Origin of the sequence: Austwickia chelonae NBRC 105200 (genome assembly GCF_000298175.1) — a bacterium.
Classification (GTDB): Bacteria; Actinomycetota; Actinomycetes; order Actinomycetales; family Dermatophilaceae; genus Austwickia; species Austwickia chelonae.
This window is the reverse complement of sequence record NZ_BAGZ01000016.1, coordinates 115344-172738: the sequence shown is the minus strand read 5'-3', so window position 1 is coordinate 172738 and position 57395 is coordinate 115344. Positions and strand designations below refer to the sequence as shown.

The window sequence follows — 57395 nt, the reverse complement described above, 5'->3', positions numbered from 1 at the left end:
TCTCCTTCGAGGTACGCCCCGGCGAAACCATGGGCCTGGTCGGCGAATCCGGCTGCGGAAAATCGATCACCTCGATGGCGATCATGGGATTGCTGCCCTACACCGCGCACACCTCCGGCCGCATCATGATGGGCGGGGAAAACGTCCTCGAACTCGACCACAAAGCCCACAACCAGCTCCGCGGGCACCACATGGCCATGGTCTACCAGGACGCGCTCAGCTCGCTGAACCCCTCGATGGTCGTGCGCCGACAACTCACCCAGCTCACCCGCCGGGGCGGCACCCGCACCCCCGAGGAACTGATGGAACTGGTCGGCCTCGACCCCAAACGGACCCTCAGCTCCTACCCCCACGAGCTCTCCGGCGGACAACGCCAACGCGTGCTCATCGCCATGGCGCTCACCCGCAACCCGCAGCTCATCATCGCGGACGAGCCGACCACCGCCCTCGACGTCACCGTGCAGCAACAGGTCGTCGACCTGCTCAACGAACTGCGTGAGCAGCTCGGCTTCGCGATGGTCTTCGTCAGCCACGACCTGGCCCTGGTCGCCCAACTGGCGCACCGGATCACCGTCATGTACGCCGGTCAGGTCGTCGAACAAGGCGCCACCCGGTCCATCCTGACCAACCCGCGACACGAATACACCCAGGGCCTGCTCGGCTCGGTCCTGTCCATCGAGTCCGGGGCGCGGCGCCTCTACCAGGTGCCGGGCACCGTGCCCAGCCCCGCCGAATTCGTCCAGGGCGACCGCTTCGCACCCCGCTCCTCCCACCCGACCGTCGGGCTCGCGGAGAAACCCCGGTTGCACAAGGTCTCCAGTGACCTCGCCCCCGACGTCGACCACGTCTACGCGACCACGGACGCCCTGGAAGCAGTGCTGAAGGGAGAACGCCGATGAGCACGCCGTCGGAGAAGAACGACACCTACGAGCAGTACGACGGCTACGAGGAGTACGCCACCTGGGAACCGGAACCGGAAACCCCTGCCGACCAGGGCGAACCGGACACCGAGCCCCTGCTCGAACTCCGCGGGGTCCAGGTCGTGCACCGCTCCCGGAGCAGCACCTTCCTCAAACCCGAACGGGTCCAGGCCCTGCGCGGCGTCGACTTCCGCGCCTACCGCGGGGAGACCGTCGGGATCGTCGGTGAGTCCGGCTGCGGCAAGACCACCCTCGCCAGGGTCATGGTCGGCCTGCAGACGCCCACCAAAGGAGAGGTGCACTTCCGGGGAGCGCCCATGGCGCACACCCCCAAAGCACGTCGAGTCCTGGGACGTACCGTCTCCATGGTCTTCCAGGACCCCTCGACCGCGTTGAACCCCCGCATGGTCGTCCGCGAACAGCTCCTCGACCCGCTGCGCGTCCACGGCATCGGTGACGAGAACTACCGGACGCACCGGGTCGAAGAACTCATGCACCTGGTCGGCCTGCCACTGTCCGCACTCGACGTGCTGCCCCGGCAGATCTCCGGTGGACAACGCCAACGCGTCGCCATCGCCCGAGCCCTGGCCCTGGACCCCGAACTGATCATCGCGGACGAGCCCACCTCGGCCCTCGACGTCTCCGTGCGTGCCCAGGTGCTCAACCTGCTCACCGACCTGAAGAACGAACTGGGCCTGGGGCTGGTGTTCATCTCCCACGACATCAACACGGTCCGCTATGTCTCCGACCGGATCGCCGTGATGTACCGCGGCGGCATCGTCGAATCAGGCCCGGCGGAACGGCTCTTCCGCGACCCGCGCGGCGAGTACACCCGCTCCCTGCTGCTCTCCACACCCTCATTGCTGACCCACGACCCAGAACCCTGGGAGGACAAGTGAACACGCCTTTCTGTGGCGTCATCCCGCCGCTCGTCACACCGCTGACAGTCGACGGTGAACTCGACCTGGCCTCCCTTGAGCGCCTCATCACCCGCCTGCTCGACAGCGGGGTACACGGCCTCTTCGCCCTCGGATCCTCCGGCGAAGTCGCCTTCTTCGACGACGACATGCGCGCCCAGGTCCTCGACGCCGTCACCGGCATCGTCGCCGGCCAGGTGCCCGTCCTCGCCGGCTGCATCGACACACAGACCCACCGGGTCGTCTCCCACATCCGAGCAGCCGAGAAGACCGGCGTCACCGGCGTCGTCGTCACCGCACCCTTCTACGCCATCACCGGCCAGGAAGAGATCCGCCACCACTTCACCGCCATCGGCGAAGCCGCCACCGTGCCCGTCCTGGCCTACGACATCCCCGTGTGCGTCCACACCAAACTCGCCCCGGAGATGCTGATGGACCTCGCCCGCACCGGAGCGATCGTCGGCGTGAAGGACTCCTCCGGGGACGACGTCTCCTTCCGGCGACTCGCCCTGCAGAACCGGGCCGAAGGCGAACCCCTGGCCCTGTTCACCGGCCACGAGGTCGTCGTCGACGGCGCCTACCTGTCCGGCGCCCACGGCTGCGTCCCCGGGCTGGGCAATGTCGACCCCGCCGGATACGTCCGCCTGCACACCGCCGCCCAAGCCGGGGACTGGGAACAGGTCCGACTCGAACAGGACCGACTCGCCCACCTGATGGAGATCGCCTTCGCCCCCGTCGGCAAAGTCGGCCCCGCCGCAGGCGTCGGCTCCTTCAAGACCGCCCTGCAACTGCTGGGCGTCTTCGACACCAACACGATGAGCGCACCGATGACCGCGCTGGAAGGCTCCAACGTCGACGCGGTCCAGGACGTGCTCCAGAAGGTCGGACTCCTCTGAGAAGACGCCCCACCCCTCGACGAAGGCCACGACGATGAACCACCCACCGCAGCCCACAGCAGAACTCACCCTCGCCGTGGACATCGGCGGCACCAAGATCACCGCAGCCCTCGTCGACCCCGCCGGTCGGACCCTCGACCGGCGGGGTGCCCCCACCCCCGCTGAACACGGCGCGACAGCCGTCCTCGACACCGCCCTCGACCTCGGACGGGAACTGACCGCCGGACGACAGATCACAGCCATCGGCATCGGATCGGCCGGCGTCATCGACCCGCACACCGGCACGGTCACCCACGCCACCGACGCCCTGCCCGGCTGGCCCGGAACCCCCCTGGCCGCAGCCTTCACCGACACCTTCGGTGTCCCGGCCCACGCCCTGAACGACGTCCACGCCCACGCCCTCGGCGAAGCCCGACACGGCGCCGGGCGCGGACACCGCTCCATGCTCCTCGTCGCCGTCGGCACCGGCATCGGCGGAGCCCACGTCCTGAACGGGACCGTACTCTTCGGCGAACACTTCGTCGCCGGCCACATCGGCCACCTCGCCGCGCCCGAAGCCCAAGGCATCCGCTGCAGCTGCGGCCGCGACGGCCACCTCGAAGGACTGGCCTCCGGACCGGGAATCCTCACCGCCTTCCGACGCGCGGGAGGCCAAGCCGCAGACACCCGCGCCGTCGCCGCACTCGCCGCCCGGGCCCGAACCCGACCCGACGACCCCGCCGCCGACCTCGCCGCCCGCACCCTCCACCTCTGCGGCCGCGCCACCGGACGGATCATCGGCGGCCTCGCCAACATCCTCGACCCGGCAGTGATCGTCCTCACCGGAGGCGTCGCCGACATCGGCGAACACTGGTGGCGATCCGTCCGCGACGGCATGTCCGCCGAGACGATGGACGCCGTCGCCGCGACCCCGCTGCTCCCCGCCACCGCAGGACAGGACGCCGCACTCCTCGGCGCCGCCGCCTTCGCCCGAGGGCGCCTCCACCCGACCGGTTGAACAACCCGGCACCCCACGGACAGGAAGACGACGGACCCCTCGACCTACGACCAGGTGGTATTGGCCACGACCATCCCCGCCTCTCAGTCCTCGTCCTGGGTCGACGTCCGCTCACCGTGCGTCCCCGGACGCGGCGCCCAAGGACGCTCCACCGAGGAACGCACCACGATCAACTTGTCACCACGCTGCACCTGGCCCACCGACGGCTCGAAGTAGTACATCAGCTCACCGTCCCGGACCACCGCGATCACCCGGTCGGCCAACATCGTCGGACGCGAACCGACCTCACTGGCCAGGGCGTCCCGTTGCGCCATCTCGATCCCCTCACCGTGGGTGATCAGATCCTCCAGGACCACACCCAGCTGCGGGGACACCGCCGAACTACCCAACATCCGCCCCGCCGAATCGGCCGAGACGATCACCGAATCCGCGCCGCTCTGCTTCATCAACGCCGCATTGTTGTGATCGCGCACCGCCGCCGCGATGAACACCGACGCATTCATCCGCCGGATCGTCAACGAGATCAGGATGTTCGTGTCATCACGTTCGGTCGCCAGGATCACCCGATCCGCCTTCTCAATGCCCGCCCGCGACAACACCTCACGACGAGTCGCATCCCCGGCCACCACCGCATGACCGTCGGCCAGCGCGTCCAAGCGGGCCTCCTCGCTGGCATCCACCACCACGATCTCGTCCCGACGACGGCCACTGCTGATCAAGGTCGCCGCCGCGCTCCGCCCCTTGATCCCGTAACCGACCAGCACGACGTGGTTGTTCATCCGTTTCCTCCAACGCGAGACACGTAGTTCGTGGCGGCTCTCCGCAGCGAGCACCTCCAAGGTCGTCCCGATCAGCAACACCAGGAAGATGATGCGCGCCGGGGTCACCACGAAGGCATTGATCAGCCGGGCCATGTCCGTCGACGGGGCGATGTCGCCGTAACCGGTGGTGCTCAAGGTCACCGTCACGTAATAGATGGCGTCGCTGAGACTGATCCCGTCGCCGTTGGCATCCCGGTAGCCGTCCCGATCCAGGTAGACCACCAGTACCGTGCCCACCAGGATCGCCAGGGCGGCCCCCAACCGGTGGGCCAGGCGACGCCACGGAGAAACGGCCTTCTGCGGCAGATCCACCCCGCGGGCGACATCGTCGTCGGTGAGGGATAACGGCCTCTCGGTCACCGTGCTGTTTCCTCCGGTTCGACGGCAAGATCCTGCGGCGCGGTGCGGGCATCCACCGGGGCACCCGACAGATATGCGGCGCGCGCCAATACATTACTGGCGACAGAGGATACGACGAGTAAAGCTGCCAGGGTGGCGAGGAGCTTCGCCAGGTCCACCGCGTCGAACCCGACCTGGGCGGTGCGGTGCAGGTACCCGGCGACCACGATCAGGGGCAACCCCAGCCCGGTGGCCGGGCTGAGCACGTTGATCCGGGAGATCGCGTCGCGTTCACGCATCATCGCGATCGCGCTGACCAGGACGAAGAGCGCTCCCAGGATGCTCAGCCCCGGGACCAGCCAGAAGACGACCCCGTTCATCGGCGCCCTCTGGTGATGATGCGGGCCAAGGCGATCGTGGCGAGGATGCCCAGCAGGGAGGCCAACAGCGCGGCGTCGACCACGGCTGCGGAATCACTCAGGATACCCAGCAACACCAGCAGCCCGATCCCGGAGAAGAAGACCAGGTCGCCGACGACGGCCCGGCTGGCGCCGTCGGTGGCAGTCGTCACCCGGTACAGGCCGATGAGGACGGCGGCGCTCAGGATCGCGGCCGCCACCCAGATACCGATGGTCACCGGGACCTCCCTTCGTGGTCGTGACGGCCCTCTCCGACGGAGGCATCGGGCGAGGTAGCAGGACGTTCGCCGGGAGCGGGCAGCGGCGCGGGAACATCCCGGCCACGGGTGGCGCGGAGCAGACGGGTCTCCATGTCACGCAGTTCGGTCAGTACTGCTTCGCGTCCCCCGGAGAACAGGGCGTGCACGAAAAGGGTCGGCGGGATGTCGCCCAGACCGGCTGCCGTGCCCACGACCAGGGTGCCCGGTGTGATCGTGATCGAGGACGCCAAGGCGGTCACCTCGAAGTCCGAACGGCAACGCAGAGGGAATTCCACGATCGCCGGTGAGGAGAGCGTCCGGGGCGACAGCGCGGCCCGGGCGACCTGCCACGAACCGGCGAAGACCTCACGGACCAGGAAACACAGGTAGCTGAGGGCATACCAGAGCCTCATCGCAGGACCTCCGCCACGTAGAGCCGGATGTCGGCCAGCCCGGACGCGGCGTCCTGCGCCACCGGGAAGAGCCAGCCCGCAGCGAGGAAGATCCCCACCGACAGGGCCGTCATGAACACGCCGGGGGCTGCCAACCTGGCCGGGACACGATGCCCCGCAGGTACGGGGACCAGTTCTCCCCGCCCGGTGCGTTGATCGTCGGGACGGTACTGCTCCATCGGTTTCCCCCAGAAGACGTCGTCCCAGAGCCGTTGCAGGGCCAGCAGGGACGCCAAGGAGGCCAGCACGACCACCGCGATGACCGTCCAGGCCAGCAGGGGTTCCCGGTCGGTGGCGCCCGCCACGGATCGCACGATCCCGATCTTCCCCCACATCCCGGAGGTCGGTGGCAGCCCGACCAGGGAGAACAGCCCGATCACCATGGCTCCGGCGACCACCGGGTCGCGGTGCAGGAGCCCGTTCAACCGGTCGTACCGGCCGCTGCCGTAGGTGTGTTCGATCGCCCCGGCGCTCATCAACAGCGCCGACATGGTCACGACGTGGTGGGCCAGGTAGAACAGGCCTGCCGCGAGGGAAGCCGTCGACATGACGACCAGGCCGATGAGGATGTGCCCCACCCCGGCGACCATCTGAAAGGCCAGCGCCGAGCGGATTCGCCGCTCACCGATGGTCGAGACCGACCCGACGACCACGGTCACCAGCACCACGGCGGCGAAGACCCACATCCATGGCGCCGGGCGACCCCCGTAGGTCACCGAGTAGATCCGGTAGAGGGCGTACAGGGCGACCTTGGTGTGCAGTCCGCTGAAGAGCACCATCACCCCGGCGGAGGTCGCCGGGTAGGCGCGTGGCAGCCAACCGTGCACCGGCACCACACCGCCCTTGATGGACAGGGCGAGCAGCACCACCGCGACGGCAGCGCCGATCCGGGGGTCCTGACCGGCCCGTCCGGCCAGCGCAGCCAGGTTCGCGGTTCCACCGACGCCGTACACGAGGCCCACACCCATCAACAGGAAAGTACTGGTGACCAGGTTGACCAGGATGAACAGCCGGGCGATGCCGAGCCGTCGCCAACTGCCGCTCACCGCGATCAGGGCGTACGAGGGCAGCAGCATCACTTCGATGAAGACGAACAGGTTGAACAGGTCCGCGGTCAGCAGGGCGCCGTTCACCCCGCCGCCGAGCATCAGGGCCAACGCGGGGACGAAGCGGTAACGGTCCTCCCCGGTCGAGATCAGGAACCAGCAGCTCGCCGCCGTGGACACCCCGGTGATCACGAGCATCGCCGCAGCGAGGGTGTCCGAGACGAACGGGATGGCGATGCCGGCGACATAGCCGCCGACGCCGTGCGCGATCACCGGGACGGAACGGTGCTCCACGATCAGGGCCAGCCCACCGGCAGCGGTGGCGAGGGGCACCCCGACCATCAGGACACGCTCCCACCACATCTGCCGCCAGAGCACGGTCAGCGCGGCGGCGGCGAGCGGGACCGCCACGAAGAGCGGCAGTGCAGCTGCGGTCATGAGTCGTGGGTCTCTCCGGTCGAGGGCATGAGATGGGTGTCGTCGTTGTGCCCCAGGACGGCGAGCATCAGCATGATCACGGTGACGGCCAGGGTGATCACGATGGCCGTCAGGACGAAGGCCTGGGGGAGCGGGTCGGCCATCGCCGACAGTTCGGTCCGGTCGGACAGCGGCTCTCCTCGCCAGGCGGGGACCCCGGCGGTGAGGAGCACGAAGTTGCCGGCGTGGCTGAGCAGGCCGATGCCGAAGACGGCGCGCACCATGCTCCGCTGCAACACCAGGTAGGTGCCTCCGGCGGCCAGGACGGCCACGGTCAACGCGAGGATCATCGTCCGACCTCCTTGGGTTGGCGTCCGGTGGCCAGATGTTCGGTGCCGACGCCGACGCGTCGCCCGGACGGCGCGGTCTCGCCGCGCACCGTGTCGAGCGGGCCGCTCAGCTCGCCCTCGACGGCTTCGTCGACCCGCTCCCGGGTGTCTTCGCCGCCGTCGTGATCGGTGCTCGCGTCGGAAGTGCCCAGCAGGTTGAAGGCCACCATGACCAGGCCCAGGACAGCTGCGTAGACGCCGACGTCGAAGAGCATCGACGAGGTGAGGTGGGCGGTTCCGAGGTGCCCGGACAGCGGGTCCAGGAAGGAACCTTCGGCGACGAGCCCCCAGACGCCGGTCGTCACGGCGACGAGGATCCCCCCGCCGATCAGGCGCAGCGGGAGCCGCGGGCGGCCCAGCTGTCGGTCGCGCGAGGTCGACAGATAGGCCAGCCCGATGGTGGCCGATCCGACGAGGGCGGCGATGAAACCACCGCCGGGCGCATTGTGGCCGCGCACGAAGATCAGCAGGGAGAGCAGCACCAGCAGCGGGGTGACCAGACGCAGCATCAGCTGCATGGGCAGCACATTGCTCCAGGCCTCGGTGATCGCCCGGTGGGCGGTCGTCCCCGGGGCGCGCAGCTGGGGAAGTGGTTCGTCCTGCTCGGTTCCCCGCGAGGGGCGCTTCGCCGGGTCGGGGTCCAGGTGCCGGTCGCGCACGGTGGAGAGCACCGCGACCAGGACGACCCCGGCCATCCCCAGCACGGAGAGCTCGCCGAGGGTGTCCAGGGCCCGGAACTCCACGAGGATGACGTTGACGATATTGGTCCCGCCGGACAGGTCGAGGGTTTCGCGTTGGAAGTAGCCGGCGACGTCACCGTGTTCCCGCCGCCCGTTGAGGACGAAGGTGGCCGCCCCGGCGGCGAGCCCGACCCCGAGGGCCAGCCCTACGGCGAGACGGCGCTGCCGGGGCGGGTGCTCACCGAAGTTCAACGGCAGTTTCTGCAACACCAACATCATCATCACGACGGTGAGTGTTTCGACGAGCAGCTGGGTGAGGGTCACGTCGGGCGCGCCCAGAGCGAGGATCTGCACGGTGCACAGGGCGCCCACCGCGGACAGGGAGACCACGGCGGCGAGCCGACTGGTGGCCCGGCAGACCCCGATCACCGCGGCGGTGATGAGCACGGCGAGCAGGATGTCGACCGGGCGGGTGCTGCCGGCGGGGTTCGGCGGCAAACCGACGGCGTCGGTGGCGGCGACGAGGGCGGGCAGGGTGACGGCGACGAAGGCGGCGAACAGCAGCGCCACGTGACGGGACGGGTAGTCGACGGCGAGTGGCCGCGACCAGGCCTCGCCCAGCCGGGTGAGCCCGCGGGTGAGGGCGTTGACCGCGGCGGGCCCGTCCCAGGGGAGGCTGGGCCGTTCGAGGCGCGGCCACAGCGCGCGCCGGGTGGCCACGACGATTCCGCCCAGGGCGAAGATCAGCAGGGTTGCGCCGAGTTCGGCGGTGATCCCGTGCCACAGGGACAGGTGCACGTCTCCGCCGGCGCCGGGGAGGGCGGCGTCGACGGCGCGGCCGACGGGGGTGTCGAGCAGCCCTACGGCGGCGCCGAGGGGGAGGCCGGCCAGGATGGGGAGCGCTGCGGGCACGAGCAGGCTCTTCTCGACGGCTTCGACGGGCCGGTCTCCTCGGCCGTCGACGAATCCACCGAAGACGATCTTCGTGCAGTAGGCGAAGGTGAGCACGCTGGAGGCGACGGCGGCGCCCATCGCGACCGGTCCGGTCCAGGACGGTCCGGGGGCGGAGAGCAGCCCGGTCAGCAGGCTTTCTTTGGAGGCGAAGCCGAGCATGGGGGGGATGCCGGCCATGCTGGCGCAGCCGAGCACGGTGACGGCGAAGGAGACGGGCATGGCCCGGTAGAGCTGGGGGAGCCGACGCAGGTCGCGGGTGTGGGTGGCGTGGTCGACGACACCGACCATCATGAAGAGTCCGGATTTGAACAGGGCGTGGGCGATGGTGTGCAGGACGGCCGCGGCGACGGCTGCGGCGGTGCCGACGCCGATGGTGGCGACGAGCAGGCCGAGTTGGCTCACCGTGGAGTAGGCCATGAGTTTTTTCAGGTCGGTCTGTTGCAGGGCGAACCAGGCTCCGAGTGCCGCGGTGGTCAGTCCCAGGCTGATCAGCAGGATGTTCCAGGTCGGGACGTGGTGGAAGGCGGGGGTGAAGCGCAGCAGGAGGAAGACGCCGGCTTTGACCACGGCGGCGGCGTGTAGGTAGGCGCTGACCGGGGTGATCGCGGCCATGGCGTCGGGCAGCCAGATGTGGAAGGGGAACTGGGCTGATTTGGTGAATCCGGCGATGGCGACGAGGGCGGCGACGGTGGCCGCGAAGGCCGGGTCGTCGTGCCAGACGGTGTGGGAGAGCGCTGCGGAGAGCGACCCGGTGCGGGTGCGGTGGGCGATCAGGGTGAGGGCGACGAGCAGGGCCAGTCCGCCGGTGAAGGTGATGAACAGGGTGCGCATGGAGGCTTGTTCACCGGCGTGTCCGGAGCGGGCGATGAGGAGGAAGGAGGCGATGCTGGTGAGTTCCCAGCAGAGGAAGAACCAGATCAGGTCGTCGGCGAGGACGAGGCCGAGCATGGCCAGGGTGAAGAGGGTCATGACCAGGTAGAAGCTGGTCTGTGGGCCTGGTCCGAGGTAGCGGGTGGAGTAGGCGAAGACGACGGCTCCGATGAGGAGCGCGATGAGGGCGAAGACGATGCCCAGGCCGTCTGCTCGCAGGGAGATCTCCACGCCGAGGGCGGGTACCCAGGAGGCCCGCCAGGTGGGGTTCGTGCCCTTCATGACGGCGGTCACCGCGGGCCAGAGGGTTGCGGTGGCGATGAGGTAGAGGCCGGCCAGGGGCCATCCTGCAGCGCGTCCGAGGCGGGCGCAGGCCGCGGGCGCGATGAGGACGGCCACGGCGAGCGTGAGCAGCGTCCACACCAAGGGCATGCGGGGTCCTTCCGGGTCGTCGGTCGTGACATGGGTTACGGGGTGGGCGGCGGTGACCCGGGGTCTGGAACGGGCGAGCGGCCCTTCGTGCGTGCAGGTTTTACGACGGTGTCCGTCGTGGCGTGCTGCTTTTTCAGCGTACCGGCCGGCCTTGCTGACCTGGGCCTGTGCGGAGTCGGCGGAGGGCGGATGTTCTCGTTCGTGCCGGTACGGGCTCTGTCCGGCGGAGTTGTTCCAGGAGCTGGGTGGGTTGTTATCCGGCTCGTGGACTTCGCCGGTCTCATGGCGGTGGTCTTTCGGGCCGGCACGGTCGCGGTGGGCGGGGTGCAGGAGGCGTGGTCTAGGGCTTTTCCCAGGGTTGGCCGGTTAATGTGGCGCATATGACCGTTCGACTTGCCCGCCTGGGAATCCTGATGTGTCTGCCGCTGGCTCTGGTCTCGTGTGCGGATTCGTCCTCGCCGTCGAAGCCCGCGTCGAGTTCCTCTGCCGGGTCAGGAGGTGCGACGGCCTGCCCGGCGGAGGACGGTTCGTCGGCGAAGAAGACCACGTTCGAGTCGGCTCCGTCGATGTGTATCGACACGGGGCGGACGTATACGGCGACGGTGTCGACCGATGTGGGCGATTTCGAGGTGGCTCTGGATGCGAAGAAGGCACCGAAGACGGTGAACAACTTCGTGGTGTTGGCGCGGTACCACTTCTACGACGGGGTCGATTTCCACCGGGTGTTGCCGTCCTTCGTGGTGCAGGGTGGAGATCCGGAGGGGACGGGCCGGGGCGGGCCCGGGTACAAGTTCGCTGATGAGCTTCCTGAGGCGGGTGCTTATGAGATCGGTTCGTTCGCGATGGCCAATGCGGGACCGAATACGAACGGCAGTCAGTTCTTCGTGGTGACCGGTCCTCGTGGGGCGAGTCTGCCTCCGCTGTACACCCTTTTCGGCAAGGTCACGTCCGGGATGGACGTGGTGCAGAAGATCGAGAAGGACGGTTCGGAGTCGGGGACGCCGACGAAGAAGCACAAGATGACGAAGGTGACGATCACGGAGAAGTGACCGTCGGCGGTCTGTGGTCGGGCTCGGGCGTCGGGTGGGGCGTCCGGGCCCTTCGTGGTCTTCCGGTGGCGGGGTCGGGTCCGGGGGTGGCTCGGAGGGGCGACGAACGGTCGCCGGGAACCGGATATGCCTGTTTTCAACCTTTTGTTCGGTCGGTCTTCGCGGAGGGTCGCATCACTCACCGGGATCGGTAATATCGCGAATAACTTTTAGCCTCAGTAAGTTTCATGGACTTACCGGCTGTCGCCGTGGCGTCACGCACCAGTGCGCCCCAGCGAGATGGGGGAGACGACCGTGACGGAGATCACCGGTGCCGGTTACAACATCCAGCTACCGGACGAAACGGCCTGTGCCCACTGGCGGGAGAGCTTCCTCTCCGCCGACCCGTGGCCCCATCTCGTCCTCGACGACCTGGTTCCCAGGGAACTCGCCCTGGAGGCCTACGCCCAGGAGTGCCGACGCATCCACCGGCTGACCCGCCTCGCCGGACGTGGCAGCCGAAAGTCATCCGCCACCGCCGGTTTCGGCCCAGCCGCCGCCCAGATCCTCCAAGCCCTCGACAGCCCGGCCATGGTGTCCTTCCTCGAAGGGCTCACCGGCATCCCCGAGCTGGAGCACGACCCCGGACGCACCTGGGCCGGACTGCACGTCAACCTCCCCGGCGACTACCACTGGCTGCACCGCGACTTCATCCGACATCCCACCGACGGGCGCTGGCATCGGGTCACCGTGATCGTCTACCTCAACCCCAGCTGGCCCACCGACTACGGCGGACAACTCGAACTGTGGGGACCTTCCTCCGACACCCCCGCAGCGGTGGTCCCCCCGGTCGCGCCGACCGCAGTGGTCTTCGAGAACAGCTCCGACGCCATCCACGGCCTCCCCGAACCGATCACCTGCCCCGACGGCCTGGCCCGCCTGTCACTGACCGCCTACTACTACACCCGGGAAGCTCCCCCTCGGCGCGACCGCTACCACCCGCTGATCCGGCGCCCCCGCCGCCCGCAGGACCCGTTCCGCCAAGGACACGCCCCGCTCTCGGAGATCGTCGAAGGTCTCGACCTGCGCGCCAAGGACCTGACCCACGCCCTCCACCGTCGCCGGTGCGCCCCGGAACCCTGACCTCTCCCGGGTGAAGCACCCGGGAGAAGCACCCGGGAGGACACCAGGACGGGCCCCGAGGATCACCCCGGGGCCCGCCTCTCGTCCACGCGATTCAGGCCGTGACCTGGTCCACCGCATCACGACGGGTCGTCGACTCGATCAGCGACTTCAGCGCCGCCGGATCCGCCGACCCACCGTGCACACCCATGGCCAGACCCAACATGAACGAACCCACAGGAGCCATCGGACGCTCCAGATCGTGCGCAATGGTCTTCGTGAGGTCGTGGATGGCGTGGATGTTCACCAGACCCGCATCGATCCCCAAGAGCGCCGAGGTCTCCTCGACCCAGGCCTGCCAGCGGGCTTCCGTCTTGTTCAGGTCGTTCACGCTCTGTTCCTTCCCCATCGAGATCAACGCTGCCGAAGTTCCGGCCGGGACTCCCAGCCACGACGCGGAGCCTGGGTGCCCACGCCGGTGCCCGGGCGACGGTCGGCCGAGCGGTACACCACGTACGGACGGGTCAGATAACCCACCGGTGCGGAGAAGACATGCACCAAACGGGTGAACGGCCACAAGGCGAAGAGCAGACAGGCCACCAGGGTGTGCAACTGGAAACCGAGCGGAGCCTGCGCCATCAGATCGGCATCCGGCCGGAAGGTCAGGAACTGGCGGTACCAGACGGAGACCCCGTCCCGGTAGTTGTAGTGCTCCGGCAGAACCGCCGGATTGTTGATGCCAGGAGCATGCCAGCCGAGCGTATTGGCCAGACCCAGCAGGATCGTCACCGCCAGGAAGACGTACATGACCTTGTCCATCGGCGTGGTCGCCGAGAACACCGGCCCGGTGACCCGGCGGCGGTAGATCAGGATCGCCAGACCACCCAGGGTGAGGAAACCGGCCAGCAGACCGACCGACACCGCCAGGAAGTGGTAGATCTCCTGGCTGATCCCGACCGCTTCGGTCCACGACTTGGGGATCAGCAGACCCATCACGTGGCCGAGCACCACGAACAGGATGCCGAAGTGGAACATCGGCGACCCCCAACGCAACAACCGGTCTTCGTACAACTGGCTGCTACGCGTCGTCCAACCGAACTGGTCGTACTTGTAACGCCAGAAATGACCGACCACGAAAACGGTCAGACAGACATAGGGGAAGACCACCCACAGCAGGGTGTTCATGAGCGGGCTCCTTCAGGGGCGGGCAGATCGGTCCAATTCAGGTCGTCCGCCGGGTGCGGGTTCAGACGGGGGTCGATCTCGTACGGGGCCAGACCGACATCCTCGGTGGGCGGCCCCTCGGCGACGAGCTTGGCCACGGCCTCCTGCTCCTCACCGTCCAACGGGGGAAGGGTCGCACAGACCGCGACCACCGCGTCGGCCCACCGCGACCCGGCGTCGAGCAGAGCCAGACGCAGCACCTCCACGCCCGCCCGGTGGTTCAACACCAGGGAGAGCGCAGCCTGCAGATCGACGGTGGCCCCGAACTCGAGCACGACCGCGAGATGATCGGGCAGCTCGGCATCCGCATCGGACAACTCGACCCCGGCATGCCGGTAGGCCTGCTTGAACTGCACCAGGGCCACGCCTCGCTTACGGGTGTCACCATAGGCGAAGTAGGTCAGATACGGCGCGCACCGGCGGGTGTAGTCGAACGTGGCGACATAGTCACGGCGGATCCGCTCCACATCACCACCGGCGAGCTCGGCGACGAGCCGACGCAGCGGCTCCTGCACCACCGGCGGCAGCTGACCGATCACCTCGGTGAGCACCGGCAGATGACCGAGCATCTGATCATCGGGATAACCGATCAGCACCGAAGCACACTGCCAGGTGGCCCTGATCTGCTCCTCGGTCATCGGCAGGGTCCCGCTCTTACGGCGGCGTAAGGCCAATCTCATCGTCGATCACCGACCGCGTCACCAGGTGGGAAGATCCCCTCGGGCATGCCCTTGCCGTCCCAGTTCAACAGGTTGATCCGGCCCTTCCCGGTAGGGGTGGTCGCATCGGAGGTCTGCCGGGCCTGCAACATGCGGAAGTTCTCCACCGCGATCGGCTCGACCGTGCCGGAACCCTCGCCGAAGACACCCTGCGGTCCGGTCTCGTAAGCCGCCACGTCACACGTCGTGGCGAGCTCCTCCAAGCTGTGCGCCTGCTCGGCGTGCGCCGACGGGATGACATACCGGTCGTCGTACTTGGCCAGCGCCAACAGACGGAACATCTCGTACATGTCCTCCTCGGACATGCCCACCGCAGCCGGGATCTCCGGGTTCGGGTCACGGCCCAGGTTGATATCCCGCATGTACGACCGCATCGCGGCCAACTTACGCAGCACGGCGTCGACCGGCGCCACGTCACCGGCGGTGAACAAGTTCGCCAGATATTCGACCGGGATCCGCAACGCCTCGATCGCGGCGAACAGGTTCTCACTGTCCTCGGCGTCGAAACCGGTCTCCCGGATGACGTCGACCACCGGCGACAACGGCGGGATGTACCAGACCATCGGCATCGTCCGGTACTCCGGATGCAGCGGCAAAGCCACCTTGTAGTCGTTGATCAGCTTGTAGATCGGCGACTTCTGCGCCGCGACGATCCAGTCACCGGGAATCCCGGCCCGCTCGGCCTCGGCGACGACCCTCGGATCGTGCGGGTCCAGGAGCACCTTCCGCTGAGCCTCGTAGAGCTCCTGCTCGGGGGCGCTCGCCGCGTCCAGCACGGCGTCGGCGTCGTAGAACACCAGACCGATGTACCGCAGCCGGCCCACACAGGTCTCCGCGCACACCGTGGGGATGCCGACCTCGATGCGCGGGAAACAGAAGGTGCACTTCTCGGCCTTGCCGGTCTTGTGGTTGAAGTAGACCTTCTTGTACGGACACCCGGTGATGCACATGCGCCAGCCCCGGCACTTGTCCTGGTCGACCAGGACGATGCCGTCCTCGGTGCGCTTGTAGATCGCACCGGACGGGCAGGACGCGGCACAGCTCGGGTTGAGGCAGTGTTCGCAGATCCGCGGCAGGTAGAACATGAAGGTCTTCTCGAATTCGAAAGCGACCTTGTCGGCGATGCCCTTGAGCATCACGTCCTTGTGCGCGGTCTCCTTCGACCCGCCCAGGTCGTCGTCCCAGTTCGCCGACCAGGAGATGTTCATCGGCTTGCCCGAGATCAACGAGTGCGGGCGCGCCACCGGGAAATGCTTCTGCGCCGGAGCGTTCAGCAGCGTCTCGTAGTCGTAGGTCCACGGCTCGTAGTAGTCGTCGATCGAGGGCATCTTCGGGTTGGAGAAGATGCTCATCAGCTTCTTCCACCGGCCGCCGGCCTTCAGCTTCAGGCGCCCGTTCTTCCCGAGCTCCCAGCCGCCCTTCCACTCCTCCTGGTCCTCGTACCTGCGGGGGTACCCCAGACCCGGGCGGGTCTCGACGTTGTTGAACCAGACGTACTCCGTGCCGGTCCGGTTGGTCCACGCCTGTTTGCAGGTGACCGAACAGGTGTGACACCCGATGCATTTGTCGAGGTTCATCACCATCGCCATCTGGGCCATGATGCGCATGACTGTTGCCTCTCCTCGTTCTGGGTGTCAGTACTGCACGTTCTGCGAACGCTTACGGATCATCGTGACCTCGTCCCGGTTGTTCCCGGTCGGGCCGATGTAGTTGAAGAAGTACGCGAGCTGGGCGTACCCACCGATGATGTGCGTGGGCTTGACCATGATCCGCGTCATCGAGTTGTGGATGCCGCCCCGGCGACCGTTGTGCTCGGTCAGGGGGACGTCGATCAACCGGTCCTGGGCGTGCGGCATGTACACGGTGCCCTCGGGCATCCGGTGGGTGACCACGGCACGCGCGGCGACCACACCGTTGCGGTTGACCGCCTCGATCCAGTCGTTGTCACGGATGCCGATCTTGTCGGCGTCCTTGTCGCTCATCCAGATCGACTGGCCGCCGCGACCCAGGGACAGCATGAACAGGTTGTCCTGGTACTCGGAGTGGATCGACCACTTGTTGTGCGGGGTCAGGTAACGCACCGAGACGGCGACACCCTGGCCACCCTCCTGGTCGACCTCACCCAGGGCGCGCTCGCCGAAGAGCTGGGTCATGTTCAGCGGCGGACGGTAGGTCGGCAGCCCCTCTCCCATCTTCTGCATCCAGTCGTGGTCGACGTAGAACTGCATCCGACCGGTCAGGGTGTGGAAGGGCTTGAGCCGTTCGATGTTGATGGTGAACGGGCTGTACCGGCGTCCGCCGGTCTCCGAACCGGACCATTCGGGGGAGGTGATCACCGGGACCGGAGCATTGACCGTGTCGGCGAAGGTGATCATCTTGCCCTCGTTCTCGGCGGCGAGGTCGTGCATCACGTTGCCGCAACGCTTCTCCTGGGTCTTGAAACCCTGGGTGGCGAAGTGGCCGTTGGTGGTGCCCGAGAGGGCCATGATCGTCTCGGCGACGTTCACCGAGCTGTCCAGCCGGGGCTGTCCTTCGGCGATCCCGCCGCGGACGACGCCGTTCTTGTGGCGCAGGTAGTCGACCTCGCGCCGGACGTCGTAGGTGATGCCCTTGGTGGTGTTGCCCAGCTTCTCGAAGAGAGGTCCGACGCTGGTCATCTTGGCGTAGGTCTGGCTGTAGTCGCGTTCGACGACGGCCAGCACCGGCATGGTCTTACCGGGGATCGGTTCGCATTCTCCGGCTTTCCAGTCCTTGACGACGCCGTGCACGTCGGCCATCGCCTCGGGGGTGTCATGCCACAGCGGTTTGGCGACGAGGTCCTTGCGGACGCCCAGGTGGTCCGCGGCCAGCTCGGAGAACACCTTCGAGATCTCCACGAAGGCGTCCCAGTCCGTCTTGGACTGCCACGGCGGGGCGATCGCCGGGTTGAAGCTGTGGATGAAGGGGTGCATGTCGGTGGTGTTGATGTCGTTCTTCTCGTACCAGGTGGCGGCCGGGAGGACGACGTCGGAAAGGATCGTCGAGCTGGTCATGCGGAAGTCGATCGTCATGAGCAGGTCGAGCTTGCCCTCGGGTGCCTGCTCCCGCCAGACGACCTCCTTGGGGCGCTGGTCGGGGCTGGCCTCCTCGGCGTTGACGCCGTGGTCGGTGCCCAGCAGGTGACGCAGGAAGTACTCGTCGCCCTTCGCGGAGGAGCCGAAGAGGTTGGCCCGCCACATCATCAGCACGCGAGGCCAGTTCTCCTCGGCGTCGGGGTCCTCGGCGGCGAAGCGGAGGTCACCCTTCTTCAGCTGGTCGACGACGTAGTCCTTGGGTTCCATGCCGGCGGCCTGGGCCTCGTCGCAGAGGGTCAACGGGTTGCGGTTGAGGGTCGGGTAGCTGGGTAGCCAGCCGGAGCGGGCGGACTGGGCGACGAGGTCGGCCACGGTGCGTCCGCCGAAGTCGTCGAGGCCTGCGGTGACATCTGCGGCCGAGTAGGTGTCGTACCGGTACTGGCTGGTGTGCATGTACCAGTAGGCGGTCTGGGCCATGTGTCGCGGCGGGCGGTGCCAGTCGAGGCTGAACGCGGTGTGCTGGAACCCGGAGAGCGGACGGATCTTCTCCTGGCCGACGTAGTGCGCCCAGCCGCCGCCGTTGCGTCCCTGGCAGCCGGTGATCGTGGTGAGGACCAGCATGGCCCGGTAGATGAGGTCGGAGTGGTACCAGTGGTTGGTCCCGGCTCCCATCAGGATCATGGAACGTCCGTGGGAGTCGACCGCGTTCTGGGCGAATTCGCGGGCGATCCGGGCCACGGCTGCTGCGGGGACGGTGGTGATGTCCTCCTGCCAGGCCGGGGTGTACGGGGCCTCGGCGTCCTCGTAGCCGGTGGGCCAGGTGCCGGGGAGCCCTTCGCGGGCGACGCCGTACTGGGCGAGCATGAGGTCGAAGACCGTGGTGACCAGGCGGGAGCCCACCTGCCGGGCGGGCACTCCGCGGGGCAGGTCGGCGACCTTGCCGTCGAGGGCGTCGAAGCGGGGCAGGCGTACCTCGACGGCTTCGACGTCGGGTGCGCCGTGGAGGCTCAACCGCGGGCGGGTCTCGCCCAGGTCGAGGTTCCATTTGCCCATGCCTTCTTCGCCGAAGCGGTCTCCGAGGGTGCCGTGGGGGATGACGACCTGGTCGGTGACGGCATCGATCAGGGCGGGTTTCCACATGGCGTTCTCGGAGGAGGCCTGTTCCGGAAGAACATCGGAAAGATCCCCCGCAACAATGAATTTGCCTGGAACGTAGGCGCCTTCATCATTCTTTTCCAGGGCGACCAGGAAGGGGAGATCGGTGTAGGTGGTGCAGTAGTCGGTGAAGAATTCGACAGGCTTGTCGACGAAGAATTCCTTCAGGATGACGTGTCCCATCGCCATCGCCAGGGCGGCGTCGGTGCCGGGGGCGACCGCGAGCCATTCGTCGGCGAATTTCACGTTCTCCGCATAGTCGGGGCTCATGACGACGACTTTCTGGCCGCGATAACGGGCCTCGGTCATCCAATGGGCGTCCGGGGTGCGGGTCAGCGGGACATTCGATCCCCACATGATGAGATAGCCCGCATCCCACCAGTCGCCGGCCTCGGGGACGTCGGTCTGGTCGCCGAACATCTGCGGGCTGGCCATCGGGAGGTCGGCGTACCAGTCGTAGAACGAGAGCATGGCTCCGCCGATGAGTTCGGTGAACCGGGCACCGGAGGCGTAGCTGACCATCGACATGGCCGGGATCGGTGAGAAGCCGGCGATCCGGTCCGGTCCCCAGCGTTTGATCGTGTAGACATTCGCCGCGGCGACGATCTCCACCGCCTCGGCCCAGGACGCCCTGACCAGGCCGCCCTTGCCTCGTGCCGACTTGTAGGCCAGGACCTTCTCGGGGTCTTGCATGATCGAGGCCCAGGCGAGCACCGGGTCGCCGTACTGCTTCTTGGCCGCCCGGTACATGTCGAGCAGTACTCCGCGCACGTACGGGTAGCGCACGCGCGTGGGGGAGTAGGTGTACCAGGAGAAGGCGGCGCCGCGGGGGCAGCCGCGGGGCTCGTACTCCGGCCGGTCGGCACCGGTGGAGGGGTAGTCGGTCTGCTGGGCCTCCCAGGTGATGATGCCGTCCTTGACGTACACCTTCCAGGAACAGGACCCGGTGCAGTTCACACCGTGGGTGGAACGCACGACCTTGTCATGGCTCCACCGGTCGCGGTAGAAGCTGTCGCCGGAGCGGCCGCCGATCTTCTCCATCGTGCGTCCGTCGGGCGAAACCTGGGCTTTCGAGAAGAATTTCCGGGTCGAGACGAGGGCTTCCGTCAAGGGGCCGTCGAGGCCAGTCCCGTGATTCCCGGCCTGCGTGCTCATGCCTGCTCCTGAAAGGTCGTCCGTGTCTGCGGTCTAAGGTCCCGCAATCGTCACCAATTTGAAGGACTAAAGCTATTGAACCATGATGCCGGGGCAACTGGCTCACTTCAGGGTCTCAGATCGGCTCAGGCGCACGAAAACCCAGCTCATGACGAGTTTGAGCGGTCATGAAGCCGGTCATCTTTCAGTTCACGGGCAAGCGGTGATACCGTAAACCGTTCCTTTTATTAGCCCGTCAGGAGCGTCATGAGCACGTCGCCACAAGCGGCCTCCGACTCCGCGGTTGCGGAGCAAACTGCCACAACAAAACCGCAGGAGCGGCTGCCAAAGGGCGCCAATGCCGTTCTCGTGATGTCCACCATCTCCTTCACGGTGATGTTCGCCGTCTGGCTTATGTTCGGCATTCTGGGTGTGCCCATCCAGAAAGAACTCCAACTTTCCGACGTCGAGCTGTCCTGGGTCACCGCCGTCGCCGTCCTCAACGGCTCGATGTGGCGACTCCCCGCAGGGATGTTGACCGACCGGATCGGTGGACGCAAGGTCACCATCGCCATGCTGGCGGCCACCGCCGTCCCGGCCTACCTGGTCTCCCTGACCCACAGCTACGCGATGCTGTTGGTGCTGGCCTTCCTCGTCGGCTTCGCCGGGAACCTCTTCTCGGTCGGCATCGCCTGGAACGCCGCCTGGTTCACCCGCGAACGGCAGGGCTTCGCGCTCGGCGTCTTCGGCGCAGGCAACGTCGGTGCCTCCGTCACCAAGTTCATCGGCCCTCCGCTGATCGCCGGAACCGCGGGAGCCACCTACCTGGGCGTCTTCCAGGGCGGATGGCGGATCGTCCCGGTCATCTACGCCGTCCTGCTCGTGGTGCTCGCGGTGGCCACCCTGCTGCTCACCCCTCGCCAGGACCGGATGTCCGGAGCGAGCAAGCCGATCGGCGAGATGCTCGAACCGCTCAAGCACGTCCGCGTCTGGCGGTTCAGCCTGTACTACGTCGCCGTGTTCGGGGCCTACGTGGCCCTGTCCGCCTGGCTGCCGAAGTACTACATCGACAACTTCAACACCGACCTGTCGACCGCGGCACTCCTGACCGCGCTCTTCATCTTCCCCGCATCCCTGCTCCGCCCCGTGGGCGGATGGATGTCCGACCGGTGGGGGGCGCGCAAGGTCATGTATCTGACCTTTGCCGTGATGCTGGTCAGCTCAGGCATCCTGATGATGCCGAATGGTCACCTCGTCATCACCCATGCCGACGGTCACCACAGTGAGCATCTTGCTTACACCAACTCCATCATTCCGTTCACCGTGCTGGTCTTCCTGCTCGGCTGCGCGATGGGGATCGGAAAGGCCGCCGTCTACAAGCACATCCCTGAGTACTACCCCGACAACGTCGGTTCGGTGGGTGGACTCGTGGGCATGCTCGGCGGTCTGGGCGGGTTCTTCCTGCCCCCGCTGTTCGCGTACACGAAGCAGTGGTCCGGTTTCCCCACGAGTACTTTCTTCGTGCTCTTCGTCCTTACCCTGGTGTGCGCCGTGTGGATGCACATCACGATCGTACGGATGCACGAGAAGCACAGCCCTCACCTGGCTCGCGAGATCGACGACCACACAGTTCACCCCACCCCTAGCGAGGAAAAGTCATGACAACCCCGGCGCAACACTCCCGCGTCAGCGGTGAATGGTTGGGCGACTGGGATCCCGAGGACGAATACTCCTGGGATTCCGGGCTCGCGTGGCGAACCCTGTGGATCACCACGTTCTGCCTGACCCTTTGTTTCGTTGCCTGGTTCCTTCCCAGCGCCATCGTGCCCAAGCTGAACGCCCTGGGATACTCCTTCTCCAAGGAACAGCTGTACTGGATGGCCGCCATGCCAGGCCTCGCCGGTGGTCTGCTCCGCATCATCTGGATGGTCCTGCCCCCGATGATCGGCACCCGCAAGATGGTCGCCGCCACCACGCTCATGCTCGTCTTCCCCACCGTCGGCTGGGGAGTCCGCGTGATGAGCCCCACCGCCCCCTACTGGGAGCTCATGATCCTGGCCTTCCTGGCCGGCATCGGCGGCGCAGCCTTCTCCGGGTTCATGCCCTCCACGTCGTACTTCTTCCCCAAGCGTCTCTCCGGAACCGCACTGGGTCTCCAGGCCGGTATCGGTAACTTCGGTGTCTCCCTGGTGCAGCTCGTCGTCCCGATCCTCGTCGGGATGGGCTGGCTCGGCGTCATCGGCGGATCCCAGCAGATGAAGGTCCCCGGCAAGGCCAGCGAGACCGTCTGGTACCAGAACGGAGCCTTCTTCTGGATCCCGTTCATGATCTGTGGCGTGGTCCTGGCCTGGATGATGCTGAAGTCGGTGCCGATCAAGGCGAACGTCAGCCAGCAGTTCGACATCTTCAGCAACAGCGACACCTGGTGGATGACCCTGCTGTACATCATGACCTTCGGTACCTTCTCGGGCCTGTCCGCCCAGTTCGGTCTGCTGATGGCCGAGCTCTACGGCACGGGGAACGCCGCGATCGTCTCCGGTAGCGGAGTCACCGCCAAGGTGCTCGTCGAAGGCTATGCCGTGCCCGACCCGGTCAAGTACGTCTTCCTCGGCCCGCTCGTCGGCGCCGGTGCGCGTGTGCTCTTCTCCCCGCTCACCGACAAGATGGGCGGTGCGCTGTGGACGGTGATCTCCGGAATCGGGCTGGTCGCCTCCATCGCCTTCACCATGACGGCGCTCACCCCCGACACCTCGTCGGCTGCCGCGCTGCAGGGTGGATTCGACAACTTCCTGTGGGGAATGCTCGCGATCTTCCTGTTCTCCGGAATCGGTAACGCCTCCACCTTCAAGCAGATGCCGATGATCTTCGAGAAGCGCCAGGCCGGTGGCGTCATCGGTTGGACCAGTGCCGTGGCCGCCTTCGGCCCCTTCCTCTTCGGAATGGGTCTGTCGCTGCTCGGCGCGTACACCTTCTTCCTCGGCTGCCTCGTCTTCTCGGTGGTCTGCATCGTGATCACCTGGATGCGCTACGCCCGCCCGGGCGCACCCCGCCCCAGCTGACCAGGCTTACCTGTCACCCACACGAAGAGGGGTGCCGCGCAGTTCACTGCGCGGCACCCCTCTTTCGTCGTCCCGACCCGTGGCCGTCTGTGCCCGGCACCGAGCACAGAGCCGAAGAAGAATCAGCCGGCAGCCTTGTCCAGGGCCGGCGACGGGGTCGACTCGGACACCAGACTCAACTGGGGCGCGGACGTCCCGTCGAACGTCGGATCGGGAAGCTCGGTGATCGTCACCGTCAGATCGGCCTGGCAGGTGTCATCGGTCACCCACGGGGACAGCTCGACCTGCACATTGGACACGCCCAAACGGTCGAAGGTGCCCCGGATCAGCCCGAGATGGGCTGCGCAGACGACCTCGGGATGCGCCAGGGCGGCCTCCCTCATCGGGCAGTGCTGCAAGAACATCCGGTGACAGCCCGGAGACGGGGTCTCCAAGGTGACGGTCTCGCGGCGGTATCCCCATCGGGCCAGGACATCGACGACCTCACGGACCGGAAGCACCCGTCGACTCGTCTGCGAGACCTGAGCCTCGCTCTCCGAGACATGTCGTCGAGCCCAGGCCTCCCCGGCCATCTCCGACGCCCGTGCGCGCTCGGCGGCGCCACCGGGAAGTGCCTCGGCGAGCACCTCGGCGAGCATCACGTAGGCGGCCTCGTTGACCGGGATGCTTTCCGGTGCGAGCGTGTACACCTTCCGCGGCCGCCCCACCGTGTCACGGCGCTCACGCTCGGAGTTCAACACCCCGGCCTGTTCCAACTGGTCGAGATGGAAACGCACCGTGGTGACGTGCAGACCCAGCATCCTGCCGAGGTCGGCAGCAGCTAGGCGTCCAGGGGCATCGCGGACGAAATCGACGATACGTCGGCGCACCTGAGAAGAAAGAAGCTCATCCCGCGTTGTCATGGTCATGGGCACCCCCGCTCGATTCGTGAAGTCCACTTTATTCGGTCGGGGGTGCCAACCCAAGCGTTTCGCTGTTTCCTAAGATGTTCTGGGGTAACAGTGCCCTCACCGACTTCCCACTGCTCCTCCCAGGCGGGAGACGAACTCCTCCAAAATATCTCGTGAGGTGCCGAAATTGAGCCGGGCGTGATGCTGTCCTCCCGGTCCGAATGCCGGACCGGGGTTGAGGAAGACCTTCGCCCTCTCCAGGAGCCACGCCGACGGGTCGGCCCCGCCCAGGGCCGCCACCCCGGAGAAGTCCAGCCAGGCCAGGAAGGTCGCCTGCGGCGGGGCCCACCGCAGACCGGGCACCACCTCGGGCAGCGTGCGAGCGAGATGGTCCCGGTTGCCCGCCAGGAAGACCAGCAGCTCGTCCAACCACTCCGCGCCGTCCCGGTAGGCGGCGACCGAAGCCTCCACCCCCAGAGTGGACACCCCCTCGTAGCGCATCCGGTGCACCTGCGACCACCGTCGGGCGTCCGCGTCATTGCTCAACACCACCTGGGCACATTTCAGTCCCGGCGTGTTGAAACCCTTCGAACTGGCCAGGACGGTCACCGTCACCTCGGCCGCGGCACGGCTGACCGACGCCGTCGGGATGTGGCGGCGCCCGTACACCAGCGGGGCGTGGATCTCGTCGGAGACGACCCGGGCGCCGTACCGGGCGGCCAGCTCGCAGACCTCGGCCAGATGCCAGGCCGGGAAGACCGCACCCAGCGGGTTGTACGGATTGCACAGGATGATGCCGCCCGCCCCGGCGGCGAAAGCAGCCTCGATCGCGGCCAGGTCGAACCGATGGGCGGTGCCGCCGTCCGGGCAGTCCTCCACCAGCATCGAGGTGAAGACGCCGCGGCGTCCGCAGACGTCCAGGACGTCGAAGAACGGCATATAGGCCGGGACGGGGAGCACGATCGGCGAGCCAGGCGTGGTGAAGTGGTCGATCGCCGCCCGCACCCCGACGAGGACGTCCGGGACGGCGTGGACCAGACCCGGGTCGACCTGCCAGGCGTACCGGCGGGCGCACCAGTCGGCCGTGGCCTCGGCCAGCCGGGAGTCGCCCGACGGGTAGCCGTAGGTCTGGCGCCCGACGGCCGAGGCGATCGCGTCCTGCACCGCCGGGCAGGTCCGGATGTCCATCTCCGCCACCCACAACGGGAGGACGTCCGGGGCGTACCGGGTCCACTTCAAGGTGTTGCGGGCCCGCATCTCGTCAGGGGTGAGGGTGATGATCGCCATGAGCCACTGTGGACCGTCGTGGAGGAGATCTGCACGGACGTCTCTGTCCTCGGCCACACGGCGTCGAGGACGAGCCCGCGGCGGGTCAGGCAGGGAGATCGTCGAGGAACCAGGTGGTCACCGGGCCGGTCCGCTCCGGACGGCGTCCGGCTTCCAGGTACCACTCGAAGCCGAAGGCCTCCCGAAAATGCTCCTCGGGGATGCGCAACATCATCCCGACGTCGCTGGTCTGGCTGGCATGGCAGGCCAGCGAAGCCCGTTTCACCGCGATGAGATCCCGGCCGTCCACGCAGTACCGGATCGCATTCTGCGGGGACCCGATCGGGCGGCCGTCGTCCCCCGGCGCGTCCGGATTCCACTCCAAGGCCTTCCCCGGCCCCAAGCTTCGGGTGGCCACGAACAGCCTGCGCAGATGGTCACGGTTCATCGTCGACTCCAACAACCGCGGGCGACGGGCCGCCAGCGCGGCCGCCCGATGCGCCACCAGGTGGGACTTCACATGATCCGGATGCCCGTATCCGCCGTGGTCGTCGTAGGTGACCAGGACGTCGGCGTCCTCCTCGTCCAGGATCGCGGCCAGTCGTCCGGCCGCCTCGTCCAGATCGGCGGCGTGCAGACAGTCCGTCGACTCGTTCTGCGCCCACCCGGTCATCCCCGAGTCGGCGTAACCCAGCCAGGCGACCCGGTGGGTGCCGATCACCTGCGCGGACCGTTCGGCCTCGCCACGACGGTAGGCCACCACGGACATGCCCTCGGGCAGGTCGGCCGCCACCTCGCCGTGGTCACCGTTGGTGGCGAAGACGACGACGACACGGTGTCCCTCGGCCACGGCGCGGGCCATCGTCAACGACGTCTGGCTGGCTTCGTCGTCCGGGTGGGCGTGCAGGAAGATCAAGGTGCTCACGACCGCCGATGATGACAGCACCACCCGGGGCGGGGCGGGTCTGTCCAGCATCGGTCACCCGACCAGGACGACCAGCGGTCAGCGGCCCGCCGTCGGGGCCCGGGTCGTCCCGCGGACGTCGAGCAGCCGGCGCAGGACCGCGCCGTACGCCGCCCGTCCGACGGCACCGGTCATCGGGTCGGCGCAGCGGGGCACCCCTGTCACCGTCAACGTCTGGGTCCAGGTCACCGTCGACCCCGAACCGTAGGGGCCGGTCTCGTACGGGGCCACCGTCGCCTCGATCCAGCCGTGCACCCACCGCCCCTGTTTCACGACGACCGCCCGGCCGGGGGACGTCCGGCCCCCCGATCCGACCGGTGGTTCCCAGCGGACGACCTCCATCGGATCGTCGAGGACGAACGGTCCCCACCCGGTGCGGGCCACGAAACGGGCGCCGACCTCGAGGGCCTGCGCGCACTCGTGCGGTGCCGCCACCGCCCGCCCCCGGATCCGTGTCCACGGGATGATCCGGTCGTGGGCTCGCAGATCCCAGAGGGCGTTCCACGCCTGTTCGGGGGTGAGGGTGCTGTGCACCTCCAGTCGGAGATCGGCCATCGTGGCAGGTTAGACGGTCGAGTCCGGCAGCGCGACACCCAGGTCGGTGAGGGCGTCCCGGACGAAGGTCTCGTCGGTGCGGGTCTCCGCCACCAGGTAGTCCACGTCGTCGCTGGTCACCCGGTCGACCCCGACATGGCGCACCGCATTGCGGATGTACGAGGTGCGCATCCGGCGCAGGTCCGCGTACCGGGCCTCGATCCGGCCGGGATGATCCGGCAGGACGATCGACTGCCCGGGGATCTCGTCGGCGGGGTCGCCCACGGTCACCTCGACGCCCATGTCCCGGGCGAAGGCCAACTGCGCCAGCGGGTGTTTGCCCGCTCCGGTGTACTCGGTCTCCTGCACGACGACGACCTCGTCGCGGGGCCGCGTCCTGGCCAGGGCGAAGGCCGCCACCAGGGAGGTGTTCCCGGCCGGTCCGCGTTCCATGCCCTCGAGCTGGGCCAGCAGCTCGGTCATCGCGAACACTTCGCCCTGTTTCACCAGCAGGTATTCGTCCATGTACCGCAGGGGGCGGGCCGCGCTGCGTGGCACATCGGAATGGTCGGGGTCGGTCGCGTAGGGCATGCCGAAGCCGGTGTGTCCGGTGGTGAACGACTTCCGGTTGAAATCACGGTCGGAGGCCATCGACAGGCCGTGCAGGTCGACCGAGGCGCCGTACACCCGGGTGTCGGCCCCGGTCAGTGCGAGACCGCGGGCCGTCCCGGTGAGATTGCCGCCACCGGCGTTCGTCGCGATGACGAACTCCGGGGCCTTGCCGATGGCTTCGCGGCACTGCTCGACGATCTCCACGCCCAGGGGTTCGACCCCGGCGATGCCGTAGGCCGAGTAGAGGCTGGCGTTGAAATAGCCGGTCTCCTCCAGGGCCAGCAGGTAGCTGTAGAAGAGTTCGGGCCCGACGGACAGTTGCAGCACCTCGGCGCCCAGCGCCTCGCACTTGCGCATCTTCTCCAGGATCTCCGGCTGTCCCACCCGGTCGGAGTCGTAGCACTCCTGCGCGATCAGGCAGCCCAGACCGGCCATCGCGGCCTGGCTGGCGACCGCGGCTCCGTAGTTCCCGGAGGTGGCTGCCGCGACTCCCCGGTAGCCCAGTTCGCGGGCCTGCACGATCGACATCGATGCCCGGCGGTCCTTGTAGGAGCCCGACGGGTTGCACTGTTCGTCCTTGACGAAGATCCGCGCGCCTAGGCCGTCGTCGGTGCACCGCCTGGCCAGTTCGGTCAGCTGGCGCATCTCCAGCAGGGGGGTGTTGCCGACCCCGACCCGCAGTTGGGCCTCGCGGACCTGGTCGACCGTGTATCCGACGTCGGCCATCAGCGCGGTGTAGTCGAAAGCGACGGAACCGGATTCGTAGCGGGCGTAGTCGACTCCGAGGGCGGCGCGCATGATGTCGCCGTTGCGGGCCATCACGGCCTCGTAGGAGCGGTCCTGGGTGGGGCGGGTGGGTTCCCGGTCGGTCATCGGTTCTCCTCGGAGGCGGGTGAGGCGAGGATGCGGCGGGCCTGCGCGCCGACCTGTTGCAGTTCGGGCAGATAGGTCGATCCGAATCCGTGGTCGTAGCCGGGGTTCACCGCGACCAGTTCCCCGGTGAGTCGCCGTCCCAGCACGGTCTCGATCTCGACCTGTTCCCCCAGTTCCGCGTCGGATCGCAGATAGCCCTTCGACCAGGACCGGAAGGGGACGGCGCGGGTGTCGTCGGGGAGTTTCCCGGTGCGTCGCCCCGGTTCCAGGACGATCTGGTGGATCTGTACCCAGTCGCCGGCGCGTGCGGTCATCGGCTTCTCCTCGGTCTTCGTCGTCCAGGTGCCTTTCTCACGCTAACGCCGGGATCGTCTCGGTAGGTGGTGTTTCGGGGAGAGCCGCGGGATGTCGGCGAGTGTTCGGGGTTGCGCGGCGGGGGCGCTGGTTCAGCTGGTGTGCGGCTGACGGACAGCGAGCATGTCGGAGATGTGCAGTGAATCCACAGGGAATGTACGGTTCGGCGGACGATCATGGGGGGATGCCACCGGAATCGCAGAAGTCGCCCACCGATCTCGATGTCCCGGAGGGTGCGGGTGGGGGGCGACATGTGCGTCGGTCGGTGGACGTGCGCCGGTTGGTCGCCCGTCTGTCGCGGCTGACCTCGTTGAGTGGTGAGTGGGTGCTCTTCCTGTTGATGCTCGCTGCGGGATTGGTGGTGATGGCGTCGGCGACGTGGGCTGCCGGGGAGATCTACGAGTCGGTGCACGACCGCAGCGGGCTGGCCGCGGTGGACCGGCCGGTGTTGGACCGGATGGTGCAGTGGCGTCAGCCGTGGCTCGATTCGGTGATGACGGCGTTCACCACGATCGGGGGGACGGTGGTGTTGCCGATCATCACGTCGGTGGTGGTGCTTTTCCTGGCGTGGCGGTGGCGGTCGTGGTTGCCGGTGGCTCTGACGGTCTTCGCGGCGTCGGGGTCGGTGGCGATGACGGTGATCGGGAAGCAGACGGTGGGGCGGGTCCGGCCGGCGCACGAGTTCGCGGTGCCTCCGTTCGAGGTGTCGCCGTCGTTCCCGAGCGGGCATTCGCTGAATGCGGTGGTGGTCGTCGGGGTGTTGGTGTATCTGCTGATGGTGCGGGAGCGCCGGTTGGCTCGTCGTCGGACGTTGTTGCTCTTCCTGGCGGTCTATTCGGTGTGTATGGGGTTGTCGCGGGTGTATCTGGGGCATCACTGGTTGACGGATGTGTTGACGGGGTGGCTGCTGGGTGGGGCCTGGTTGGTGTTCGTGGTGATGACGCATCGTTTCGTGGCGACCCTGGAGCGTGCTCGTCGTCGTCGGGAGGCGCACGGGGTGGTGGATTCCCCGGCGTGACGTCCGGTTCTCTCCCGAGGTGGTTGCGGGCCGGGTGCGCGGACGGGCCGGACGGTGTGTTCCGTCCGGCCCGTCCGCGGTGCTTGTGGGTCAGCTGCTCTTCTTGGTGAGGGCTCGCTGCAGGGGTGTGTCGAGGCTGTAGCGGCCGGGTCCGACGGCGGCGATGACGAGTGCGGCCAGGCCGAGCGCGGCGACGAGTTCCCAGCCGCCTTGCTGGGCGAAGATCGTGGTGCCGCGGTGGGCGAACCAGAAGGCTCCGGCGAGGATGAGGGCGATGCTGCCGCCGGCGAGGGTGGTGAGCAGGCCGAGGACGAGGAGGATCCCGCCGATGAGTTCGACTCCGCCGGTCAGGGCGGCGGAGATCGAGGGGAGGGGGACGCCGAGTTTGGTGAATCCGGCGGTGGTGGGGCCGAGCCCGTTGGTGACCAGTTTCTGCCAGCCGTGGGCGATCATGATGGTGCCCAGGACGATTCGGGCGACGAGCAGGATGAGGTGTTGGACGTTGGCGGGTACGGCGGTCGGGCCGGGTCCGGTGGGGGTGTTCTCGGGCATGGAGGGGCTCCTTCGGTCACGTAGTCATTGGATGATCAATCACTTAACTATGTGACATGTCCCTTTGTTCCCGGGATGGCGGACAGTACGGACATATCTCCCGGAAGGCTTGGCCCCGAACCCCTCTGCGGGCATCGCCTCGACGGACCCGCCTGGACGTCGACGACCCACGGCGTCACCCAGGAACGAGAGGGCCGGTCCGCCGACAGCGGTACGGGCGCACACGACCGCGGTACGGCCCCGCCGGTTCACGCGCGCCCGTACCGGAACCCATCCAGGGGCGGATGAAGGTCAGGCCGGCGGGGCCAGATAGCGCACCATCGTCGGATAGGGCGGGTAGATGGCCGGCATGGTGATGCCGGTGACATTCCAGCCCTCGCGCTCGTAGAAACGTCGGGCGCGTCGATTCTCCTCCAACACCCACAGGTTCACTTCGCGGCCGGTGTACGCGGTACGGGCATTGTCGACGAGCATTCGCGCCAGGCCGCTGCCCTGGAGGTCGGTGGCGACCCCGAGGTGCTCCAGCCAGGCCTCGCCTTCCTTCTCGCAGCAGGCGCAATAGGCGACGATGCGCTTCTCCCTCGGGGTTCCGGGTGTCTCGCCACAGGATGTGGCCTCGGCGACCCAGATCCGGAAGGTGGGATCCTGCAGCTCCTTGGTCCACCGCTCCAGGACGAAATCGCGGGGGTAGGGGTACTGCTCGGGCGGGAAGATATGTGGAAGAGCAGCCACATTGACCGCTGCTTCGAGGTCCATCATCTGGGGGGCGTCCTCGGGTTGCGCGAGGCGCAGACGCACGACGGTCCGGGTGGAACCCTGGTCCGGCTGGGTGGTCTGGAAGGACGGGAGCTGGGTTTCTGCTGGTGTGGTCTCGGGCACGTGGACATCATCGGCATCCGAGGCCCGCACGTGAACCCGGGGGTGCTCCTGGCTCGTCGGCCGACATGATCCTGCAGGTGCAGACACTGCGTGACCGTATTGTGACTTCATATGTGTCGTCAGTCCTTGCCCGCCCTGCGTTCTCGTTGATAGAACGAGGCACGTTCGGAGCGGAGCTGTGGGATCTGCCGTTCGGCTTTCCCCTCAGGCCGTTCGTCCCGTTATCCCGGTACGGACGGTGGGGTTCTCAGCTACCTGTGGTCGTGCCTTGGTCGGGGGCGCGGAATGTGGGAAGGGGATTGTCGGTCCAGGAACGGGAGTCGTCCTTCTCGGCGACACCGTCCGTCTGTGCGGGGTGTGGTTTTCTCGCGATGTCGACGGGTGTCTAGTCGGGCTGAAGTATTCGGGGTGTGAATCCCTGCGGGTGGGAAAGGTGGTGTTCGGATGCGGAGGCCGCCTGTAAAAAATGGTGGGACCTATGTGGTCGTGGCGATTTCGTCATGTTTATGGATGGCGGTGGCGAACTCGTTGAAATTGGTGTTCAAGAATGTCATTCACGGCCATGATCCACGCATTGCGCTTTCTTGTGCGGCCGTGGCACTCCCTTTTGCGGTGTTCACATATATTGCCTGTCAGATATGCGAAATATGCATTTCCGAGCTCTTTCGGAGCCCGGGACATTCTGCCCTGAGTGTATGCCTCATGGTGTTATCTTGGGCGAGCCCGGAGTGGATCACCGGTGGAGTCGGTCTGTTCGACGTCGTCTTCCTCTCGGTGGAGATTCTGGTGATAGCCTCCTTGGCCTTTCTGGCTTGGAAGAAAGTGGTTGGTGACATGATTTCCCACGGTGTCGGCGGACAGGTCGACCGGTGAGAGCATCCGCAGGCCTCAAGGTTGCCGTCGTCGTCCTCGTGACAGGAAGCCTGCTCAGCGTGTATCCGGCCCACGCCGTACCACCGCCGGGCCGGGAGCTCGCCGCCGCCGTGGCCGGATTCGCCCCCGCCGCCCCGAAGAATGCCGACGAGAAGGACGGCCCCCGCTCCCCACAGAATCGGCAGAGAGCCGAGACCAAGGTCACCACCGCGGACGGGGTCCACCTCTCCGACGTCGACCTCGGCGATGTCGAGATCGGCAAAAAATCAGGTGAATTCCGTTCTCCGGTACGTGGACTCCTGACTCTTCCGGTCGAGGGGACCGAAGCGGCGCCCCTGGTCGTGCTCAGCCACCTGCGCCACCCCAACTGCGCCGACGGATCGCACGCCTTCCCCTGCCCGGGCGACAAGGACAACCGTTTCGACCGAGGCATGGCCTATCTCGCCACCGACCTCGCCAAGAAGGGCTACGCCGTCGTCGTCCCCGACGTCGGTCCGCTCTTCATGCCCCGCTCGCTCGTCGAGCCCTACGACCAGGTCGAAGCCTGGACCAAGGTCGTCGGCCACTTCCTGGAGAAGGTCCGCGCCGCCACCTCCGGCGACGACAAATCCTTCGGGATCGCCCTGAAAGGCCGGATCGACAGCGCCAAAGCCGCCCTCATCGCACACTCCCGATCAGGGCAGCTCGCCGGGAAGATCGTCTCCGCCTGGGAGAAAGGGCCCACCAGGATCAGCAGCGTCATGACCTATGCGCCCTCCTACCAGGTCGAGGACAAGGACAAGGTCACCCCGATGATCCCCGACGTCCCCTATCTCGCCCTCCTCGGGGACAAGGACAAGGACGTCCCCTACCAGGCCGTGAACTGGCTGGGCCACCACCTGGGAAGCACCCGCAGCCAACCAGCTCTGGTCGGGCTCCTCCCCGGATACGGACACAACTACGTCAACCGCACCCTCTCCGCCGCGGGCACCGACGACCGGACCGCCTGCGACAAGGGATGCCCCGACGCGACCGCCCACGAGAAACTGCTCGTCGACGCCGCCACCCGCTGGCTGACCTCACTCCGGGAGAAAGCCGACGCCGAGATCCCCTTCGCCGCGACCGCAGGACTGCCCGAGAAACTCGGCGACATCCCGGTCTCCTGGCTGGCGCACACCAACTCCCCCCAGCGGAAGATCATCTTCGACGCCACCGGGCGGGCATCGGGCCAAGGCGAACACCAGCTGAAGAAGTGCACCTTCTACCACCCGCAGAACCCGGAGAAACACCCCGACCGCTGCCCCGAACCCGAAGACGGGGTCGTCCGGGTCTTCGGCGAGGTCGCCCAGGTCAAACTCACCGCGGACACAGGCGCGTCCATCACCACCAAAGTGGCCCGCACCTCGCACATCGCGCTGACCCTCGCCCCCTACGGCGACCGGGCCGACAAGAAGAAAGGCACCCCGCTGACCGTCCGGCTGACCACCCAGGACGGCACCACCAGCTCGCTGCTCATCCCCGCTGAACACCCGGCGCTGATCAACCGGGCCGTCCCCGGGGAGAACGGCTCCTACGCGCTGAGCACCATCCGGATGCCGCTCCCTCCCCGCGCCACCGGACAGACCGTCACCAAGGTGGAACTGCTCGGCGACTCCTCAGGGGGAACGATCGCCCTGCGCCAGATCGACCTGATCTCCACCCGGTGAACCCGGCACCGTCCGAGGAGAACCGGCGACCTCGACCCGGGTGCGCCCGCCTAGGCTGACCCCATGGACGCCACAACTCCCGGATGGTGGAAGAGCGCAGTCGTCTACCAGGTGTACCCGCGGAGTTTCGCCGATGCCGACGGCGACGGCATCGGCGACCTGCGCGGCATCATCGACCGGCTCGACCACATCGCCGGACTCGGTGTCGACGTGCTCTGGCTGTCCCCCGTCTACCGCAGTCCCATGAAGGACAACGGCTACGACGTGGCCGACTACCAGGCCGTCGACCCGATCTTCGGCACACTGGCCGACCTGGACGAACTGATCGCCGCCGTCCACGACCGGGGCATGCACATCGTCATGGACATCGTCTTCAACCACACCTCGGACCGGCACCCCTGGTTCCTGGAGGCCCTCGCCCACCCGGACGGCCCGGCCCGGGAACGGTACTGGTTCGCCGAGCCACGGGCCGGACACCGGCCAGGAGACCCCGGCGCGGAACCGACCAACTGGTTGTCCTTCTTCGGCGGGCCGGCCTGGACCCTCGACCCGTCGTCCGGGACCTATCACCTCAACCTGTTCGCCCCGGAACAACCCGACCTGAACTGGGAGAACCCCGCCCTCCGACGAGAGCTGTACGACAACTTGAACTGGTGGCTCGACCGCGGCATCGACGGTTTCCGACTCGACGTCGTCAACCTCGTCAGCAAACGCATCCCCCTCCAGGACGGCGCACCCCTCCCCGGCACCGACCGCGGCGACGGCAGCCCGTACGGCAACGGCTTCCCCGAGGTGCTCTGCGGACCACGCATCCACGAGTTCATGGCGGAGATGTCGGCGGCGATCGCCCGCCCCGGCGTCGAGATCCTCACCATCGGGGAGACCCCGGGCGTGACCACGGACCACGCCGTCCGCTTCACCGCAGAGCACCGGCGAGAACTGTCCATGGTCTTCCAGTTCGAACACATGGACGCCGACCAAGGGCCCGGCGGGCGGTACGACCCCGTCCCGGTCGACCTGGTCCGGCTCAAGGAGATCATCTTCCGCTGGCAGCGTGAGCTACGGGACGGCGGCGGATGGGAAGCGCTCTACTGGGCGAACCACGACCAGCCCCGCGCCGTCTCCCGCTTCGGCTCGGACAGCCCCGAACACCGGGAGAACTCCGCGAAGGCCCTGGCGTCCGTGCTGCACCTGATGCGAGGCACCCCCTTCGTCTACCAGGGCGAGGAACTGGGGATGACGAACTACCCCTTCACCACCATGGCCGAGATCGACGACGTCGAATCCCGCGGCGCCTACGCGATGGCCGTGGCGGGCGGCCGCGACCCCGAACAGGCCCTGCGAGCCGTCACCTCGATGAGCCGCGACCACGCCCGCACTCCGATGCAATGGGACGCCGGCCCCCAGGGAGGTTTCACCTGCGGAACGCCCTGGCTCCCGGTGAACCCGAACCACCGGACGATCAACGCCGCCGCCCAGGCCGACGACGAGGAATCGGTCTACGCCCACTACCGACGGCTCATCGCGCTACGCCACGAGCTCCCGGTGGTCGTGGAAGGCGAACTGACCCCGCTGCTGGCCGGGCACCCGACGCTGTGGGCCTACCGACGCGCCTCGGACAGCGGGGTGCTCACCGTGGTGGCCAACTGCTCGGCGGAGATCTGCCCGTGGCCGCAGGACGACGAACTGGCTCACAGCGTCGCCGGGGCCGGTCTGCTCCTGGCCAGCGGGCCGGGCCGTTCCGCAGGGCCGCTGGTCGGTGAGGAGGCCGACGCCACAGTGGCTCTGCAACCCTGGGAGTGCCGCGTCCTCTACCGGTGAGCCCGACGCCCAGGAGCAGCCGGTGACCTCAGGCGTCGGACAGCCGGGCGATGGTCGCCTGGGCCCGGTGGACCACGCCGAAGGGTTTCTCCGGGACCAGGTCGTCCAGGAAGGCATATCGCCGTCGGAGGGAGAGATGGTAGGCGCTGGTGGTGGGTGAATCACGAACCAGATGCCACCAATCGGCGATATCACCCCAGCCGGGCGCGGCCAGCGAACCGCCGACCTGCTGGACCGACAGGGACGAGCACAATGCGGCGAAGGCAAGACGGTGGGCCAGGGCCCACCCGCCGAGAGTCCCCAGGACCATCGCGGCGGCGAAGACGTCCCCGGCCCCGGTGGGGTCGATGGCCTCGACCTTCAACGCGGGGACATGGGCTTCCTCCCCGGTGGAGGAGTCGTAGGCCAGGGCACCGAAGGGCCCGTTGGTGACGACGGCCAGCGGGACCCGGTCGGCCAGGGCGTAGAGAGCGTCCTGAGGCGTGTCGGTGCGGGTGTACCGCATCGCTTCCACCGCATTGGGGGTGAAGGCGTGGCATCGGCTGAGGGAGTCCAGCAGGGACGGGTCCCATCGTCCGGTGGGATCGCATCCGACATCGGCGAAGATCAGGGCGCCGTCGGCGTGGGCCTGGTCGACCCAGCTCGCGCCGAGAGTCTCCCCGGGGTGGTGGGCGGACAGATCCATCAGGACGACCCTGGCCGGCGGGGGATGCCCGATCATGGTCGACGGGCATTCCGGTTCCTCGTGTCCGTGGGTGACCATGTTCCGGTCGCCGTCGACGGCGAAGGAGACGGTGACCGGTGAGTGCCAGTCGGGATAGCGGCGGCTGGTCGACAGGTCGACACCTTCCTGCTCGAGGACCCGCCAACAGAAGTAGCCGTAGTCGTCCTCACTGAAGGCCGCGCCCAGCGAGGTGTACAGACCCAGGCGGGACGCGGCGACAGCGAGATTGGCGATCCCTCCCGGGCAGGAACCCATGCCCTCGGCCCAGACCTCCCGGCCGTGGGTGGGCAGGCCTTCCAGGCCGGTGAAGACGATGTCGAGGAAGACCGTCCCGTTCAGGAAGAGGTCGAACCGCGGCCCGTCGGTGCCCCGACGTTCGGCCAGGGGGTCGAAGGAAGGTCCGGCTGCTGCGCGGTGTGGCATGTGAGCTCCTCCGTGCGGGAAAAAGACATATTCTGCACGTTTGAGATGCGGTATGTCCGGTTTGCGCCCGGCTTCAAGCGGAATGACAGGTTCGTGCAGCACAATTCAGGGGTGTACCCGTGTCGGAGAATGCCACGGGAGCAGAGCGTGAACGCTCATGAAGGAGTCTCTGTGATGGGTCCGTCCTCTCTCCGCCGACTCACGATGACCCGACGGCGGCTCCTGACCCTCACCGGCGGGATGATGATCGCCGGAGCGGTCGGTGCCTGCGGCGACGCGAACCAGACCGAACGGGTCGGACGCACCGCAGGTCACCCCGGTCCTTCGCTGACCCAGTGGTTCCACCAGTATGGGGAGCAGGGCACCCGACAGGCAATGGAGAGATATGCCACCACCTACCCGGCGGCCGAGGTGTCGACCGTCTGGAAAGGTGACGAGTACGACACGTCCGTCGTCACCGCCCTGTACCTGAACGACGCGCCCGACGTCTTCGAGTACGGCAGCGGACCGACCATCGACCTGGTGAAATCCGGGCAGGTCGCCGACCTCACCGATCTCTTCGGCGGATTGAAGGGCGACTTCCACAGCCAGATCCTGGAACGGATGATCTACCAGGGGAAGATCTGGGCCGTTCCTCAGGTGCTGGACATGCAACTGCTCGTCTACCGGAAATCGATGCTCCAGAAATCAGGCGTCGAACCGCCACGGACGATGGACGCACTGCTCAGCGCGGCGGAGAAGACCACCTCGGGGAAGGTGAAGGGACTCTTCATCGGGAATGACGCCGGCGCCGGGCTCATGGGTGGGCCGATGCTGAGATCGGCCGGCCTGGACCTGCTGAGCAGAGACGGGCAGATCGCCTTCGACGACCCGAAGGCAGCCGAGGCCGTCAGCCTGCTCAGGAAGCTCTACACCTCCGGATCGCTGCTGACCGGAGCCAAGAAGGACTGGTGGAGCCCGGAGGCCTTCACCCAGGGTTTGACGGCCATGCAGTTCACCGGGCTGTGGAATCTGCCCGAACTGCTGCGCTCGCTCGGGGACGACTTCGGGGTCCTGCCCTGGCCGGCGATGGACGGCGGGCACGACAATGTCGTCGTCAGCGCGTACGGGGCCTGTGTGAACGCCCGGGGCAAGAATGTGGAAGCAGCCAAGAAATATGTGAAATGGCTCTGGGTGGAACAGGAAGCCAAACAGATCGACTGGGCGACCTCCTACGGATTGCACATCCCGGCGAGAAATTCGGTCGCCGAAAAATCGGAGAAGTTACGGACAGGCCCAGCTCAGGAAGCTGTTCGACTGGCGAAGGAAAAAGGGTACGTACAGCGACACATTCTGTGGAGCCGGCGTTGCCAGACCAGTTTCCACGACATGATGACCAGGGTCATCAGAGAAGGTTCTCCTGCGGAGAAAGAACTGGACTCCGTGAAGAAGATCGTGGATGCTGAATTGAAAAGGGTCGCCGACTGAGAGGTCTCCCACGTGAAACTGGCCATCCTGGGTGGCGGGGGTTTTCGGGTCCCTCTGGTGTACCGGGCCCTGCTGGGGGATGTGCGCAGCCCTCGCGTGGAGGAGGTCGCCCTGTACGATCTCGACCCGGCGCGCCTGGCGGTGATCGAGCGGGTCACCGCCCAGATGGCGGCGGCACCGAATCCGCGACGGTCCGCCGGGTGCACGCCACCTCGGGTCGTGACGACCACCGACCTCGACGAGGCCCTGACCGACGCCGATTTCGTGTTCTCCGCGATCCGGGTGGGTGGCCTGTCCGGGCGTACCTGTGACGAGCGGGTTGCTCTGCGGTTAGGTGTCCTGGGGCAGGAGACCGTCGGCCCCGGGGGGATCGCCTACGGTCTGCGCACCATCCCGGTGGCCCTGGCCGTGGCAGAACGGGTCGCCGCCGTCGCGCCCAGAGCCTGGTTCATCAATTTCACCAATCCGGCCGGCATGATCACCCAAGCTGTGCAGGACATCCTGGGCGACCGGGTCGTCGGCATCTGCGACTCACCGATCGCCTTGGGTCGCAGGGCAGCCCGCGCGCTGGGTGTCGACGGTGAGGTAGACCTGTACTTCGACTACGCCGGATTGAACCACCTGGGATGGCTGCAAGGCGTGCGGGTGAACGGAGTCGATCGACTCCCCGAGCTGCTGGCCGACCCGGAACGCCTGCTCCTCGTCGAGGAAGGACGTCTCTTCGGACCCGACTGGTTGGCCAGCCTGGGGGCGATCCCGAACGAATATCTCTACTACTACGACTACGCCCGGGAAGCCCTGGCCGCAGCCCGAGCTTCCGCGCAGACCCGCGGAGAATTCCTACTCGGACAGCAGCAGGCTTTCTTCGCTGCGGCCGCCGACGATCCGCCGCGCGCTCTGGAGCTGTGGCATCACAGCCACCGGGAGCGGGACGAGACCTATATGCAGGAGGTCCGGGCGGAGGGCGCACAACGCGACCGGGACGACCTGGCGGCCGGCGGGTACGAATCGGTGGCCCTGGCCGTCATGGCGGCGATCGCCCGCGGTGAGCCCTCCCGGATGATCCTCGGGGTTCGCAATGGCACGGCACTCCCGGGGCTGCCCTCCGGAGCCGTGGTCGAACTTCCTTGTCTGGTAGACGGTTCCGGGGTCCGGGTCGAGCAGCCCAGCCCGCTGACCGGACGCATGATCGGTCTGGTCCAACAGGTCAAAGCGGCTGAGGAAGCCACCATCCGCGCTGTGGAGCACAGGTCGGCGTCGATGGCGGTGGCGGCTTTCGCGCAGCATCCTCTCGTGGACTCGGTGAGTACGGCGCGACTGCTCCTGGAGGGCTATCGCGCCGCGGTGCCGGCGGTCGACCAGGTCTTCGCCGCGAGGCGGTGAACAAGGTCGGATTCTGCGCGGCTCAGAGCTGGCGTGAACACTCCGCGTAGAAGCGCCGTGAATCCTTGGCCCAGATGAAGATGATGGCCGCGAGCCCGCACGCCCAGTACGCGATCACCGTGACCTTGGACAACGCCGGCACGGGGATGGCCACCTGGCTCAGCAGGAAGAGGGTGTGGATGGTGAAGAAGACGTGCGCCACCACGCGCGCCCAGCCACGGCCCTTGCCGTTGAAGACGGACATCCACCACCACAGTCCCGCCCCGAAGGCGATGTTGATGATGAGTGCCACCGGGGACACCTCGGCGTTCGTCTGCGAGACGAATTCGGCGGGAACACCCATGCTGATCATCCACGACTTCGTGGCTTCGGTGATCTCTTTCCTCAACATGAAGTCGACCAGCTGACTCACCGCCACCATGACGGCTCCGGCGCGCATCGCCCAGACGGCTTTGTCCATGGAAGCCGGCCTGGTCACCGGGCTGGGCTGGTAGGAGCTGGGCGGCGTCGGCTGACCGTACTGTGGCTGCTGGTAGATCGGTTGGCCGTACTGCGGCGGCCCGGTCGGGGGCTGCCAGTTGACCGGGGGAGCGGACTGCTCCGGCGGCACCGGGAACACCTGGTCAGGTGGTGGCGGGCCGGAAGGCTGCGGGCCTGGCTGCTGCGGATGCGAGGGCGGGGGAGGGGGCTGCGTGCTCATCGGGTGTCCTCTTCGGTCGGCGAGCAAGAAGTTGACTGATCTGTTTCAGGCTCGGTGACGAATCCGGACGCCGAGAGGGCCGGATTCGTCACCGAGGAATAATTCTCGCTTACCGCAGCACCCGTTCCGAGGCATTGTAGAAATCGGAAGACTCTTTTTGGTAAAGAAGCACAATGACGACCAGGCCGATCAGCAGGTAGACCGCAGACGAAGCCTTGCTCAACATCGGGGCGGGCTGGGCGAACCCTATCACTGTGAAGAAGGCATTCAGCGCGAAGAAGACGGATGCGGTCACCCTCGCCCAGCTCTTTCCCTGCCCGTTCTTCGCGGCCATCCAGAGCCATAGGAGCACGCCGATGAGCGCGAAGAGCATCCCGCCGATGATGGACATGTTCAGGGTTGCGTCGATCGTCTCGGGGGTGACGGAAGGGTCCCGCTTGCGTAACTCTTCGATCATCAATTCGCGGCTCTGATCCTTCAGCAGGAACATGACCAATGCCTGTATCACGGAGAAAGCCGCGCCGACTTTCATCAGCATGACGGCCTTGTCCATGCTGGGCGGGCGAACCACAGGGGCTGGCGTGTAGTACGGCGTCTGCCCCGGCTCGGGCGAGTGGTACTCCGGGGGCATCGAAGGTGGTTGTTGGTCAGACATGACGACAGCTCCTTCGTAGTCGCGCAATTTGTGAATACTTTTCTGTGCCACCAGATTTGCAGTGCTGCAGAAAATATTCCAGATGCCACGCGGAGAGAAGCATCGAGAAATCGAACCGGAGAGGCCGGGGAATCCCTGGCCCGTGTCCGATCGTGAACTCAGGTCGACAGCCGATGCCGCCGGTAATGATCCGAGGAATCCGGTCGGAAAAGCAGAACGAGAATGACGGCTCCCAGGGCCAGGTAGATCAGCTGGGCCGCTACATCGAGCGGATGTCTGACCAGTACGAAAACGGCTGCCGTGTGGACCACGTTCAACGTGAAGAAGAGCGTGTAGGCCTGTCGCGCCCACGGATAACCCTGCCGATTCTTCACCGCCATCCACCACCACAGGACGATCACGGTGCACAACTGCACGAAGGTCACCGCAACGGTGAGGGCTGCTTCACTGACTTCATGCTGGCCGCCCTGCTGAAGGGTGTGGAAGACACCGCGGAAACTGCCGAGGACATAGGACAGGATCACCCCGATCACTCTGAGGACCGGCATGATCTTCATCAATAGCGTCGCGGTGGCGATATTCCTGGGAATCGGGTGGTCGGCGATCGGCGCCACCTGATCGGGTGACGGTGGAAAACCCCACAGGGAGGTGTCTTCGTGAAGTGCCGGAGCAGGTGGCGGAACCGGGACCTCCACACCCGACGCGTTCGGGGCGTTCGGGGCGTCCGGGGCGCGATGGGAGGCCGGTCCTGGGGTGTCCATCGCGGCGTAGTCGGGGAGTACCTTGTCCCCTGCCGGCACGATCCGCGGAAGCGGACCCGTCTGGTAGGAGATCATCTCCACCAGGGGTGAGAGGGGTTCGGGGGCGCTCTCCGGTTCAGGCCCGTCGTCGGTCGGCTGTCGGAGCGCCCTCGGCCGCATCGGCATCTGCTCGTACCGGGAAGCGGACGTCGGGAGCGTCGGCAACGGCAGGACCGACCCGTAGAGCGACGGCGGGTCGGTCGGAGGCGGCGCGCCGACCGCGATCGGCATCAGCTCGTAGTCCGCTGAGGGGCTCGTGACCGGTGGCAGGACGGAACCGTAGATGCCCGCAGGACCGACCTCTTCCAGTGTTTTCCGGTTCGTCGGAATGACCTCGGGGGCCTCCGTCAGCACTTCCCCCAGATCCCCTTCAGGGGGAATCCCCTTGGGCGACGGCGGTACTTGGATTTTCCCACTCATGGACGAGCCCCCTCCGAGCCGGTGACGACGATCATGCTGATGTTCTCTCGGGGATACAGTCAACTTGACCGGACATAGTCGTCGATCGCCGGTTCGGAGAGTGGAGACGGGACCGCCGTTCAGCGGCGCCGACCGATCAGGTCAGCGCATGACTCCGTGACTTGTAGTAGGCCGATGACTCCGGTTGGAAGAGGAAATAGATCGAGGCGGCCCCGATGACCGTGATGACCAGATTGACGACGATATCCACCGGCGGGCTCCCGATGAGCATGATGCGCAGGGTGCCCAGGACGGAAAATCCGAAGAAGACCGTGGCGACGATCCGAGCCCAGGAACGACCCTTGTTGTTCATCACGGCCATCCAGACCCACAGGCCGAATACGCCCGCCGTGGTGATGAGCAGGACGATGACGAAGCTCACCTCGAAGGCCTGGACCGCCTGGCTCGAAGGAGTGTTCTTCAGTCTGCTCATGTTCGTGAGCACATTGTTCGAGAAGCTGCCTGGGACAAAAGCCAGGAGCGGGCTGATCAGGCTGAGGATGGCACCCACCTTCATCAGCAGGACACCGCGGAGCATGCTCTGCGGGATCGGCATATTCATCGGCGGTTGATAGCCGCCGTAGGGAGCCTGCGGAGGCATGCCGTACTGGGGCATGCCGTACTGGGGCATCTGGTATTGCGGTTGACCCTGGGGGACACCCTGGGGTGGGCCGTACTGCGGATAGGGCTGGCCCTGCGGCGGCGCACCGTACTGGGGCGGCTGAGCACCGTACTGGGGTGTCGCCATCGGTGGTTGCCCCTGACCCTGCGGCGGGCCGTACTGCGGTGGGCCGTACTGGGGAGGCCCCTGGGGCGGACCGTACTGCGGTTGGCCCTGCGGCGGGCCGTACTGGGGAGGTCCCTGCGGAGGCCCGTACTGCGGAGGCCCCTGTGGTGGGCCGTACTGGGGTGCATTCGGAGGCTGTGGTGCGGCCGGGGGCAGAGGCGGCGGAACCTGGGACGGCTGGCTCTGTGGGGTCTGCTGGGGCGCGGCGGGCGTGGGTTGCGAAGGCGCAGTCGGCGAGGAGGCCTCGGACTGAGGTGCTCCTACCTTCGGACCTGGCGGTTGTAGCTGTTCGGCCATGATGCTCTGTCCCCTCCGAGACGGTCGATATCTGTTGTCGAGTCAGGCCTACAGTGCCATCTCCCCGACCGGGCCATCGGACAGCCTCCCGAATCTGTGGACGACGTGTACCCACGTCACGGGCGCCGCCCTGTCGCATACAACGCCTGAGCCGTGCGGAACTCAGGCTCCGAACGAGAACGCAATGTCATCTCCGCCACATAGGAGGCCCGCAACCGCCAGACATCGGCCTCCGGAAGCGTCGCCAGGTCGTGACGGGCCATCCGCTGATAGACCTCCCAGGTCTGATCCAGATCGCGGTCACTCAACGGAACCTCCCCTTCGACGACGTCGACCTCCACGAAACCAGCCCGCTCGAGAGCCGCCGCACAAGCCTCTGCCGTACCCAACGGGGCATAAGGATCGGGCAGATCGAGCCCGTATCCGCGGGCATGGACCCGGAAGAGCAACGCCGGCGGTGGGTTGTCGGCGGCCATCGTGGAGAAGGCGACGACACCGCCGGGAGCCAGGACCCGCCGCCACTCGGCCAAGGCGCGGTCCACATCCATGTACAGCAGGCCACCGCCGCACAGGACCGTATCGACACCGCCGTCGGGCAGTCCGAGTTCGGTGGCATCGCCGACGACCACCTCGATCGGTGCCGCATCGACGTCGTCGCCCGAGACCAACGACTGGAGCATGCCTTCGGACAGGTCGACGGCGATCACCCGACCGTCCGGTCCGATCCGCCGCCCGACAGCGCGGGCCACGAAACCGGTTCCGGCGGCGGCGTCGACGACGGTGGACCCGGGGGACAACGGGGTGTTCTCCACCAGCCTCTCGGCGTGGATCCGATGAAAATCGCTCCGGCAATAAGAAGCGGCCCTCTCGTCGAAGGCATCGCGTAGGGCACTGCGGACCGGGAGGGCGATCACCGCCAGCCAGTCGTCATAACGCCCGGCCCGTGCGCGAGCCTCCTCCACCACCCATCCCGAAGCCTGGAGGACCCGGGTGAACTCCTCCGGCTGCCAGTAGGTGTACCAGCGAGGACCGGAGAGCTTCTCCGTGCTCCACCCCTCCCCATCGCCCAGTTTCACGCTGGCGAAAAGGACCACGTCATCACCCAGCGCAGACTGCAACCGGGCCAACGCCGGACCGACGTCCTCCCGACGTAGGTGCGGCAGAACGGCATTCGCAAAGACGATGTCCACATCGGACACCGGGGGCTCGTCGACCTGGAGGTCGTACCGGAAAGCGTCGGGAAAGCCGTTCCCGTGCAGATGATCCACGAAAGCCGTCGCCGCGTCCGAGGCCAGGACCTCAAGTCCGCACTCCCGGAGATGCCGGGCGTCCTGCCCACCGGCGGAGCCGATCTCCCAGACCCGGGCACCAGGGCTGAAGACATCACCCACCATCGCGCCGAGCCAGAACGCCAAGGCGCTGGGCTCTTCCGGCGTCAACCGCAGATATTCGGCGACACCGGCGTTGTAAGAGGCAAGGGTCGCCTCGCGTTCATCCACTTGTTCGGCCTCCTCGCACGGACCGCCGGTCGACGACCCACGCGAGCCCCATGGTCCTCCGAAAAACAGAGCGCCGCCACCGTCGGTCTCCGATCCCGGTCGGGGCAGAGCTCGACCTCCGAAAATCGGCGAGCGGCGTTCACCGGTCGTTCCGGCGTGAGGAGCCTACGGCTTGCTCACTCCTGACGCCAGGGCGGCCACCGATGCGCGAGACCGTCCGCGTCGTGCGCCACCCCCGTGGCAGCCTGTCCCCACACGACCCCGGCCATGAACCGCGGAGAAGACGACCTCACCGGTACGGGGTCAGGCAGCTCCCGGCCGCATCGGCCGGCACGGAGGAGGAACGATGAAGTTCGCGGTGATCGGCGCCGGCGCCATCGGTGGCTACTACGGTGCCCGACTGCTCGGAGCAGGACACGAGGTCCACTACCTGGCGCGGGGACGCTCACTGGACGCGCTGCGGGAGAACGGTATCCGGGTCGAAGGCCTCAGTGGGGAATATGTCGCCCAGCCGCACGGCGCCACCGACGATCCCGCCGAGATCGGTCAGGTCGACGCCGTCCTCCTGGCAGTCAAGACCCACCAACTGGCCGAGGCCCTGACCTCGCTGCCGCCACTGTGCGGGCCGGAGACAGCCGTCCTGACCATGCAGAACGGAATCGAAGCACCTGCCACCGTCGCCGCGCTCATCGGACACGAACGCGTCGTCCCCTGCATCGTGCGCATCTTCACCTGCGTCGTCGAACCCGGGGTGATCGCCCACCTGGGCGGGCCCAACAGCATCACCCTCATGGAAGGTGAAGGCCCGCACACCTCCCGGATCGAAGCGTTGAAGGACGCCTTCACCGCAGCCGGGAGCACGGTCCGCTGCCCGGAGAACATCTGGGTCGACCTGTGGGAGAAAGCCGTCTTCGTCGAACCGGTCGGAGCCTTGGGCGCCTTGGCCGACGCCCCCATCGGCACCTTGCGCACCGACCTGCGGGACAACCTCCGGGCCGCGATGGACGAGGTGTACCAAGTGGCCCTGGACAGCGGGATCCCCGTCCCCGAGGACACCGTGGAACGGGCGATGGCGATGGTCGACGGGCAACCGGCCGAATCGACCGCATCCATGCACCGCGATCTCCGGGACGGCCTGCCGAGCGAGCTGGACGGACAGGTCGGCGGCGTGGTCCGGGCGGCCCGAGCCGCAGGGACGCCGACCCCGTTGCACGACCTGATGTACCAGGTACTACGGGTCTGGGAGACCGCCGCCACCTCCTGATCCGAGGGCGGACACAGGGGCGATCTCGCGCAAGGCGCTCCGGAGTCGTCCGTCCCGGTCGATGTACCAGACGACCGGGACGGACGACAAGGAGGGGCCATGACGACTCTCGCCGTGGAACCCTCGTCATCGACCCCGCCCCGGGAGGACACACCGAACGGAGCCGACGAGCGAGGCCACGCCAGCCACGCCGCCGGTGCGCAGCAGTCCCCGTGGTGGCGGCGTCTGTGGCGTTTCCTGGCCGTCCTGCTGGCGCTGACGACGGTCAACACCGCCCTGGAAGTGGTGAACCGCGCTGCCTTCCCCACGGTGACCACCACCGGAGTCGTGCACTCGGACAAGGTGAACACCGAGCTGCCGAACACCTACTGGGTGTTCTTCCCCGGATTCGGGATCAACTTCTGCTCCGATGTCGAACGGGCTTTCGCACCGGTGACCGGGCTGACCGGCCGATCGTTCTGCGTCGCACCGTCCACCGCCCGACTCGACCCTGCCGAGATCGCCGCCGCAGTGCAGGCCCGGGTGGCGGAGCACCGGGACCCCGGACGACCCGTCACTCTCTACCTCTACGGCATCAGCATGGGCGGGATGATCGCCTACGACGTCGCCCGCCAGCTCGACGGACAGGACGGCGTCGTGGTCCGGGCCGTCCTGTTCGACTCCAGCCCGGCCGGACCGGACAGCGTCTCCGCCGACAAGAGGGGATTCGTGGCCCTCGGTGCCACGATCAACCGGCTTCCGGATCTTCCGTGGGGAATTCCCAACCCGCTCAAGGGCGGGCCGTTGAACCGCGCCCTCGTGCACATCGGCGAGGAGATGATCGGCGATCTGCGGGAACGTCGACTCCCCTCGGGCCTCGACGACCTGCGATCGGCCTGGTACAAGGCGACCTCGGTGACCAGCGGAGGCATGGCCAACCAGTTCGACTACATCCAGAACTTCTATCCCACCCCGGACCCGGAGGCCCTGCCCTATGCCTCCTTCGCCTATCTGCGTGCCCAGGACGCGGGAGCCGACACGACGGTGGACGTGCAACGGGCCACCGACACCTATGCGGCGCTGATCGCACCCCGCCGGCTCACCGTCCTCCCGGTGGTGGGCGGCACCCATGCGAGCGGCGATGTCACCGTGCAGAGCTATCGGGCTGCACTGTCGACCTTCATCACCGAGGCCGGGTTGCCCACCGCGGACGACACCGCCCGGATCCGTCATGTCGAACGGGGGACGATGCTGCGGTGAACCCGGGGCGAGCAGGGTCTGCGCCTGGTGTGTCGAAGACGCCGGAGTCGGGACGGGCCGGTATACACACGGGGATGAGGATGCATGGAGCGCACTAACAGGTTGCAACGTTAGCGTGGTCGGCGTCGAGCAGGACCTCGGGAGCCGCGTGGTCCCTTGAGGTCGGGAAGGCAAGTGTCGTGATACGTCAGCTCTATGTCGCTGCAGCTGTATGGGCCGGAGTCGGACTGAGCGCCGGGCTCTACTATCGATCCCTTACTCAAGCAACGGGATTCACCCGCGGCATGGAGACGCAGCTGGCGCCGACGCACACCCACGCCCTGGTGCTGGGCTGCCTGTGGATGCTGGTCGTGATGGCGCTGGTCCGTGTCTTCGATCTCGAGGAACTGCCCCAGCTTCCTCGTTTCTTCTGGACCTGGCAGATCGGGTTGACCATCACCTTGGGTGCGATGTTCGTCAAAGGAACACTTCAGGTATTGCAGAGTCCAGCGGCCGGACACAAGGCCCTGGCCGGAGTCGCCGGCATCGGGCATGTCATCATGACCATCGCGGTGGTGCTGCTCTTCGTGGTTTTGAACAAGGGACTCCGGGCCCTTTCGACGAAGGACACCCAGACCGCTGATGAACGAACTAAGTAGTGGATTGCTGTTGAGACAGAAGACCTTTATCGGTTCGTTCCCGTAATGACATCAACCTTGATTTCTTCCTGCCGAAGGCGATCAAGAAGATATGAACAGAATCATGCTCTAAACAACATAGTTATCGAGCTCCGAACCAGCACAATGACCGACCAGGGGATCGCTCCATGCAGCCGACCAGCGCCAGTTTCCTCCTCGTGGCGGGTGTTCTCACAGCCTCCGCCGTGATCGGATCGATCGTCCTCTCCCCACGGCTCTCCGGCAATATCTGGCGACTGCTCGCCCGTACCGTTCTCCAACTGGTGGCACATGTGCTGGTGGTCATCATGGTGGCAGCACTGATCAACCGGGCCATGGGCTTCTTCCCGACCTGGGCGAGCCTGATCTCGGACGGCAAGTTCAACGGCGCCGAGCAGACCCAGGGCAAGCCGGCCGACGCCTTGAAGAAAGAGGTCTCGGCGACCGGCCTGGCCAAATCACCGGCCGAGCTGCCGGCGCTGCCCAACCCCGGAAACCGGATCCAGGAATACGAATTCACCGGCTCTAACTCACGATTCGCCACCAAGATCATGGTGCTCCTGCCGAAGGACTACGACCCGAAGCGAGCCGATGAATATCCGGTGATGGTGGCCTTGCACGGCTACCCCGCCACCCCGGACCACTGGACCAAGCACATGCACATCCAGGCCAAACTGGACGATGCCGTCGCCGCCAAGAAGATCGCGCCCACCCTGGTGGTGATGCCCCAGGTCAACATGCCCCAGACGGTCGACACCGAATGCGTGGACGGCACCGCCAACGGCCACCCCAAGGTGGAGACCTTCCTGTCGAAAGACCTCCCCGGGTGGGTGACCTCACATTTCCGGGCCAAGACCGAACGGGCTGCTTGGAACACCATCGGATATTCCGCCGGGGGATATTGCTCCTTGATGATGGCGATGAAACACCCCGAGGCCTATGGCACCGCGATCTCCTTCTCCGGATATCTGACGCCGACCTTCAGCTCCGCATACCAACCCTTCACCGAAAACAGCTCGCAGGCGAAGTCGTACAACCTGATCGAGGTCGCACGCTCCGCGCCGGGAGTGGCCGTGTGGATCCAGCGCGACGACATCACCGCCGGCCGGGACGCCTCCGGGAAGAGCGAGGTCAAAAGGCTGACCGAGGCGGCGAAGTCCCCGCTGTCGATCACCACCTTCGACCAGCCAGGAGCCGGGCATCTCACCGTGGTCTGGCGGGAAGGACTAGTGCGTTCCTTCACCTGGCTCGGTGGCGCGAGTCCGTCGTTCGCGCCACGACGATGACCCCGGGGAAGTTCGGCACCTTCTGTGAATGTTGCGCGTTTGGTCGGGGGACATCGAAGGGAGAACCTCCGTGGAACTGACCGGTACGCCGTTCACGGTCACCGTGACCACCGCGGCTGTCGTGGCATTCGTCCTCGCGATCTGGGGAATGCCCCGGCTGGTGGGCTCGTGGCCCCGCGCACTACTGCGGATTGTCTCCTTGGCCTGCGTCAATATCCTGGTCGTCCTGACCGTGGCCACCCATCTCAATGCCTCCAACGGATGGTATTCCTCCTGGGGCGACCTGGTCGGCGCTGCACCGAAGCAGGAAGAATCCCAAGCGGGCGACGCCTCCAAGGCCGCTTCGCAGAAAGTCGAAGGAGCCGGAACGAAACACCGGGTCCCCACGAGTTTTCCGCCCCTGCCCGAGCCCGGGCAGCGTAAGCAGACCTACACCTTCAAAGGTCCCGCCAGCGGTCTGACCGGTGAGATCGTCGTGGTCCTCCCCAAGAGTTACGAAGAACCCGGGAGCACGAAGAAATATCCGGTCGCCGAAGCATTCCACGGTTTTCCCGGCACCCCTTCCGGGTGGGTCTCCAAGATGGACGCACCCAAATATCTCGACGAGGCGGTCGCCGCAGGAAAGATTCGCGAAACCCTTCTCGTCGTCCCGGCCATCACCATTCCGCGGGGTGTCGACAGCGAGTGCGTGAACGGTCCGCCCGGAAAAGCTCAGATGGAGACCTGGGTCAGTGAGGACGTCCCCCGCTTCGTCCGTGACCGTTTCCGCGTCGAACAAGGACGAGACTCCTGGGCTGCACTGGGCTATTCAGTCGGCGGTTATTGTGCGACTCTCATGGGTATGCACCACAGTGACACCTTCGGTGCCGTGGTCAGCCTCGGCGGATATGTGAAGCCCGATTTCGCGACCGGCGCACCATGGCCCGCCGGCAGTCCGCTGGCCGCACGCTACGACCTGGTCGCCCGCCTCAAGGAGAAGACACCGCCGGTGGCCATGTACATGCAGGCCGGTCAGCGCAGCCCCTTCTGGAAAGACATCAAATCCTTCATCGATTCGGCACACGACCCCATGTCCCTGAAATCCGTGGTTCTGCTCGACACCGGGCACCGCTGGGATGTGTGGCAGGGCGAGATGCCGAAGGTATTCGCCTGGATGGGCTCGTCCATCCCCGGATTCCGACCACAGAAATAAACGACGGAGACTCGACTCCGTCGTCGGCCCACACCCCGCCGCCACCCACAACTCCATGAAACAGCCTGTCGACCATTCGACGACTCAATGTGAGGAAGGCCAGAAGATCGATGCTCGATCAGTCAGCGCACGACCACCGCGAGGCTGAACGCCCCGGGTCTCCCACTGCAACGACGCCACCACCAGGGAAGCTCTCGAGCCGCGGGCTATGGGCATCGATCAGCGAGAACTTCCCCGGTTTCTTCGCCTTCATGGTCTTCCTCAACGGGTTGCTCACCGGTTTCCTGGCCCTGGCCGGAGTGGAATTCCGCGATCAGCATTTCGAGATCGTCGAGACGGTCGGGATGTACATCGACATCCAGGCCAATATCGCCTGGGCGACCGTGCTGATGTTGAACGCCGCCGCACTGGCCGCCCGCAAACGGGCCGCCTGGGCGCTCTCCCTGCTGTGGACGGTGCTCTTCTTCGCCATGGACATCGGCGACTACGTCTACGAAGATGCCTTGAACTGGGGCCCACTGGCCTTCCACAGCGTCGTCATCCTCCTGCTGGTGGCGACCCGCAAGGAGTTCTGGACCCGGGTCCGTAAGGTCGCCTACCTGCGGGCGTTGGGCACCCTCTTCGCCGGGCTGGCCATCTGCATCCCCATCGGATGGGGACTGCTCGAACTCGACCCCGGACAGGTTCCCCCGGAGCAACGCCTCGACTGGACCATCATCCAGGTCGCCGGGCTCGGCATCGAACAGGGCGGCTACTCCGAGTCACCGGCACCGGGCTGGGTGACCTTCATCCAGAGCTCCCTCGGCGCGCTCTGCCTAATCACCGCCATCGTCGTGATCTTCCGTACCCGCCGCGCCGAGGACCAACTGAGCGAGGCCGACGAGCAGGCCATACGGGTGCTCGTCGAACGACACGGCAGCGCCGACTCCTTGTCCTACTTCGCCTTGCGTCGCGACAAGTCGGTGGTCTTCAGCCCCGACGGGTTCGCCGCCGTCGCCTACCGGGTCGAGGCCGGGGTGTCCATCGCCTCGGGCGACCCCCTCGGCGACCCCAAGTCGTGGCCGGCCGCGATCGAGGCGTGGATGAAAGCCGCCCGCCCCTACGGGTGGGTTCCTGCGGCGATCGGAACCTCCCGAGCCGGAGCCGAGGCCTACCACCAGGCCGGATTCTCCGTACTCGACCTCGGTGACGAAGCCATCGTGCACACCGGACGTTTCTCGTTGCGCGGAGCCGAACGGGCACCGCTGCGGCGTGCGGTCGGCCACGCCGAGAAGGCCGGCGTCAAGGTGCGGATGCGTCGGCACGCCGACGTCCCGACCGAAGAACTGGCCCGCCTGGGGCAGCTGGCCGACGAATGGCGTGGCGACGAACCCGAGCGCGGTTTCTCCATGGCGCTCGGCCGCTGGAACGACCCGGCGGACGGGGAGTGCCTGCTGGCGGAAGCCGTCATCGGTATGGGAACTCCCGAGGAACAGGTGGTCGGCCTGTTGTCCTTCGTGCCCTGGGGTCGTGCCGGAGTGTCCCTGGACGTCATGCGTCGTTCCCCGGACGCCCCGAATGGCACCACGGAGTTGATGATCACCGACCTGTGCCGTCGCGCCGACGAGGTCGGTGTGCGTCGGGTCTCCCTGAACTTCGCGATGTTCCGGTCGGTCTTCGAAGAAGGCGCGGAGATCGGCGCCGGGCCGGTGCTGCGCCTGTGGCGGCGCATCCTGGTCTTCCTGTCGCGGTGGTGGCAGATGGAGTCGCTGTACCGCTCCAACCTGAAGTACCAGCCCGACTGGGAGCCGCGCTTCCTGTGCTTCCAGGACGGCGGGCAGCTGCCCCGCATCGGACTGGGCGTCGGAATCGCCGAAGGTTTCGTCGGCATGCCCCGCCCCTTCCGTCCGCTGCGCGGTGACGCGGCCGTCGTCTCCAGCAATGCCCCCGACCTCAGCGTCTTCGAGGTCGAGGAGCAGGTGCGTCGCTACCCCGAGCAGGAGCGGATCCGACGGGAGAAGGCCGACCACCTGATCGACTCCGGCGTCGACCCCTGGCCGATGTCGAAACCGCCGAGCCACGAGGTGAAGGACGTCGACGGGCTGGAGGAAGGCGCCCGGCTGTCCGTCTCGGGCCGGGCCCTGGGCATCCGCGACTTCGGCGGGGTCATCTTCGTCGAGCTGTGTGACTGGACCGGTCGGACCCAGCTCCTCCTGGACCGTCAGGTGTGCGGCGAGGCGATGTTGGAGGCCTTCCGCACCGGCGTCGACCTGGGCGACCTGATCGGGGTGTCCGGTCGTCGTGGCAAGTCGCGCAAGGGCGAACCGTCCGTCCTGGTCGACATGTGGCGGATGGAGGCCAAGTGTCTCCACCCGATGCCCGACAAGTGGCGCGGCCTGACCGACCCCGAAGCGCTGGTCCGCCAGCGGTATCTGGACCTCGCGGTCAACACGAAGACACGCGAACGGATGAGGGCCCGTTCCGCGGTCCTCACGTCGCTGCGTTCCACGCTCGGGTCGTACAAGTACCTCGAGGTGGAGACCCCGATCCTGCAGACCATCCACGGCGGGGCCAATGCTCGACCCTTCCGCACCCACATCAATGCGTACGACCTCGACCTGTACCTGCGGATCGCCCCTGAGCTGTACCTGAAGCGGCTGTGCGTCGGCGGCATGGACCGGGTCTTCGAACTGGGCCGGACCTTCCGCAACGAGGGCGTCGACTTCAGCCACAACCCGGAGTTCACGATCCTGGAGGCCTATGCCGCCCACGGCGACTACCTCACGATGATGGACCTGTGCCGGGAACTGATCCAGAACGCCGCGATCGCCGCGAACGGCGAGTGCGTGGTGCCCGGTCCGAACGGGGAGCGGGTGGACATCTCCGGGGAATGGCCGGTGAAGACCCTGCACGGTGCGATCTCCGAGGCCCTGGTGGAGATGGGCGGCCGTGAGATCACCGCGGACACCCCGGTGGAGATCCTGCGCGAACAGTGCGATCTGGCGGGAGTTCCTTATCTGAGCGGGTGGGACGCCGGCACGGTCGCCCTGGAGATGTACGAACGCCTGGTGGAGGAACACACCCAGCGTCCGACCTTCTACTGCGACTTCCCGGTGTCGGTGTCGCCGCTGACCCGTTCGCACCGGTCGACCCCCGGGGTCACCGAACGGTGGGACCTGGTGGCCTGGGGTGTCGAGCTGGGCACCGCCTACTCGGAGTTGACCGACCCGCTGGAACAGCGTCGACGGTTGACGGCGCAGTCGGAGAGTGCCGCCGCCGGTGACCCCGAGGCGATGGAACTGGACGAGGACTTCCTGGTCGCCCTGGAACACGGCATGCCACCGACCGGTGGCCTGGGCATGGGCGTGGACCGGTTGGTCATGATGATCACCGGTGCCAGCATCCGGGAGACCTTGCCCTTCCCGATGGCTCGTCCGCGATGACGGGGGAGAGCGCACAGAGCGATCCGTCGGAGGCCAAGGACGCGGTGTCGTCCGCGCCTGCGGGGAAGTCTGCAGGCGCGGTCGCCGGGGAAGCGGTCAACTGGGCGGCCGGAGTGGCTGCTGCGGGTCTGTTCTACCTGTCGTGGATCTGGGCACCCGTGGTGGCCGCCGACGGTCTGGACCCGATCAGCACCTATGCCAGTGAGCTGGCCGCCACCGACCAACCAGGTTCGTGGTTCTTCCGGGTCTCGGACCTGATCACCGGCCTGTTGATCGCTGCTGCTGCGGGATGGCGTGCTCACTTCCGTGAGCAGGGGCGTGCACGGTGGGGGTGGTGGGCGCTGACCGCTTTCGGGGTGGCGACCGTCGCCGACGCCCTGGCCCCGTTGTCGTGTGCGCCCAGCGCCGACAAGGTGTGTGCGGCCAAGGAGGCCGCTTTCGAATTGCACTGGACCCATTCGGCTCATGTCGGGACGAGTGTGACCGCGTCGGTGGCGATGATGGCGGCGGTCGTCCTGGTGACTCTTCCGTTGTTCCTGGCCCGCCGCCCCGCGGTGACGGACGGTGGACGTACGGCCGGGTTGCGGATGGTGTTGGGGGCTTCGGCCGCGGGTTATCTCCTGGGTACGGCATGGACGATGGTCGAGGTCTCGCGGGCGTCGATCGACTGGCCGTGGCCTGCTCTGCTGGGGATCGCTCAGCGTTTCCAGGTGGGGAGCGGTTCGGTGTGGATGTTGGCCTTGGCGGGTCTGGTGTTCTGGGGCGGGCTGGCGGCGACTCGCGGCGGCCGGGCCGAGGAGCGTCCCGATGTCTGAGGACGGCGAGGTGACGGCGGCTTCCTGCCCGGAGTCGGAGTCCCGTCGGATTCTGCTCTTCACCGGCGCGGGCATGGTCTCCCGTAGCTATCAGGGTCTGCTGCGGCGTTGCCTTCCTGAGGGGCGTTACGAGGTCTGGGAGCGGAACAGCGGCGATATCGAGGCGGATGTGGCCGGTGCGGCCGAGATCTGCGCGGAGGATCCGCCGGGCAGTGTCGTCGTCGTCGCCCATTCGATGGGGGCTTTCGCGGCCGAGGCGTTCGTGCGCCGGCACCCTGATCGGGTGGGCGGTCTGGTCCTGTTGGATCCGAGTGCGGAATTGGACCTGTCGGCGCCGACCGAGGACGTGGCCGCTCTGTCGTCCTTGCCGGGTCGGCATTGGGCGGGTCGGATCCCGGTGGTGCGGCGTTTCCTGCGTGACTTCCGCCGGTACGACTGTGATGCGGCGGCGGTGGCCGCGCTGCGGGTCGCTTCGTCGCTGCCGGATGTTCCGGTGGTGGTGGTGACGGCTCTGCTGACCCGGTGGCGTTCGGGTGATCGTCGCTGGAAGGAGGTTCAGGGGCGTCTGGTGGCGGAACTGGCTTCGGCGCATCCCCAGGGTGATCGGGGGGTCACCTGGGAGTTCCTGGTGCCTTGTGGCCATGCCGTCATGTGGTGGCGTCCTGCGGCTACTGCGCAGATCGTGCGATCGGTGGTGGACCGGACGCGGGGGTGAACCCGGTGCCGTCGGTGGACGGCGTCCGATATCGAGGACGGGGCGGGTGGGATGCGTCGGATGCATCTCACCCGCCCCGTCGGTTCAGGGGGCGCCGGTCAGTTCCGGGTCACCAGGGTTTGTCGTCGTTGGTGGCCATCCGGTGGGTGCTGGGGTGTTTGCCGACCCAGTCGGTGACGGATTTCAGTGCCTGCTCGGTGTGGCTGTGGTAGTAGAAGTGTGTCGCTTTGAAGCCGGTGATCATGCCGTCGACGTGGGCGTCTGCGAGCAGACCGTGGACGTGGTCGGGCTGGTTCTTGGCGATGGTCCAGGCGAAGGTGCGGCCGAATTCACCTGCGTCCCGGGCGAGGGAGGAGCGGCGTAGTTCATTGCACGTCTTGTTGGCTTTGTCGCCGCAGTCGCCGAAGCCGGTGACGATGTTGAACAGGCCGTAGTCGGCGACCCGCTGCTTCGGCGGGACGTGCTTGCCGTGTTCGTCGAACTGTTGTTTGACGCTGCCGTAGGACCCGCTGACGGAGACGGCTTCGTTCTGGTTCAGGGATTGGGTGATGGTCTTCCATCCGCCGCCGCCGACGGTCTTGTAGAACCCGTAGAGGACCTTGATGCCGACGGGTTCGAGGATCTCGCGGGCCTTGCTCTGCAGGTGGGCTACCGAGCAGTGTTTCCATGCGGGGACCTGCGAGTCGCAGAAGTCCGGGTTCTTGATGTCGAGCCAGACGAAGCTGACGTTCCGGCCGTCCTTGCGGTTCTGGGCGATGCGTTTGAACATCGGCTCGACCGTGTCACCTCTGCTGGTGAGGGTGCCGTCGTGGTCGGCGTACCAGCCTGCCTTCCAGGCGGTGAGGTCGACCTCAAGGGCGTTGTAGCCCATTTTCAGGGCGTCGTCGACGCCTCCGGTGGTGAGGACGCGGTGGGCGATGGCGTAGATCGGCCGTTGGTGGGACGGCGCGGGTGCGGTGGGTGCTGCGTGGGCGGGGGCGATGACGGTTCCGGCGGCCAGTGCGGCGGCGAAGGTTCCGGCCATCAGCGTGCGCAAAGTGTGTTTTGACAAGGATGCTCTTTTCCGAGGGGCCGCGAATAATGCACTGAGTGCATTGTTCGCGGACGTTCAGAGTGCCCTCTTCAGGGATGGGCATTCTGTGTGAATGGAAAAACCACGGCGGGACGGGATAATACAACATATTTGCGACTCGTCCCAGGTGGAGCCTATAAAGCAAGGCTGGGCGGCCGATAAGTCCGTAGCGTCGCAATCCGCTCGATTATCCAGCGAAAACTCAGTAAATAGATGGGTTATTCCAAGGTCAAGAATTGGTGAAAAAAGTTGCCATACGGTGTTCCGCCGACCACGGGTGATCAACCGACAGATGCGGACCCACGCCGCGGACGCAGCAGAACCGCTTCCGACAGCGCCAGGCCGCCGGCCGCCACGATCAACACGAGCAACCACCCCACCAGCGCCCGCCACCCGTAGGCGTGGAAGACGACCCCCGACAGGTAACCCACCACCGAACTCCCCAGGTAATAACTCGTCAGGTACAACCCTGAGGCCTCCGCCCGGTCCCGCACCGCCAGCGCCCCCACCCACCCCGAAGCTACCGAATGCACCGTGAAGAAACCCGTCGTGAACACCGCCGTCCCCAGGAGCACCATCCACAAGGAATCCACCAGCACCGCAGGCATGCCCGCCAGGCACAGGCCGACCCCGGCCAATAACACCCGCTGCCGACCGAATCGCGCCGCCGACACACCGGCCCGGGCAGAGGCCACCGTCCCGCACAGATAGAGCAGAAAGATCGACCCGACCTCGGTCTGACTCAACCCGAACGGCTCGGCCAACAAGTGGTAACCCAGGTAGTTGTACAACGAGACGAAGACCCCCATCAGCACGAAGGCCACCGCGAACAGACCCATCAACCGTCGGTCCCGACAATGCCTGGCCAACGCCCGGGACTCCTCCCGCCAACGCAGACTCTTCGGACGAAAACGCCGCTGAGCAGGCATCACCGCCG

The 57395-nt window shown here is 66.8% G+C and carries 50 protein-coding genes (2 of these 50 cut by a window edge); 22 read left to right on the top strand and 28 right to left on the bottom strand.

Features of this window, described 5'->3' with window-relative positions; all coding sequences use genetic code 11:
* The 4 genes in view from AUCHE_RS11560 to AUCHE_RS11545 are tightly spaced (at most 34 nt apart) and all read left to right on the top strand, a layout consistent with a single transcriptional unit that may run on beyond the window.
* Positions 1 to 899, top strand: the 3' end of a protein-coding gene (locus AUCHE_RS11560) for a dipeptide/oligopeptide/nickel ABC transporter permease/ATP-binding protein (RefSeq protein ID WP_006503491.1). The gene continues 1120 nt to the left of window position 1, outside the view; the window shows 899 of its 2019 coding nt (coding positions 1121-2019); its start codon lies beyond the left edge, outside the window; it ends in the stop codon at positions 897 to 899.
* The gene (locus AUCHE_RS11555) at positions 896 to 1819 is read left to right on the top strand and encodes an ABC transporter ATP-binding protein (RefSeq protein WP_006503490.1); all 924 of its coding nucleotides are present in this window, start codon (positions 896 to 898) and stop codon (positions 1817 to 1819) included. The genes AUCHE_RS11560 and AUCHE_RS11555 overlap by 4 nt, the downstream gene beginning before the upstream one ends.
* Complete coding sequence (locus AUCHE_RS11550) at positions 1816 to 2733, top strand: dihydrodipicolinate synthase family protein (protein ID WP_006503489.1); 918 nt, start codon at positions 1816 to 1818, stop codon at positions 2731 to 2733. Before AUCHE_RS11555 ends, AUCHE_RS11550 begins: the two co-directional genes overlap by 4 nt.
* Positions 2734 to 2767: 34 nt before the next feature.
* Positions 2768 to 3730: an ROK family protein gene (locus tag AUCHE_RS11545; RefSeq protein WP_006503488.1), complete on the top strand. Its 963-nt coding sequence runs from the start codon at positions 2768 to 2770 to the stop codon at positions 3728 to 3730.
* An 83-nt stretch (positions 3731 to 3813) separates the two neighbouring features.
* Here AUCHE_RS11545 and AUCHE_RS11540 read toward each other — a convergent pair whose 3' ends face one another.
* Genes AUCHE_RS11540 through AUCHE_RS11510 form a run of 7 tightly spaced genes read right to left on the bottom strand, consistent with a single transcriptional unit; the run spans position 3814 to position 10788 of the window.
* The gene (locus AUCHE_RS11540) at positions 3814 to 4911 is read right to left on the bottom strand and encodes a potassium channel family protein (RefSeq protein WP_006503487.1); all 1098 of its coding nucleotides are present in this window, start codon (positions 4909 to 4911) and stop codon (positions 3814 to 3816) included.
* Positions 4908 to 5270, bottom strand: a complete 363-nt coding sequence (locus AUCHE_RS11535) for a cation:proton antiporter (protein ID WP_006503486.1) — start codon at positions 5268 to 5270, stop codon at positions 4908 to 4910. Before AUCHE_RS11535 ends, AUCHE_RS11540 begins: the two co-directional genes overlap by 4 nt.
* Entirely contained in the window at positions 5267 to 5527 is a 261-nt protein-coding gene (locus AUCHE_RS11530; RefSeq protein ID WP_006503485.1) for a monovalent cation/H+ antiporter complex subunit F, read from the bottom strand. The genes AUCHE_RS11535 and AUCHE_RS11530 overlap by 4 nt, the downstream gene beginning before the upstream one ends.
* Complete coding sequence (locus AUCHE_RS11525) at positions 5524 to 5961, bottom strand: Na+/H+ antiporter subunit E (protein ID WP_006503484.1); 438 nt, start codon at positions 5959 to 5961, stop codon at positions 5524 to 5526. The genes AUCHE_RS11530 and AUCHE_RS11525 overlap by 4 nt, the downstream gene beginning before the upstream one ends.
* Complete coding sequence (locus AUCHE_RS11520; protein WP_006503483.1) at positions 5958 to 7484, bottom strand: proton-conducting transporter transmembrane domain-containing protein; 1527 nt, start codon at positions 7482 to 7484, stop codon at positions 5958 to 5960. Before AUCHE_RS11520 ends, AUCHE_RS11525 begins: the two co-directional genes overlap by 4 nt.
* Entirely contained in the window at positions 7481 to 7813 is a 333-nt protein-coding gene (locus tag AUCHE_RS11515) for a sodium:proton antiporter (RefSeq protein ID WP_006503482.1), read from the bottom strand. The genes AUCHE_RS11520 and AUCHE_RS11515 overlap by 4 nt, the downstream gene beginning before the upstream one ends.
* A complete protein-coding gene (locus AUCHE_RS11510; RefSeq protein ID WP_006503481.1) occupies positions 7810 to 10788 on the bottom strand; it encodes a DUF4040 family protein in 2979 nt (992 codons plus the stop codon). Before AUCHE_RS11510 ends, AUCHE_RS11515 begins: the two co-directional genes overlap by 4 nt.
* 380 nt (positions 10789 to 11168) lie before the next feature.
* Here AUCHE_RS11510 and AUCHE_RS11500 point away from each other — a divergent pair, with 380 nt between their 5' ends.
* Both AUCHE_RS11500 and AUCHE_RS15840 read left to right on the top strand, forming a co-directional pair.
* Positions 11169 to 11837, top strand: a complete 669-nt coding sequence (locus AUCHE_RS11500) for a peptidylprolyl isomerase (RefSeq protein WP_006503479.1) — start codon at positions 11169 to 11171, stop codon at positions 11835 to 11837.
* Positions 11838 to 12131: 294 nt separating this feature from the next.
* Positions 12132 to 12959 (top strand): 2OG-Fe(II) oxygenase, encoded by an 828-nt coding sequence (locus AUCHE_RS15840; protein WP_052024899.1) that lies wholly within the window; start codon positions 12132 to 12134, stop codon positions 12957 to 12959.
* 94 nt (positions 12960 to 13053) lie between these two features.
* On the opposite strand, the gene AUCHE_RS11490 is transcribed toward AUCHE_RS15840, so the two are convergent.
* Genes AUCHE_RS11490 through AUCHE_RS11470 form a run of 5 tightly spaced genes read right to left on the bottom strand, consistent with a single transcriptional unit; the run spans position 13054 to position 20244 of the window.
* The gene (locus AUCHE_RS11490) at positions 13054 to 13329 is read right to left on the bottom strand and encodes a DUF6457 domain-containing protein (protein ID WP_006503477.1); all 276 of its coding nucleotides are present in this window, start codon (positions 13327 to 13329) and stop codon (positions 13054 to 13056) included.
* A 23-nt stretch (positions 13330 to 13352) separates the two neighbouring features.
* Positions 13353 to 14123: a respiratory nitrate reductase subunit gamma gene (gene narI, locus AUCHE_RS11485; protein ID WP_006503476.1), complete on the bottom strand. Its 771-nt coding sequence runs from the start codon at positions 14121 to 14123 to the stop codon at positions 13353 to 13355.
* Positions 14120 to 14842: a nitrate reductase molybdenum cofactor assembly chaperone gene (gene narJ, locus AUCHE_RS11480; RefSeq protein WP_006503475.1), complete on the bottom strand. Its 723-nt coding sequence runs from the start codon at positions 14840 to 14842 to the stop codon at positions 14120 to 14122. Before narJ ends, narI begins: the two co-directional genes overlap by 4 nt.
* Positions 14839 to 16488 carry a nitrate reductase subunit beta gene (gene narH / locus AUCHE_RS11475; RefSeq protein WP_006503474.1) on the bottom strand — a complete coding sequence of 550 codons (1650 nt, stop codon included), beginning with the start codon at positions 16486 to 16488 and terminating at the stop codon, positions 14839 to 14841. Before narH ends, narJ begins: the two co-directional genes overlap by 4 nt.
* A gap of 27 nt (positions 16489 to 16515) precedes the next feature.
* Positions 16516 to 20244, bottom strand: coding sequence for a nitrate reductase subunit alpha (locus AUCHE_RS11470; protein WP_006503473.1), 3729 nt, complete (start codon positions 20242 to 20244; stop codon positions 16516 to 16518).
* A 246-nt stretch (positions 20245 to 20490) separates the two neighbouring features.
* Here AUCHE_RS11470 and AUCHE_RS11465 point away from each other — a divergent pair, with 246 nt between their 5' ends.
* Both AUCHE_RS11465 and AUCHE_RS11460 read left to right on the top strand, forming a co-directional pair.
* Positions 20491 to 21885, top strand: coding sequence for an MFS transporter (locus AUCHE_RS11465; protein ID WP_006503472.1), 1395 nt, complete (start codon positions 20491 to 20493; stop codon positions 21883 to 21885).
* A complete protein-coding gene (locus tag AUCHE_RS11460; protein WP_006503471.1) occupies positions 21882 to 23282 on the top strand; it encodes an MFS transporter in 1401 nt (466 codons plus the stop codon). The genes AUCHE_RS11465 and AUCHE_RS11460 overlap by 4 nt, the downstream gene beginning before the upstream one ends.
* Before the next feature lie 122 nt (positions 23283 to 23404).
* Here the strand turns inward: AUCHE_RS11460 and AUCHE_RS11455 are convergent, their stop codons facing one another.
* The 6 genes from AUCHE_RS11455 to ortA form a co-directional block, all read right to left on the bottom strand.
* A complete protein-coding gene (locus tag AUCHE_RS11455) occupies positions 23405 to 24184 on the bottom strand; it encodes a helix-turn-helix transcriptional regulator (RefSeq protein ID WP_162137254.1) in 780 nt (259 codons plus the stop codon).
* A 105-nt stretch (positions 24185 to 24289) separates the two neighbouring features.
* The gene (locus AUCHE_RS11450) at positions 24290 to 25459 is read right to left on the bottom strand and encodes a MalY/PatB family protein (protein ID WP_006503469.1); all 1170 of its coding nucleotides are present in this window, start codon (positions 25457 to 25459) and stop codon (positions 24290 to 24292) included.
* Between the two features lie 85 nt (positions 25460 to 25544).
* A complete protein-coding gene (locus AUCHE_RS11445; RefSeq protein WP_006503468.1) occupies positions 25545 to 26363 on the bottom strand; it encodes a PIG-L family deacetylase in 819 nt (272 codons plus the stop codon).
* A gap of 78 nt (positions 26364 to 26441) precedes the next feature.
* Positions 26442 to 26957 carry a hypothetical protein gene (locus AUCHE_RS11440; protein WP_006503467.1) on the bottom strand — a complete coding sequence of 172 codons (516 nt, stop codon included), beginning with the start codon at positions 26955 to 26957 and terminating at the stop codon, positions 26442 to 26444.
* A 9-nt stretch (positions 26958 to 26966) separates the two neighbouring features.
* Positions 26967 to 28421: a 2-amino-4-oxopentanoate thiolase subunit OrtB gene (ortB, locus tag AUCHE_RS11435; protein WP_006503466.1), complete on the bottom strand. Its 1455-nt coding sequence runs from the start codon at positions 28419 to 28421 to the stop codon at positions 26967 to 26969.
* Positions 28418 to 28735, bottom strand: coding sequence for a 2-amino-4-oxopentanoate thiolase subunit OrtA (ortA, locus tag AUCHE_RS11430; RefSeq protein ID WP_006503465.1), 318 nt, complete (start codon positions 28733 to 28735; stop codon positions 28418 to 28420). The genes ortB and ortA overlap by 4 nt, the downstream gene beginning before the upstream one ends.
* A gap of 224 nt (positions 28736 to 28959) precedes the next feature.
* Between ortA and AUCHE_RS11425 the strand changes: the two genes are divergently transcribed.
* A complete protein-coding gene (locus AUCHE_RS11425) occupies positions 28960 to 29793 on the top strand; it encodes a phosphatase PAP2 family protein (protein WP_162137253.1) in 834 nt (277 codons plus the stop codon).
* 90 nt (positions 29794 to 29883) lie between these two features.
* Here the strand turns inward: AUCHE_RS11425 and AUCHE_RS11420 are convergent, their stop codons facing one another.
* Both AUCHE_RS11420 and AUCHE_RS15835 read right to left on the bottom strand, forming a co-directional pair.
* Complete coding sequence (locus AUCHE_RS11420) at positions 29884 to 30345, bottom strand: DoxX family protein (RefSeq protein WP_006503463.1); 462 nt, start codon at positions 30343 to 30345, stop codon at positions 29884 to 29886.
* A gap of 291 nt (positions 30346 to 30636) precedes the next feature.
* Positions 30637 to 31224, bottom strand: a complete 588-nt coding sequence (locus AUCHE_RS15835; RefSeq protein WP_006503462.1) for a GNAT family N-acetyltransferase — start codon at positions 31222 to 31224, stop codon at positions 30637 to 30639.
* A 702-nt stretch (positions 31225 to 31926) separates the two neighbouring features.
* On the opposite strand from AUCHE_RS15835, the gene AUCHE_RS16735 reads away from it, so the two are divergent.
* The 3 genes from AUCHE_RS16735 to AUCHE_RS11405 all read left to right on the top strand — a co-directional run bounded on the left by AUCHE_RS16735 (position 31927) and on the right by AUCHE_RS11405 (position 35603).
* On the top strand, positions 31927 to 32097 hold the full coding sequence (locus AUCHE_RS16735; protein ID WP_155889059.1) for a hypothetical protein: 171 nt from the start codon (positions 31927 to 31929) through the stop codon (positions 32095 to 32097).
* The gene (locus tag AUCHE_RS11410; RefSeq protein WP_040322281.1) at positions 32094 to 33782 is read left to right on the top strand and encodes an alpha/beta hydrolase; all 1689 of its coding nucleotides are present in this window, start codon (positions 32094 to 32096) and stop codon (positions 33780 to 33782) included. The genes AUCHE_RS16735 and AUCHE_RS11410 overlap by 4 nt, the downstream gene beginning before the upstream one ends.
* Before the next feature lie 63 nt (positions 33783 to 33845).
* Positions 33846 to 35603 carry an alpha-glucosidase gene (locus AUCHE_RS11405; protein WP_006503459.1) on the top strand — a complete coding sequence of 586 codons (1758 nt, stop codon included), beginning with the start codon at positions 33846 to 33848 and terminating at the stop codon, positions 35601 to 35603.
* 28 nt (positions 35604 to 35631) lie between these two features.
* Here AUCHE_RS11405 and AUCHE_RS11400 read toward each other — a convergent pair whose 3' ends face one another.
* Positions 35632 to 36750 (bottom strand): carbohydrate kinase family protein, encoded by a 1119-nt coding sequence (locus tag AUCHE_RS11400; RefSeq protein WP_006503458.1) that lies wholly within the window; start codon positions 36748 to 36750, stop codon positions 35632 to 35634.
* Between the two features lie 174 nt (positions 36751 to 36924).
* On the opposite strand from AUCHE_RS11400, the gene AUCHE_RS11395 reads away from it, so the two are divergent.
* Positions 36925 to 38217 (top strand): ABC transporter substrate-binding protein, encoded by a 1293-nt coding sequence (locus AUCHE_RS11395; protein WP_006503457.1) that lies wholly within the window; start codon positions 36925 to 36927, stop codon positions 38215 to 38217.
* 12 nt (positions 38218 to 38229) lie between these two features.
* Entirely contained in the window at positions 38230 to 39600 is a 1371-nt protein-coding gene (locus AUCHE_RS11390) for a family 4 glycosyl hydrolase (protein WP_006503456.1), read from the top strand.
* A gap of 22 nt (positions 39601 to 39622) precedes the next feature.
* On the opposite strand, the gene AUCHE_RS11385 is transcribed toward AUCHE_RS11390, so the two are convergent.
* From AUCHE_RS11385 to AUCHE_RS15830, 5 genes are all read right to left on the bottom strand, one after another.
* On the bottom strand, positions 39623 to 40300 hold the full coding sequence (locus tag AUCHE_RS11385) for a hypothetical protein (RefSeq protein WP_006503455.1): 678 nt from the start codon (positions 40298 to 40300) through the stop codon (positions 39623 to 39625).
* 109 nt (positions 40301 to 40409) lie between these two features.
* The gene (locus AUCHE_RS11380; RefSeq protein WP_006503454.1) at positions 40410 to 40955 is read right to left on the bottom strand and encodes a hypothetical protein; all 546 of its coding nucleotides are present in this window, start codon (positions 40953 to 40955) and stop codon (positions 40410 to 40412) included.
* A 158-nt stretch (positions 40956 to 41113) separates the two neighbouring features.
* The gene (locus tag AUCHE_RS11375) at positions 41114 to 42175 is read right to left on the bottom strand and encodes a hypothetical protein (RefSeq protein ID WP_006503453.1); all 1062 of its coding nucleotides are present in this window, start codon (positions 42173 to 42175) and stop codon (positions 41114 to 41116) included.
* A gap of 136 nt (positions 42176 to 42311) precedes the next feature.
* Entirely contained in the window at positions 42312 to 42962 is a 651-nt protein-coding gene (locus AUCHE_RS17175) for a hypothetical protein (RefSeq protein ID WP_006503452.1), read from the bottom strand.
* A 452-nt stretch (positions 42963 to 43414) separates the two neighbouring features.
* Complete coding sequence (locus AUCHE_RS15830; RefSeq protein ID WP_006503451.1) at positions 43415 to 44797, bottom strand: methyltransferase domain-containing protein; 1383 nt, start codon at positions 44795 to 44797, stop codon at positions 43415 to 43417.
* Between the two features lie 346 nt (positions 44798 to 45143).
* Between AUCHE_RS15830 and AUCHE_RS11360 the strand changes: the two genes are divergently transcribed.
* The 8 genes from AUCHE_RS11360 to AUCHE_RS17200 all read left to right on the top strand — a co-directional run bounded on the left by AUCHE_RS11360 (position 45144) and on the right by AUCHE_RS17200 (position 55386).
* Positions 45144 to 46061, top strand: coding sequence for a 2-dehydropantoate 2-reductase (locus AUCHE_RS11360; protein WP_006503450.1), 918 nt, complete (start codon positions 45144 to 45146; stop codon positions 46059 to 46061).
* Positions 46062 to 46160: 99 nt separating this feature from the next.
* Entirely contained in the window at positions 46161 to 47300 is a 1140-nt protein-coding gene (locus AUCHE_RS11355; protein WP_006503449.1) for a thioesterase domain-containing protein, read from the top strand.
* 179 nt (positions 47301 to 47479) lie between these two features.
* The gene (locus AUCHE_RS11350) at positions 47480 to 47938 is read left to right on the top strand and encodes a DUF2871 domain-containing protein (RefSeq protein WP_006503448.1); all 459 of its coding nucleotides are present in this window, start codon (positions 47480 to 47482) and stop codon (positions 47936 to 47938) included.
* A gap of 167 nt (positions 47939 to 48105) precedes the next feature.
* The gene (locus AUCHE_RS15825; RefSeq protein ID WP_006503447.1) at positions 48106 to 49242 is read left to right on the top strand and encodes an alpha/beta hydrolase; all 1137 of its coding nucleotides are present in this window, start codon (positions 48106 to 48108) and stop codon (positions 49240 to 49242) included.
* Between the two features lie 28 nt (positions 49243 to 49270).
* On the top strand, positions 49271 to 50434 hold the full coding sequence (locus tag AUCHE_RS11340; protein ID WP_074788501.1) for an alpha/beta hydrolase: 1164 nt from the start codon (positions 49271 to 49273) through the stop codon (positions 50432 to 50434).
* 110 nt (positions 50435 to 50544) lie between these two features.
* The gene (gene lysX, locus AUCHE_RS11335; RefSeq protein WP_006503445.1) at positions 50545 to 53856 is read left to right on the top strand and encodes a bifunctional lysylphosphatidylglycerol synthetase/lysine--tRNA ligase LysX; all 3312 of its coding nucleotides are present in this window, start codon (positions 50545 to 50547) and stop codon (positions 53854 to 53856) included.
* Complete coding sequence (locus AUCHE_RS15820; RefSeq protein WP_006503444.1) at positions 53853 to 54671, top strand: DUF998 domain-containing protein; 819 nt, start codon at positions 53853 to 53855, stop codon at positions 54669 to 54671. Before lysX ends, AUCHE_RS15820 begins: the two co-directional genes overlap by 4 nt.
* The gene (locus AUCHE_RS17200; protein ID WP_006503443.1) at positions 54664 to 55386 is read left to right on the top strand and encodes an alpha/beta fold hydrolase; all 723 of its coding nucleotides are present in this window, start codon (positions 54664 to 54666) and stop codon (positions 55384 to 55386) included. Before AUCHE_RS15820 ends, AUCHE_RS17200 begins: the two co-directional genes overlap by 8 nt.
* A gap of 109 nt (positions 55387 to 55495) precedes the next feature.
* Here the strand turns inward: AUCHE_RS17200 and AUCHE_RS11320 are convergent, their stop codons facing one another.
* Positions 55496 to 56437, bottom strand: a complete 942-nt coding sequence (locus AUCHE_RS11320) for a PI-PLC domain-containing protein (protein ID WP_006503442.1) — start codon at positions 56435 to 56437, stop codon at positions 55496 to 55498.
* Between the two features lie 302 nt (positions 56438 to 56739).
* A protein-coding gene (locus AUCHE_RS11315; protein ID WP_006503441.1) for an MFS transporter crosses the window boundary here: on the bottom strand, positions 56740 to 57395 show its 3' portion. Its footprint extends 562 nt past the window's final position; 656 of the gene's 1218 nt are visible here — the last part of the coding sequence; its start codon lies beyond the right edge, outside the window; its stop codon occupies positions 56740 to 56742.

What these genes read in the sequence shown, in the direction of transcription:
- AUCHE_RS11455 (WP_162137254.1), bottom strand. Translation starts at nt 24,184, where the DNA reads ATGACAACGCGGGATGAGCTTCTTTCTTCTCAGGTGCGCCGACGTATC.
- AUCHE_RS11510 (WP_006503481.1), bottom strand. Translation starts at nt 10,788, where the DNA reads ATGCCCTTGGTGTGGACGCTGCTCACGCTCGCCGTGGCCGTCCTCATC.
- AUCHE_RS11555 (WP_006503490.1), top strand. Translation starts at nt 896, where the DNA reads ATGAGCACGCCGTCGGAGAAGAACGACACCTACGAGCAGTACGACGGC.
- AUCHE_RS11360 (WP_006503450.1), top strand. Translation starts at nt 45,144, where the DNA reads ATGAAGTTCGCGGTGATCGGCGCCGGCGCCATCGGTGGCTACTACGGT.
- AUCHE_RS11425 (WP_162137253.1), top strand. Translation starts at nt 28,960, where the DNA reads ATGCCACCGGAATCGCAGAAGTCGCCCACCGATCTCGATGTCCCGGAG.
- AUCHE_RS11420 (WP_006503463.1), bottom strand. Translation starts at nt 30,345, where the DNA reads ATGCCCGAGAACACCCCCACCGGACCCGGCCCGACCGCCGTACCCGCC.
- AUCHE_RS17200 (WP_006503443.1), top strand. Translation starts at nt 54,664, where the DNA reads ATGTCTGAGGACGGCGAGGTGACGGCGGCTTCCTGCCCGGAGTCGGAG.
- narI (WP_006503476.1), bottom strand. Translation starts at nt 14,123, where the DNA reads ATGAACACCCTGCTGTGGGTGGTCTTCCCCTATGTCTGTCTGACCGTT.
- lysX (WP_006503445.1), top strand. Translation starts at nt 50,545, where the DNA reads ATGCTCGATCAGTCAGCGCACGACCACCGCGAGGCTGAACGCCCCGGG.
- AUCHE_RS11440 (WP_006503467.1), bottom strand. Translation starts at nt 26,957, where the DNA reads ATGGCCGATCTCCGACTGGAGGTGCACAGCACCCTCACCCCCGAACAG.
- AUCHE_RS11355 (WP_006503449.1), top strand. Translation starts at nt 46,161, where the DNA reads ATGACGACTCTCGCCGTGGAACCCTCGTCATCGACCCCGCCCCGGGAG.
- AUCHE_RS11460 (WP_006503471.1), top strand. Translation starts at nt 21,882, where the DNA reads ATGACAACCCCGGCGCAACACTCCCGCGTCAGCGGTGAATGGTTGGGC.
- AUCHE_RS11395 (WP_006503457.1), top strand. Translation starts at nt 36,925, where the DNA reads ATGGGTCCGTCCTCTCTCCGCCGACTCACGATGACCCGACGGCGGCTC.
- AUCHE_RS11400 (WP_006503458.1), bottom strand. Translation starts at nt 36,750, where the DNA reads ATGCCACACCGCGCAGCAGCCGGACCTTCCTTCGACCCCCTGGCCGAA.
- ortA (WP_006503465.1), bottom strand. Translation starts at nt 28,735, where the DNA reads ATGACCGCACGCGCCGGCGACTGGGTACAGATCCACCAGATCGTCCTG.
- AUCHE_RS16735 (WP_155889059.1), top strand. Translation starts at nt 31,927, where the DNA reads ATGGTGTTATCTTGGGCGAGCCCGGAGTGGATCACCGGTGGAGTCGGT.
- AUCHE_RS11535 (WP_006503486.1), bottom strand. Translation starts at nt 5,270, where the DNA reads ATGAACGGGGTCGTCTTCTGGCTGGTCCCGGGGCTGAGCATCCTGGGA.
- AUCHE_RS15820 (WP_006503444.1), top strand. Translation starts at nt 53,853, where the DNA reads ATGACGGGGGAGAGCGCACAGAGCGATCCGTCGGAGGCCAAGGACGCG.
- AUCHE_RS11385 (WP_006503455.1), bottom strand. Translation starts at nt 40,300, where the DNA reads ATGAGCACGCAGCCCCCTCCCCCGCCCTCGCATCCGCAGCAGCCAGGC.
- AUCHE_RS11405 (WP_006503459.1), top strand. Translation starts at nt 33,846, where the DNA reads ATGGACGCCACAACTCCCGGATGGTGGAAGAGCGCAGTCGTCTACCAG.
- AUCHE_RS11450 (WP_006503469.1), bottom strand. Translation starts at nt 25,459, where the DNA reads ATGGCGATCATCACCCTCACCCCTGACGAGATGCGGGCCCGCAACACC.
- ortB (WP_006503466.1), bottom strand. Translation starts at nt 28,421, where the DNA reads ATGACCGACCGGGAACCCACCCGCCCCACCCAGGACCGCTCCTACGAG.
- narH (WP_006503474.1), bottom strand. Translation starts at nt 16,488, where the DNA reads ATGCGCATCATGGCCCAGATGGCGATGGTGATGAACCTCGACAAATGC.
- narJ (WP_006503475.1), bottom strand. Translation starts at nt 14,842, where the DNA reads ATGAGATTGGCCTTACGCCGCCGTAAGAGCGGGACCCTGCCGATGACC.
- AUCHE_RS11545 (WP_006503488.1), top strand. Translation starts at nt 2,768, where the DNA reads ATGAACCACCCACCGCAGCCCACAGCAGAACTCACCCTCGCCGTGGAC.
- AUCHE_RS11375 (WP_006503453.1), bottom strand. Translation starts at nt 42,175, where the DNA reads ATGAGTGGGAAAATCCAAGTACCGCCGTCGCCCAAGGGGATTCCCCCT.
- AUCHE_RS11515 (WP_006503482.1), bottom strand. Translation starts at nt 7,813, where the DNA reads ATGATCCTCGCGTTGACCGTGGCCGTCCTGGCCGCCGGAGGCACCTAC.
- AUCHE_RS15825 (WP_006503447.1), top strand. Translation starts at nt 48,106, where the DNA reads ATGCAGCCGACCAGCGCCAGTTTCCTCCTCGTGGCGGGTGTTCTCACA.
- AUCHE_RS11520 (WP_006503483.1), bottom strand. Translation starts at nt 7,484, where the DNA reads ATGACCGCAGCTGCACTGCCGCTCTTCGTGGCGGTCCCGCTCGCCGCC.
- AUCHE_RS11380 (WP_006503454.1), bottom strand. Translation starts at nt 40,955, where the DNA reads ATGTCTGACCAACAACCACCTTCGATGCCCCCGGAGTACCACTCGCCC.
- AUCHE_RS11525 (WP_006503484.1), bottom strand. Translation starts at nt 5,961, where the DNA reads ATGAGGCTCTGGTATGCCCTCAGCTACCTGTGTTTCCTGGTCCGTGAG.
- AUCHE_RS11500 (WP_006503479.1), top strand. Translation starts at nt 11,169, where the DNA reads ATGACCGTTCGACTTGCCCGCCTGGGAATCCTGATGTGTCTGCCGCTG.
- AUCHE_RS11465 (WP_006503472.1), top strand. Translation starts at nt 20,491, where the DNA reads ATGAGCACGTCGCCACAAGCGGCCTCCGACTCCGCGGTTGCGGAGCAA.
- AUCHE_RS11340 (WP_074788501.1), top strand. Translation starts at nt 49,271, where the DNA reads ATGTTGCGCGTTTGGTCGGGGGACATCGAAGGGAGAACCTCCGTGGAA.
- AUCHE_RS11470 (WP_006503473.1), bottom strand. Translation starts at nt 20,244, where the DNA reads ATGAGCACGCAGGCCGGGAATCACGGGACTGGCCTCGACGGCCCCTTG.
- AUCHE_RS17175 (WP_006503452.1), bottom strand. Translation starts at nt 42,962, where the DNA reads ATGGCGACACCCCAGTACGGTGCTCAGCCGCCCCAGTACGGTGCGCCG.